Here is a 53156-nt window from a genome sequence, read left to right on the forward strand (position 1 = left end):
GGCTGATGAAGCACCGCTGGATGGAGGTCAAGCGCCGGACCAAGGAGGAACTGGAGCGAGCCGTTGAACACGTGTTCGAGCACTTTGGCAGTCAATTCAAAATGGAGTTCTGACTCGATTAACTTCTACTGGCTAACTTACGCTGCGACCGTCTCGCTCCAGGTCTGGCACGCATTGGGGATGCTCGCGCCGGGTTTCTGGGGCAATCGTTCGGCCAGCAGCACCGCCCTGCGGTTGAGCCGCGCATCCCCCAGCTCCAAGGTCTTGAATTCTTCCGCCGCCCAGCTCACACCCACGCTCCTGTCATGACAAACCCGTCATCCTACGAGATGTGTATAACGGGATGGTTTTACCTGCCACCCTACGCGCCGCAGAGCAACCCGGACGAGTACCTCAACCGCGACTTCAAGACGCAGTTGCCCACCGCTGACCGCTGCACAACGTCCAGCGGATTGTTGAAAAAGGCTGCTGCCTTCATGCAATTTTTGGTCAATAGCCCGGAACGAGTGAAGTCTTACTTCCAGCATGATTCAGTGATTTATGCCGCATGATCGGGTTGATGGTTGCCGCCTAAATAGTAAATTTATGAAAATCATCACGACTTGCGCGATACGCTACGTGCAAGGGCGGCGTCTACTTCGCTCATGAAGTGCGTATACCAGGGGCTGCTCACAGACACTCCCTCTACCCTGGTTTCTTGGACACCGATCAGGAAAAGCAATCTGTCTATCTCTAGGGGTGAGGTGCGCGCAGCAACTGCCCATTCGTGAACATCGGCGACCACCTGCAATTCCAGGCTGTCGGCCCTCAATAAATTTTGGTAACGACCTTGGAAGTTTTCGCGTGGATCGCTCAGGAACGTCATGAGCGCCTGGCTCTGCTTGAGTCCACGCAGGTCATGCGTGGTATATCTGCCCGTGATGTAGGCCATCAGTCTGGAGACATGAAGGTCTGGCTTTACGAACCACCCAGCCAAATGTTGGGCAGTTTCAGCAGGAGACAAACACACGGTCTGCAGACCGGGTACCTGGGAGTCCTTGACAAAGTTCGCCGCAGTCGCGATGCCCATCCAGGGCAGGCGGTCCAGATCGCGGAGGCAATCGAACACCTGCTGGCTCGGAGCCACGTTCGTTTGAGTCAGGAAAACCTGGTGCATGGTCGCGGCACACCCCTGATGATGTTCCTGTAGCCACTCCCAGAATTTCAAGACGCTGCGCAGTAAACCGATCATCAATGGGCGATGGGGCGGGCTGTTGTCGGCGATCTGGGCGATATCCAGAGCGAAATTGCCTCCAAGCACCAGGTCCTGCGACAGACTACGGCATTGCTTGGCAAGTTCGGGTAGATCCGGTACAGCCTGCAGCGTGTTACCGTCACCAAGTCGCTGGCGAATTACTCGGCCGATCATTTCGCCGAACGCTTCCGGGTTGGGCTTGACGCCACCGGCATTGGTCAGGCTGGCCGCGTAGACGTGGAACAGATCGGCTGTGTTCTGGTGGGGGGACTTCGCGCCAGCGTAGCCAGTGGACATAATCCATTTATTCAGTCTGGCTTGGTCGAAGGTGTCGATGACCTGTCGCACTCGGGCGATGGCAAGGTCACGCAGCACTTGCAGCATCGAATCGGCGCTTGAAGGTCGCCTCATGACGCTCGGTACTGCGATGGGTGTTTGAATATCCGGCTGCTGGTTTAGAGCATTTTCATTACTGTGCCCATCGCCATTGCCGCTGATCTCGTCTAGGAGGCGCGGATAGATTACCGAGAAACCTTCCGGTTCATCAAGGTCGATTTTGGTTAGGGTTGTGACCCTAGGTATTATTTCATCTAGAGCCTCGAATTTTAGGGCAATACGCTGAAGAAAATTGACGAGGGGATGTTTGCCGGACAGCGGGTGAAGACCATCGTTCTGATTCGGGAGGTCCACGGGGATCTTGTAGCGCAATTGATCAGAAGATCGCCACTCGGTCCAGCACTTATCAGGTAATCCTTGTTCCCGTACGTCTGCTTTGGCTGCCCAGACATACAACTGTTTTTCGATGATGCACAGTCCGAAACGGGGTTGACTGATGACCATGACCATTCGGCGATCCGGAATGTCTTCCGGAAAACGCTTCCGCCACTTGGCACGCGACTGTAGACGGCCGCGTCCGACGACGAGAAAGGGTAGAGCTGTGCCGTTCCACCCGGGCGAGGAGTGGTCACCAGCGGGTACGATTTCCGCGATGCGGGCGATCACGTGCCGAGCAATCCGGGTATCGACACCACTCTCCTTCAATTGCGCGCGCATCCGGGCTGAGCAGTAGTGCGTCAGGAACCATTCATCCGCCGCAGCTTCTTGTCCTTCGACTAGGCTATTAAAGTTGTCAAAGAAATGTTTGCGTTCAGCGTTTTCCCATGTCATCCTGGATTTCCTTTTCGGTTTTTCTCGTTTTACCGGCTGCAACAGGCCTTGGATTGAGCATCGGATCTGAATCCGCCCATGTTCAGGCTTGTTACCGATTCATGGTTTCGACCTCGAAGCCTACCACGCTGCGCTGCTCGCGGCTGAACTCGACCCCGATCAGGTGGATCGGCTCGCCGCGCGCGCGGTACTTGTCGGCGTAGCCCCGGTCCTTGATCTGTTGCAGGGCTTTGCCTTGTGGCACCAGTTCCACCACCTTGAACTCGAACAGGTAGATGTTCTGGTTGAATAGCACCGTCATGTCGATGCGGCCATGGTTCGTGACGTCTTCCAGCCGGATCTCCAGGCCCAGCGCGGCGAAGTGGCTGTAGAACACGCTCGCGTAGTAGCCCTCGTACTGGGCGATGGGGTTGCTGCGGTACCAGTCGTTCGGGATGCTGGCGAAGAAGGCGGTGAACAAGGCTCGCAGGCCGGCGAAGTCATTCGCCAGCAGCAGCCGATATAGGCGCCCGCTCTGGCGCGCCGTCTCGGTCGAGCGGGCGGTGAGCGCCTGCAGCAGCACACCGTTGAGGCTGGCCTCGACCTCCTGGTTCGGGTACTTGAGCGTGTACTCGGTGCGCGCGCCCATCTTGAACTGGCTGTCTATCGTCAGATAGCCGCTCTGGAACAGCAAGGCCTCGCTGCTGATCTCATCGACGTCGAAGGTCGACAGCAGGCTGTCCATCGTCACCCACTGCCCCAGCTCGGGTGTGAAGGTCTGGCGCTGCGTCAGCAGATCGACCAGGAAGGTCGGCGTGCCGGTCTCGAACCAGTAGGGCCTGAACTCGCGCATGTCGAACAGCAGCAGCAGGTCGAACGGGTTATAGACGCTGGTGCCGGTCCAGTTGTAGCCGTTGTACCAGCGCCGGATCTCGTCGCGGTCGAGTCCTGGCAGCTCTGGCGCGAACACGGTGTCGACATCCTCGTCGGTGTAGCCGCAGATGGCGGAGTAGCGCGCATCGACCGTGATGTCCTTGAGGTTGTTGAGCCCCGAGAACAGCGAGACCTTGCTGAATTTCGATACGCCCGTGAGCAGCGCGAACTTGATGTGCGCGTCCTCGTCCTTGAGCACCGAATATAGGTTGCGCAGAGCGTCACGCATCTGGCGCGCCACCTCGGGCACGGTGATGTTGTCGAGGATGGGTTTGTCGTATTCGTCGATCAGCACCACGACGCGCTGGCCGCTGGCAGCCTGCGCGCGACGGATTAGCTGCGAAAACAGATCCGCCATGTTCTGCTGCTGTGGCGGTTCGAGTCCCAGGCGCTCATGGCTTTCCTGCAACAGCAGCTGGATACGTTGTCCCAGCTCGGCACGGCTGCGCAACACACCCCGGCCAAAGCTGATCCGGATCACCGGGTAGGTTTGGGACCAGTCCCAGTGTCGTTCGGCGTGCAGCCCCTGGAATAGTTCACGCTGGCCTTCGAACAGCTCGGCCATGGTGTCGAGCAGCAGGCTCTTGCCGAAGCGCCTGGGTCGGCTCAGGAAGTAGTACTTGCCCTCGTCGATCAGGCGCAGGATATGCGGCGTCTTGTCGACGTAGTAGTGGCCTTCCTGCCGGATCTCGGCGAAGGTCTGGATGCCGATCGGCAGCTTCTTGCGTTTCATGTAGTCTCCACCTCGAAGCCGACGACGCTGCGAGCTTCCTTGCTGAATTCCACCCCGATCAGGTGGATCGGCTCGCCGCGCGCGCGGTACTTTTCGGCATAGCTCCGGTCCTTGATCTGTTGCAGGGCTTTGCCTTGTGGCACCAGTTCCACCACCTTGAACTCGAACAGGTAGATGTTCTGGTTGAACAGCACCGTCATGTCGATGCGGCCATGGTTCGTGACGTCTTCGAGCCGGATCTCCAGCCCCAGCGCGGCGAAGTGGCTGTAGAAGACGCTGGCGTAGTAGCCCTCGTACTGGGCAATCGGGTTGCTGCGGTACCAGTCGTTCGGGATGCTGGCGAACAGCGCCGTGAACAGGGCTTGCAGGCCGGTGAAGTCGTTGCGCTTGAGGCATTGCAGCAACTGCAGCCGCTGCGTCAAGCCCTGCGAGCCTGGCAAGCCTAGGCGTGGCAGCAGCGCCTTGTTCAGGCTGCTGCGGACTTCCCGGTTGGGGTAGCCCAGCGTATAGACCCATTCACCCGGCAGGACTTCCTCCGCGCCGTGCAAGGTCAGGTAGCCGGCCTGGAACAGCAAGGCGTCGGTCTCGATGTGATCGACATCGAAGCTCGACAGCAACTCCAGGTCCGTGACATGCCTGTCGAGAGCGGGCGTGAAGGTCTGGCGCTCGGTCAGCAGGTCGACCAGGAAGGTCGGCGTGCCGGTCTCGAACCAGTAGGGTTTGAACTGGCGCTCCTGAAACAACAGCAGCAGATCGAACGGGTTGTAGACACTGGTGCCGGTCCAGTTGTAGCCGTTGTACCAGCGCCGGATCTCGTCGCGGTCGAGACCTGGCAACTCGGGCGCGAATACCTGGTCCACATCCTCGTCGGTGTAGCCGCAGATGGCCGAGTAATCTGCCGACACCGTGATGTCGCGCAGGTTGTTGAGCCCCGAGAACAGCGAGACCTTGCTGAACTTGCTCACGCCCGTGAGCAGCGCGAACTTGATGTGCGCATCCTGTCCTTTGAGCACCGAATACAGGTTGCGCAGCCCCTCGCGCATCTGGCGCGCCACCTCGGGCTCGGTGATGTTGTCCAGGATCGGCTTGTCGTATTCGTCGATCAGCACCACGGCGCGCTGGCCGCTGCGTTCGTGCAGCTGCTGAATCAGTTCGGCGAACCAGCCCGAGATGCTGGTGTTGTGGCACAAGATGCCGTGGCGTTGTTGCTGCGCGCGCAGCAGCTCGCGCATCTTCTCGTCCAGTGCCTGCTGACTGTGCAGGACCCCATCCGAGAAGCTGATTCGGATCACCGGGTAGGTTTGGGACCAGTCCCAGTGCGTATCAGCATGCAGCTCTTGGAACAGTTCACGCCGGCCCTCGAACAGCTCGGCCATGGTGTCGAGCAGCAGGCTCTTGCCGAAGCGCCGCGGACGACTCAGGAAATAGTACTTGCCTTCGTCGATTAGGCGCAGGATATAGGGCGTCTTGTCGACGTAATAGTGGCCTTCCTGCCGGATCTCGGCGAAGGTCTGTATGCCGATCGGCAGCTTCTTGTGCTTCATGGGGTTTGCGTTTTGTGACTCTCTTGGCGCGAATGATGCACGCACGTCGGCAAGTGTGTCCCCGGGCAACATGAACACGCCCTAGCCTAGGCGCACCAGCCATCCTGTGCGGGCCAGTCGGGCAGAGCGATTCGCTGTGACTCCGTGCGCCTTGAACCAGCAAGTGCTCAAGGGGGCACCTCGGGGAATAGTCGCGAGCAGCTCCTTGAATGAAATATTTTCTGAAGTGTGCAAAATGCTTATACTATACCGAGAAAATCATTTCGTACAGTGCGCGACTGGGCCTGTCCGGCCTGTGGCGTTGTCCACGACCGCGACGTGAACGCGGCAGTGAATCTCGGGAACATGGCGGTGAGTTCCGCCGTCTCAGCTTGTGGAGATGAAGGCGCTGGCCGTCGGTGCAAGACAGCTCAAGCCGCACTCCCCCCGGCGTCACTACGGGCGGCCTGCACGACCGCTTGCGGATCGGTGGTCAGCAGGTCGACGGGGCGCGCGCTGTCTGGCAGCGTGCCGTTGTTCGAGGTGAACCACAGCGCCAGCTTCCAGGGCGTCTTGTGCCCACCGAAGGCTTCCAGCACTTCCTGCACTACCTTGATCGGTTTGCCTGCCTCGAACTGGAAGGCGGGATAGACGTCGCGCTCGCGGGCCACCTTGTCCGGGTGCGGCACGGCGAACACCTGGTGGCGCTTGCGCCAGTTGTCGGCCAGGGCCGCGCGGTTGCTCGCCTGCGATCCGTTGGCGTCGGCCAGTTGCTCGGCGGTGAAGTAGCCGAACTCGTTGAGGATGCGGACATGGCGGTGCGCGAGCCTCTGCGCCATCTCCAATTCGACGGCGCTGGGCGCGAGCATGCGTGCGGCCATGAAGTCGACCATTTCCTCCAGGCGGCGCTCACGCACCTTGGCGATCTTCTCGGCCAGCAGGTGATCCAGCAGCGTTAGCGAGGCCAGCAGCGTGGTGTATGCGGTCTCATCAATCACCTCGATCACAAAGGACCGCCCGGAACGCGACCGGCGTCCCCGCTCGTCGCGGTAGGGCTGTACGGTGAACACGTCGCCCTGCAGCATGAGAGATGCGGCTTTGACCATGGCATGAACTCCAATCAATATTCTGATGTAATCTTACATCATGAGGTCAAAAAGTTCATTGCTGCAGAGCCCAGTCGGCGCATGGATGCATGCTGCCTCCTGCAGGCAGCAGTTATCATTCTGGACGGCTGGGAGCCGCCAGCACCGTCAATGTTGAAGCTGTTCCGTTTCCACTTCAAACCCCACCACGCTACGCTGCTCGCGGCTGAACTCCACCCCGATCAGATGGATCGGCTCGCCGCGCGCGCGGTACTTGTCGGCGTAGCCCCGGTCCTTGATCTGCTGCAGCGCCCGCCCCTCGGGCACCAGCTCGACCACCTTGAACTCGAACAGGTAGATGTTCTGGTTGAACAGCACCGTCATGTCGATGCGGCCATGGTTCGTGACGTCTTCCAGCCGGATCTCCAGCCCCAGCGCGGCGAAGTGGCTGTAGAAGACGCTGGCGTAGTAGCCCTCGTACTGGGCGATCGGGTTGCTGCGGTACCAGTCGTTCGGGATGCTGGCGAAGAAGGCCGTGAACAAGGCTTGCAGACCTGCGAAGTCGTTGGCCAGCAGCAGGCGGTAGAGCTGCCCGCTTTGGCGTCCCGGCTGCGACAGATTTCCCGTCAGGCCTTGCAGCAGCGCGCCGTTCAGGCTGGACTCGACCTCCAGGTTCGGGTACTTGAGCGTGTACTCGGTGCGCGCGCCCATCTTGAACTGGCTGGCAATCGTCAGGTAGCCCGACTGGAACATCAGCGCCTCGGTCGAGATCTGCTCGACGTCGAATGACGATAACAGCGACTCCATCGCGACCAGCTGCCCGAGCTCAGGGGTGAAAGCTTGCCGCTGCGTCAGCAGATCGACCAGGAAGGTCGGCGTGCCGGTCTCGAACCAGTAGGGCTTGAACTGCCGCTCCTGAAACAGCAGCAGCAAATCGAAAGGGTTGTAGACGCTGGTGCCCGTCCAGTTGTAGCCGTTGTACCAGCGCCGGATCTCGTCGCGGTCGAGACCTGGTAGCTCGGGTGCGAACACCTGATCCACGTCCTCGTCGGTGTAGCCGCAGATGGCCGAATAAGCCGCCGAAACCGTGATGTCGCGCAGGTTGTTGAGCCCCGAGAACAGCGATACCTTGCTGAACTTGCTCACGCCGGTCAGCATCGCGAACTTGATATGCGCGTCCTCGTCCTTGATGACCGAGTAGAGGTTACGCAAGCCGTCGCGCATCTCGCGCGCTATTGCCGGCTCGGTGATGTTGTCCAGGATCGGCTTGTCGTATTCATCGACCAGGACCACCACGCGCTGGCCCGCGCCCGCATGAGCGCCGCGGATGAGCTGTGCGAACAAGCCCGAGATGTCCTGTGCCCCGGGCATCTCCAGTCCCAATCGCACATAGTTGTCTTGCAGCAGCAGCCTGATGCGTTGTTCCAGCTCGGCGCGACTGTGCTGTACTCCCTTGCCGAAGCTGATGCGAATGACCGGATAAATCCTGGACCAGTCCCAGTGTTGCTCGGCATGGAGTCCCGTGAACAAGACACGGTTGCCCTCGAACAGTTCGGCGATGGTGTCGAGCAGCAGGCTCTTGCCGAAGCGCCTGGGTCGGCTCAGGAAGTAGTGCGAGCCCTCGTCGACCAGGCGCAGGATCAGCGGCGTCTTGTCGACGTAGTAGCAGTTGTCTTCGCGGATCTTGGCGAAGGTCTGGATGCCGATCGGCAGTCTTTTGCGGGCACTCATATCGTGAGTCTGTCACAGCCTGCCGGTCGCTATGATGCGCGCATCACGGCTCCTGTGCCGCCTCGCTCAAGCCCCGCATGATCGGGTACATCACATAGGACATGACCGAGCGCTTGCCGACCACGATCTCGGCGCTCAGCGTCATGCCGGGGATCAGCGGGGCGTTGCGCGGCAGGTTGCGCAGTTCGTTCTGCTCCAGCTTGGCGCGTCCCAGGTAGTAGGGCGCGCCGGCCTGGCCGGCTTGCTGGGTGAAGGCGTCGCGGCCGAGCTTTTCCAGCTTGCCCTTGATCAGGCCGTGCTTCTGGAACGGGAAGGCGTCGATCTTCAGGCGCACCGGGTCGTCGAGCTTGACGTAGCCGACGTCCTGGGCCTCGATCTGCACCTCGGCCTCCAGCGTCTCGCCCAGCGGCACCAGCGTGACCAGTGGCTCGGCCTCGCGGATGATGGAGCCGGTCGAGCGCGCGGCGATTTCGAGCACCACGGCGTCGCTCGGTGCCACCAGCTCGATCAGGCGGCTGCGGCGTTCGGCCTTCTTGACCTGTTCGGCCACGCTGTCGCGCTCGCGCCGCACGGCCACCAGCTCCTCGGTCGACTTCTGGCGCCACTCGCGGCTGAAGCTGGCTTTCTCGGCTTCGGCCTCGGCCAGCTGGCGCTTGAGCTCGATGCTGCGGTTGCGCGCGTTGATGAGCTCGCGCTCGACTTCCTGGCGCCGCTCGCGGCTTTCCAGCAGCTTCATGTTGGACTGGAACTGCTGCTGCGTCAGCTTCTCGTTCATGCTCTCGATTTCGAGCAGCGACTTGACGCGGCCTTCCAGGCTCTGGATGTCATGCGTGTTCGTGGCCATGGCGGCCTTGTTGCGCTCGATGCTCTCGTTGAGGCGCAGCAGCCGGGCCTGGTAGCTGGCCAGCCGTTCGCCTTGCAATTGCGCTTGCAGTTGCTCGTCCCGGTTCCGGCCCTGTGATGCGGCGGCCTTGCCGGCCAGTTCCTGCTCGACGCGCTGTACCTCGGCGTCCAGGCTCTTGAGCCGGTCCTGGACCTGGGTCAGGTCGGCGGTGATGAAGGTCGGGTCGAGCACGGCCAGCACCTGGCCCTTCTTGACGATCTGGCCGGGCTGGACGTTGAGCGCGCTGATCTGCGCGGTCTCCAGCGGCTGCAGCACGATGTTGGGCTGGGCCGTGACCAGCTTGCCGCGCGCGGTGACGACCTGATCGACCTCGAACCAGCTGGCCCAGGCGATGGTGGTGGCGATCAGCCCGACCAGCAGGTAAAGCGTGGCCGACAGGCCGCCGGGCAGGGGTTTCTTCTCCAGCGCGTCGGCGTCGGGCAGGAAGTCGGTGCGCCAGCGGCCGGTCTTGCCGCGCGTGCGGGCGACTGCGGGTTTCAAAGGTGGCTGGTTTGCTGGTTCCATAGGTCGGTATAGGGCTCGCAGCGGCCCAGCAGGGCGCCGTGGGGGCCGGCATCATCCAGATGACCGCGCTCGAAGACGAAGATCTGGTCGGCATGGACCAGGGTGGACAGGCGGTGGCTGACGATGATGACCGTGCGGTCGGCCGCGATGCGACCGAGGTTGCGGATGAAGATGGCCTCGCTCTCGGGGTCGAGCGCGCTCGACGCTTCGTCGAGGATCAGGATGCGTGGCGAGGGCAGCAGGGCGCGCGCGATCGCCAGCCGCTGGCGCTGGCCGCCCGACAGGTTGCCGGCGTTTTCTTCCAGCAGGGTGTCGTAGCCCTGGGGCAGGCGCTCGATGAACTCGTCGGCACCGGCGGCCTGGGCGGCGGCCACGATCTGCTCGAAGCTGGCGTCGGGACGCGCCATCGCGATGTTCTCGCGCACGCTGCCGCGGAACATGAAGTTGTCCTGCAGCACCACGCCGATGCTGCGGCGCAGGTGGGCCAGGTCGATTTCGCGGATGTCGACGCCGTCGAAGCGCACCACGCCTTCCTGCACCGGGTACAGGCCCTGGATCAGGCGGGTGAAGGTGGTCTTGCCCGAGCCGCTGCGCCCGACCACGCCGACCACGGTGCCGGGCGCGATGTTGAGGTTGATGCGGTCGAGGGCGGTCGTGCTGGCGCCGGGGTAGCGGAAGGTGACGCCGTCGAGCGCGATCTGGCCCTTGAAGGCCGGGCGCAGGCCGCCCGAGGACTTGCGCTCGGGCGGGTGGTTCATGACCTCGCCGAGCATCTTGACCGACAGCGCGGTCTCCTGGTACTGGTGCACCAGGCCGACGATCTGCACCAGCGGGCCGACCACGCGATTCGACATCATCTGGAACGCGATCAGAGCGCCGACGGTCAGCTCCAGGCTGAAGACGTCGAGCGCGCCGATCGCGATCACGCTGACCATCATCAGCTTTTCCAGCAACTGGGTCACGGTGCTGGCGGCGATCGACATGCGGCCGACGCCGAAATGCATCTGGATGCTGGTGGCCGAGTACTGGTCCCAGAGCTTGCGCTGCTTGGGCTCGATCGCCAGCGACTTGACGGTGCGCATGCCGTGGATGGTCTCGACCAGCATCGACTGGCGCGTGCCCTCGGCGTTGTAGAGCGCCTGCAGTCTTGTGTTGAAGGGCTTGATCAGCAGCACCACGATCAGCGCCATCAGGCCTGAGAAGCCGAACACCACGGCCGCGAGCTTGCCGCTGTACGACACCAGCAGCGGGATGAACAGGATCAGGCCGATGGCGTCGAGCGCGGTGAAGAACAGCTGCCCGGTCAGGAAGCCGCGGATCGACTGCACCTGCTGCATGTGGCGCACGATGACGCCGGCGGTGTGGCTCTCGAAATACTCGATCGGCAGCGACAGCAGCTTGCCGAAGGTGCGCCGCGCCAGCCGGATGTCGATCACGTTGGTCGCGTGCAGCAGCAGGGTCTGGCGCATGAAGCCGAAGCCGGCCTCGAACAGCAGCAGGCCGACGATGGCCACCGTCAGCACGGTCAGGGTCGAGTAGCTCTCGTGCACCAGCACCTTGTCGATGATCAGCTGCGAGAAGATCGGCATCCCCATGCCGAGCAGCTGCAGCATGATGGCGGTGATGGCGATGTCGCGGAAGGCCTTGCGCTGGCGCAGGATCTCGGGGATGAACCAGCGCAGCCCGAACGGCTGGTTCTCGTCGAGCAGCTTGTGCTGGCGCTTGAGCAGCACCAGCTGGCCGGACCAGCTGGCCAGGAAGTCGGCCCGCTCGACCAGACCGATCTGGCCGCTGCCGGCCAGCGGGTCGAGCATGGCCAGTCTCGGGCCGTTGTCGCCCGCCTGCACGCCCGCGATGATGACCGAGCTGCCGTCGTGCCGGCGCGCCAGCAGCGGAAAGACGTCCTTGAGCTCGACCAGCTCAGCCCAGCTGGAGTCGACCCGCTGCGCCTTGAAGCCCAGCTCGGCGGCCATGCGCAGCAGCAGCTTGTCGTCGGGTTCGCTGGCGTCGAGCGCGTATTCATGCACCAGCCGCTCGGGCAGTGCCTGGACGCCGTGGTGCTGGGCGATCGCGGTCAGGCATTGGAGGGTGGAGTGGCGGTACTCAGGGGTCATGCCGAAATCTGGACTCGGGTTCTGGGTCGATTGCCGGGGGCAGGGCGAGGCACCAACCTGAAAGGATTTGGTCAGGCTGGAGTGGGCTCGAATAAAATTGCACGTTCCCAAGAAGCGCTGCAGCGTCCGATTATCTCTGTTCCCGCAAGGGGGCAATCGCGACGTCAGGCTTGGGTCTTCCTGTCCTTAACGGCGCTTGCCGGATTTTCATTAGCCTTCCAGGTGAGTGCAGTGCCCCATCTCAATTCTTCCGTGAACGAATCCAAGCTGGCCGCCGCCGCGGCTGTTCCTCTTGTCCCGCCCATGCTGCTGTCCGGTCTTGAGCCGCTCGTGATCGGCGAGGACAGCCTGTTCGTCAATATCGGCGAGCGCACCAACGTCACCGGGTCGAAGGCGTTCGCGCGCATGATCCTCAACGGCCAGTACGAGGAGGCGCTGGTCGTCGCGCGCCAGCAGGTCGAGAACGGCGCCCAGATCGTCGACGTCAACATGGACGAGGCCATGCTCGACAGCCAGGCCGCGATGGTGCGCTTCCTCAACCTGATGGCGAGCGAGCCCGACATCGCCCGCGTGCCGGTGATGATCGACAGCTCCAAGTGGAGCGTGATCGAGGCTGGCCTGCGCTGCGTGCAGGGCAAGGGCGTGGTCAACTCGATCAGCATGAAGGAGGGCGTGGCGGAGTTCAAGCGCCAGGCCGGGCTGATCCAGCGCTACGGCGCCGCCACCGTCGTGATGGCCTTCGATGAAAAAGGCCAGGCCGACACCTACCAGCGCAAGGTCGAGATCTGCGAGCGCGCCTATCGCATCCTGGTCGACGAGGTCGGTTTCCCGCCCGAGGACATCATCTTCGACCCCAACATCTTCGCGATCGCCACCGGCATCGAGGAGCATGACAACTACGCGGTCGATTTCATCAACGCCACCCGCTGGATCAAGCAGAACCTGCCGGGCGCCAAGGTCTCGGGTGGCGTGTCCAACGTCTCGTTCAGTTTCCGTGGCAACGAGCCGGTGCGCGAGGCCATCCACACCGTGTTCCTGTATCACGCGATCCAGGCCGGCATGGACATGGGCATCGTCAACGCCGGCATGGTCGGCGTCTACGACGAGCTCGACGCCGAGCTGCGCGAGCGGGTCGAGGACGTGGTGCTGAACCGGCGCCCGGACTCGACCGAGCGCCTGCTCGAGATCGCCGAGAGCGTCAAGGGCGCGGCCAAGGACGACAGCGCCAAGTACGCCTGGCGCGCGCTGCCGGTGCGCGAGCGCCTCAAGCACGCGCTGGTGCATGGCCAGAACGAGTTCATCACCGAGGACACCGAGGAGGTGTGGCGGGCGCTCAAGGCCGACGGTGGCCGTCCGCTGCATGTGATCGAAGGCCCGCTGATGGACGGCATGAACGTGGTCGGCGACCTGTTCGGCCAGGGCAAGATGTTCCTGCCCCAGGTGGTCAAGTCGGCCCGCGTCATGAAGCAGGCCGTGGCCCACCTCGTGCCCTATATCGAGGAAGAAAAGCTGCGCCTGCAGGCCGCTGGCGGCGACGTCAAGTCCAAGGGCAAGATCGTGATCGCGACCGTCAAGGGCGATGTGCACGACATCGGCAAGAACATCGTGACCGTCGTCCTGCAGTGCAACAACTTCGACGTCGTCAACATGGGCGTGATGGTGCCCTGCCACGAGATCCTGGCCAAGGCCAAGGAGGTCAATGCCGACATCGTCGGCCTGTCGGGCCTGATCACGCCCAGCCTGGAGGAGATGCAATATGTCGCCGCCGAGATGGAGAAGGACCCCTGGTTCCGCGAGCGCGGCATCCCGCTGCTGATCGGCGGCGCCACCTGTTCGCGCGTGCACACCGCGGTCAAGATCGCGCCGAACTACAGCGGTCCGGTGGTCTACGTGCCCGACGCCTCGCGCAGCGTGGCGGTGGCGCAGGGCCTGCTGGGCGAGCAGAAGGCCGGCTACCTGGCCGAGCTCGCCGCCGACTACGAGCAGGTGCGCCGTCAGCACGCGAACAAGAAGCAGACCCCGCTGTGGCCCTTGGCCAAGGCGCGCGCCAACGCGACGCCTATCCGCTGGGACGACTACGCGCCGGTGGCGCCCAAGTTCACCGGCCGGCGCCTGTTCAAGAACTTCGACCTGGCGGAGCTGGCCCAGTACATCGACTGGGCGCCGTTCTTCCAGACCTGGGATCTGGCCGGGCCTTATCCCGCCATCCTGGACGACGAGATCGTGGGCGAGCAAGCGCGCAAGGTCTTCGCCGACGCCCAGGCCATGCTGAAGAAGATCGTCGAGGGCCGCTGGCTGAGCGCCAACGCGGTGCTGGGCCTGTACCCGGCCAACGCGGTCGGCGACGACATCGAGCTCTATGCCGACGAGGGTCGCAGCCAGGTCGCGCTGACCTGGCACGGCATGCGCCAGCAGACCGAGAAGCAGGAAATCGACGGTGTCATGCGCCCGAGCCGCTGCCTGTCCGACTTCGTCGCGCCCAAGGGCAGCGGCGTGGCCGATTACGTGGGGCTGTTCGCGGTCACGGCCGGCATCGGGGCCGACAAGCGGGCCGAGGCCTTCGAGGCGGCGCAGGACGACTACAGTTCGATCATGCTCAAGGCGCTGGCCGACCGCCTGGCCGAGGCCTTCGCCGAATGCCTGCACCAGCGCGTGCGCACCGACCTCTGGGGTTACGCGCCGCACGAGGCCCTGAGCCGCGAGCAGCTGATCGCCGAGCAGTACCAGGGCATCCGCCCGGCGCCTGGCTACCCGGCCTGCCCGGACCACTCGGTCAAGCGCGCGATGTTCGAGCTGCTGCATTGCGAGGACATCGGCATGGGCCTGACCGACAGCCTGGCGATGACGCCGGCGGCCAGCGTCAGCGGCTTCTACCTGGCGCACCCCGACAGCTGCTACTTCAACGTCGGCAAGATCGGCCGCGACCAGCTGGCCGACATGGCGGCGCGCCGTGGCCTGCCGGAAGCCGAGCTCGAGCGGCTGCTGGCGTCGAACCTCTGATTCAGCTGCCGCCGACCAGCCCGCGCCGGTACTGCATCGCCTCGGCCAGATGCGGCACTTCGATCGAATCCGCCTGGGCCAGGTCGGCGATGGTGCGCGCCACCCGCAGCGCGCGGTGGGTGGCGCGGCCCGACCAGCCGAGCCGGGTCGCGGCCTTTTCCAGCCATTGCAGCGCCTGGCTGTCGAGCCTGGCGTGGCGTTCCAGTGCGTCGCCGGCCAGCCACTGGTTGGCCTGGCCCTGGCGGGACTCGGCGCGCTGGCGCGCTGCCAGCACGCGCTGTCGCACCTGCGCGCTCGCTTCGCCCGGGGCCGCGCCCAGCAGGTCCTGCGCCGGCAAGGCCGGTACCTCGACTTGCAGGTCGATGCGGTCGAGCAGCGGTCCGCTGAGCTTGCCCTGGTAGCGCGCGACCTGGTCCGGCGTGCAGCGGCAGGCCTTGATGCTTGAGCCCAGGTAGCCGCAGGGGCAGGGGTTCATGGCCGCCACCAGCTGGAAGCGGGCCGGGAACTCGGTTTGGCGCGCCGCGCGCGAGATGCGGATCGACCCTGATTCGAGCGGTTCGCGCAGGGCTTCCAGCGCGTTGCGGGGGAATTCGGGCAGCTCATCGAGGAACAAGATTCCATGGTGTGCGAGCGAAATTTCGCCCGGGCGTGGCGGTGAGCCACCACCCACCAGCGCGACCGCGCTGGCGCTGTGGTGCGGCGCACAGGTCGGCCGCCGACCCCATTGCTCGAAGCTGAAGCGGCCCGCGAGCGAGGCGACTGCAGCGGATTCCAGCGCCTCCTCGTCGTCCAGGGGCGGCAGCAGACCGGCCAGCCGCTGCGCCAGCATGGACTTGCCCGAGCCCGGCGAGCCAACCAGCAGCAGGCTGTGGCCGCCAGCGGCCGCGATCTCGAGCGCGCGCCTGGCGGCAGCCTGTCCCTTGACATCGGCCAGGTCGGGACCGGCATCCAGGGCCTGCGGGGTCCGGGCCTCGACCCGGTGCCAGCCGTCGTCGTCTGCCGCCGCCTCGGCCAGCGCGCTGCCGACGGGGGCGAACTGGCGCGCCACATCGAGCAGATGGCGCGCGCGCCAGACCTGTGCGCCCCTGGCCAGCGCGGCCTCCTCGGCGCTGTCGGGCGGCAGCACCAGCCGGGTGGCGGCGCCCGCACCTGCCTGGCGCAGCGCCAGCCCCATGGCCAGCGCACCGCGTATCGGACGCAGCTCGCCGCCGAGCGAGAGCTCGCCCGCGAACTCGTGCCCGGCCAGCCGGCTGGCATCGAGCTGTCCGCTGGCGGCCAGGATCCCGAGCGCGATCGGCAGGTCGAAGCGGCCCGAGTCCTTGGGCAGGTCGGCCGGCGCCAGGTTGACCGTGATGCGCTTGTTGCTCGGGAATTCGAGGCCGGCGTTCTGGATCGCCGAGCGCACCCGCTCGCGCGCCTCCTTGACCTCGGTGTCGGCCAGGCCGACCAGCGTGAAGCTGGGCAGTCCGTTGGCCAGATGGACCTCGACCTGCACCGGCCGGGCCTGCAGCCCCAGCAGGGTGCGACTCTGCACCAAAGCAAGACTCATGGTTGGCTTCCTCCCTGTCCGAACGGGCGCGCCTGGAATGCGGCCCCTGATTGGTGCACCAAAATGGTGAACATGGATCGAGACTGGCTTCATATTAGCCGGGCGCGAACGGTTATGGGGGGCTCCAGGCGGCAAGTGTTGGGGTGGACAGCTGGCACGCTCCATGCTTGTAAATGGCATCGCATCAACGCAATCCCAGAGAGGTCGCTCATGAAAATGGTTTCCGCCATCATCAAACCCTTCAAGCTCGACGAGGTGCGCGAGGCGCTGTCCCAGATCGGCGTGCAGGGCATCACCGTCACCGAGGTCAAGGGCTTCGGTCGCCAGAAGGGCCATACCGAGCTCTACCGTGGCGCCGAGTACGTGGTCGATTTCCTGCCCAAGGTCAAGGTCGAGGCCGCCGTGGACGATTCCCTGGTCGACCGGGTGATCGAGGCGATCGAGAGCGCCGCCCGCACCGGCAAGATCGGGGACGGCAAGATCTTCGTCTTTCCGGTCGAGCAGGTCGTGCGCATCCGTACCGGCGAGACTGGCGCCGAGGCGCTCTGATTCATTTCCCCCCAGGAGAGAACGACATGAACAAGAAGCTATTGAGCCTTGGACTCGCGCTGGCCACCACGGCCACGCTGGCGCAGGACGGCGGTGCGGCCGCGACAGCGGTGGCCCAGGTGGCCGACGTGGCGGCAGCCACGGCAGCGGCTGTCCCGGTGCCCAACAAGGGTGACACCGCCTGGATGATGGTCTCCACCCTGCTGGTGATCCTGATGACCGTGCCGGGGCTGGCGCTGTTCTACGGCGGCCTGGTGCGCGGCAAGAACATGCTCAGCGTCCTGATGCAGGTCATGGTGGTGTTCTCGCTCGCGGTCGTGCTGTGGTTCACCTATGGCTACAGCCTGGCCTTCACCGAGGGCAACAGCTTCATCGGCGGCCTCGACCGCCTGTTCATGAAGGGCATCTGGGACAACGCCACCGGCACCTTCGCCAACGCCGCTACCTTCAGCAAGGGCGTGGTGATTCCCGAGATCGTGTTCGCCGCCTTCCAGGCCACCTTCGCCGGCATCACCTGCGCGCTGATCGTCGGCGCCTTCGCCGAGCGCATGAAGTTCTCGGCCGTGCTGCTGTTCACCGCGATCTGGTTCACCTTCAGCTACCTGCCGGTCGCGCACATGGTCTGGTTCTGGATGGGTCCCGACGCCTACAGCTCGGCCGCCGTGGTCGACGAGATGACCGGCAAGGCCGGCCTGATCTGGCAGTGGGGCGCGCTCGACTTCGCGGGCGGCACCGTGGTGCACATCAACGCCGCCGTCGCGGGCCTGGTCGGCGCCTACATGGTGGGCAAGCGCATCGGCTATGGCCGTGAATCGATGGCGCCGCACAGCCTGACCCTGACCATGGTCGGCGCCTCGCTGCTGTGGGTGGGCTGGTTCGGCTTCAACGCCGGCTCGGCGCTGGAAGCCAATGGCTTCGCCGGCCTGGCCTTCATCAACACCTTCGCCGCCACCGCCGCCGCCGTGCTGGCCTGGTGCCTGGGCGAAGCGCTGATGCGTGGCAAGGCCTCGATGCTGGGCGCTGCATCGGGCGCCGTCGCCGGCCTGGTCGCGATCACCCCGGCCGCCGGCAACGTCGGCATCGGTGGCGCGCTGGTGATGGGTCTGCTGTCGGGCTTCGCCGGCCTGTGGGGCGTGCATGGCCTCAAGAAGCTGCTCGGCGCGGACGACTCGCTCGATGTCTTCGGCGTGCACGGTGTCTGCGGCATCCTGGGGGCGCTGCTGACCGGCGTCTTCAACAGCCCGGCCCTCGGCGGCCCTGGCTTCGTCGCCGACTGGTCGACCGCCACCATGGTCACCGCCGCCGATTACTCGATCGCCGCCCAGGTCTGGGTCCAGGCCAAGGCCGTGCTGCTGACCATCGTCTGGTCGGGCGTGGTCTCGGTGGTCGCCTACAAGGTCGTCGATCTGCTGGTCGGCCTGCGCGTCAGCGAGGAAGCCGAGCGCGAGGGTCTGGACATCAGCAGCCACGGCGAGAGCGCCTACAACCGCTGATCAGCGCCGGTTCACAGGGCATGACAACGGTGCCACAATGGTTTCAAACTCAACAGAGAAGGAGATGACCATGCTGTACCGTTTCAAGTCCAAGGCCGGCGGCGATGTGGTGATGCTGCAGCCCAACGGCAAGCAACTGCTCGAAATCCTGGGCAAGGACCCGGCGGGACCCGGCATCATCCTGCCCGAGCAGATGCCCGGCGCGCTCCAGACGCTGCGCGACGCCGTGTTCGAGGAGGAGGCCGAGCTCCAGCGCGAGATCCAGGAGGCGCTCGCGCGTGACGATGACACGCCCGACCCGGATCGCATCACCTTGCGCGTGCGCGTGACGCCCTTCATCGAACTGCTGCAGTACAGCATGCGCGAGAACACCCCGGTGACCTGGGGCGTCTGAGGATCAGTCGGCGTACTGGCCGGCCGCGTCGATCACGGTCTTGAGCTTGGCGATCTGGTCGGCCACGAAGGCCTTGTGCTCGGCCGGCTCGATCCGCTTGTCGGTCGCGACGATGGCGCCCAGCGCTTCCTGGCGCTTGATGAACTCGGGGTCCTTGAGCGCGACCTTGAGCGCATCGTTGATCTTCCTGGTGACGGCGGCCGGCGTGCCCTTGGGCGCGTAGAGGCCGTGCCAGATCGTCAGGTTGAAGTTCTTCAGCCCCATCTCGGACAGCGTCGGATAGTCTTTCAGCAGCTTGTGGCCGCTCAGCGGCTTGGCCGTGGTGACCGCGAAGGCCTTGACCCGACCGGACTCGATCTGGCTGGTGGTGTTGGTGGTCTGGTCGCACATCACGTCGACCTGGCCGCTCATCAGCGCGGTCATGGCTGGCGCCGTGCCGCCGAAGGGCACCGTGGTCATCGGGGTGTTGAGCTTCATCGCACTTTGCCACATCAGGCCGCACAGGTGCGAGGCCGAACCCAGGCCGGCATGCGCCAGGTTGAGCTTGCCGGCGTTGGCGCGGATGTAGTTCTCGAAGTCGCGGTAGGTGTTGGCCGGCAGCTGCGGCTTGCCGATCAGCGTCATCGGCACGTCGTTGACGATGCCCAGGTACTCGAAGTCCTCCAGCGGCTTGTAGGCCAGCTTGCGGTACAGCGCCGGGGTCGAGGCCATGCCGATATGCGTCAGCAGCAGGGTGTGGCCGTCGGGCGCGGCGCGCGCGACCTTGGCCGTGCCGATGGTGCTGCCGGCGCCAGCGGCGTTCTCGATCACGATGGTCGCGCCCAGCGGCTTGCGCAGCGCCTCGGCCAGATCGCGCGCGACGCGGTCGGTCGGACCGCCGGCCGCGAAGGGCACCACGATGCTCACGTTCTTGCTCGGGAAGTTCTGTGCCTGGGCGCTCAGGGTGGCGCTCAGTGCCAGGATGGCGAGGGCAATGGCTTTCATCTTGTCTCCTGTTGGGGGATCCGGGACGGGGGTCCCCGATCCTGCCGGATTCGAAGCCTGCTACCTGACGCCGAACTGACTGGGCTGGACGGCTGCGGGCGGTGCGGCAGCGGGCGACGGTGCGAGAATCTGGTCATTTCCGCACCAAGGCCCCGGCCCGTTCCGCCATGTCCAAGACCCTGTCCCTGCCCAAGCGTCCGCAGTCCGCCGCCGACCAACCGAAGTGGGAGGCGACCCGCAGCTCGCGTCCCGCGCCCAGCGGGCAGTCGACCGCGCGCCAGGCCCAGCCGCCGCGCAGCCCTCGGCCCCAGGGGCAGATGCCTGCTGCGGCGCGCCCGCCCAGGCCGGCGGCACGGCCCGACAGCCGCGATGCCAGCGAGCCGGTGCGCCTGAACAAGCGCCTGTCCGACCTCGGCCTGTGCTCGCGCCGCGAGGGCGACGAGTGGATCGAGCGTGGCTGGGTGCTGGTCAATGGTCGGGTCGCGCAGATGGGGCAGCAGGTCACCGCGCTTGACCAGATCGAGGTCGCGCCGCAGGCCACGGCCCAGCAGGGCGCCCGCGTCACCATCCTGCTGCACAAGCCGATCGGCTATGTCAGCGGCCTGCCCGAGGACGGCCACCAGAGCGCCGCCGTGCTGGTGCAGCCGCGCACGCGCTGGAAGGAGGATCGCGTGCCACGCCGCTTCGAGGCCGGCCACACGCGCGGGCTGGCGCCGGCCGGCCGGCTCGACATCGACTCGACCGGGCTGCTGATCCTGACCCAGGACGGCCGCGTGGCCAAGGCGCTGATCGGCGAGGATTCCGAGGTCGAGAAGGAATACCTGGTGCGCGTGCACTGGGCGCCCAACGGTCCCAAGGGCGTCGGCGTGGTGATGCAGGACCCACAGGCGGTGTTTCCGCCCGAGCGGCTGGCGCTGCTGCGCCACGGCCTGAGCCTGGACGGCCAGCCGCTGCGCCCGGCCCAGGTCGAGTGGCAGAACCCGGACCAGCTGCGCTTCGTGCTGAAGGAAGGCAAGAAGCGCCAGATCCGCCGCATGTGCGAGCAGGTCGGGCTGCATGTGGTGGGCCTCAAGCGGATCCGCATCGGCCGCGTCGTGCTGGGCAACCTGCCGCTGGGCGAATGGCGCTTCCTGGGCGAGAATGAAAGGTTCTGAGAATAAAAATTCATATAAATGAGTGAAAATGAACGGATCTGAAAAGGGGAATCGTTCATGAGGAAGAGAACAGCGATCGCGCTGACCGTCGTCGCGGCGCTCGCGGCTTGCGGTGGCGGCGAGGGAGGGGCGGTCCAGCAAACTGCCGATGGCTATCTGGTCGAGAGCGGCCTGGCGCAGAAGGGGCCTTTGGCCCGCGGGTCGGTGGTCACGCTCAACGAGCTCGACGCCACCGCGCTGGCGCCCAACGGCAAGAGCTACAGCTACGAGACGAAGGATGATCGCGGCACCTTTTTTCCGTCCAGCAAGTTCACCAGTCCCTATCTGGAGACGACCGCCCAGGGCTATTACTTCAACGAGGTCACCGGCAACAGCGACCAGTGGGTGGCGCTGCGCGGCCTGAGCGATCTCTCGGCCGGCGCGGATCGGGCCGTCAACGTCAACCTGCTGAGCGATGCCACGACGGAGCGCATCCGCACCCTGGTCACGGGCAAGCCAGCCCTGGCGTTCAAGGTGGCGCGTGCCAAGGCCCAGCGCGAGCTGCTCGATGCCCTGGGCATTGCCAACGGCGCCGATCTGCTGTCCGGTACGGCAAGCGCGCCGGCCAACTTCATGGAGCTCGATCTGAGCCAGTCGCGTCCGGCCGATCAGGCCCTGGCGGCGATTTCAGGCCTGGTTGCCCATGTCGGCAATCAGCGCAACAACGCGGGCGGCGTCACGGCCTTCCTGAGCGAGATGGGGGCCGATCTCGGCGATGACGGTCTGCTCAACAACTCGATCAAGCTGGGGCGCAGCGTGACGGAACAGCTGCAGCAGGCGGCGCTGGCCGTCGACCTGGGCTTGGTCGCAAGCAATCTGAACAAGGCGTATGGCAAGACGCTGTACCGCAAGGCCGATTTGACGCCATGGGTCGACAGCTCGGGCGGTCGCGACCAGGTGATCGACAAATACAAGTACGCTGCCGAGGGTGTTGCGGCTGGCAAGGAGAGCCTGTCGCCGGCCTGGGTGGCTGGCACCGATGACGTCGGTCAGTGCTTCTCGGTCAGTGGCGGCAGCTTGTACAAGAACGGCGTCAAGCAGAATGCGCCGGTGTTGGCGGCCAAGGGCAACCAGTTCACCTTGGGCGTCACGCCGCCCGCGCTGGGCAAACGTACCGAGTACCTCCAGCGCAGTGCCGCCGTGGCCGCCAAATGCACCGGGCAGACCACGGCCATGCGGCTGCTGCAGTACACGGTATCAGTCTCCAGCCAGGCTGCGATTGCGATGCCGGCCGATTACCTGGGCGCCAACCTGCCCGACATCACTGACTATTCCTACACGCCGGTCTATGCCGACCTGGTCAAGCAGGGGCGCGCCTTCGGCCCGACCGATCACCCCTGGGGCGGAGCGGCCGACATCGCGCCGGTCGGCAGCGACCTCTGGCCGACCGGCGACTTCGGCATTTTCCTGATGACGCTTCCCGGCATGGAGGGCCGATACAAGGCGTCGTTCACCGGCAAGGCCGACGTCAGCCTGAGCGCGTCGTACAACACCAAGATCGAGAACCTGCGCTACGACGTGGCGCTCAACCGAACCACGTTCGACGTGGTGCGCGCCTCGAACGCCGACAACCCCGCTGGCGCGCACATGGTGCTGATCTTCAAGAACACCGGCGCCGGCGTCAAGAATCTGAAGGTGGTGCGGCCGGGCTACGACCCCCTCAACCCGCCGCTGTTCACGCAGGAGTTCATCGACCATGTCGCGCGCTTCAAGGTGCTGCGCTTCATGGACTGGGTGCGCACCAACAACAATCCGAGCACGACCTGGGCCACGCGCACGCCGCCCAATCTGCCACATCGCACGACGACCGGCGTGCCCTGGGAGCATGTGATCGCGCTGGCCAACCAGGCGCAGAAGGACATCTGGATCAACATCCCGGTCGCCGCCGACGACAACTATGTGCTGCAGCTCGCCCGGCTGCTGAAATCGACGCTCAACGCCAACAGCAAGATCTATGTCGAATACAGCAACGAAGTCTGGAATTCGCAGTTCCAGCAGTTCGCGACCAACCGCAACCTCGCGACCAAGGAGCTCTATGACAACCCGCAATCGCCGCTGGCCCATGACGGCAAGACCCATGTCGATGTGATCGGCTACCGCTACATCGCCAAGCGCGGCAAGGAAATCAGCGACATCTTCCGCGGCGTCTACGGCGACGCGGCCATGATGACGAAGGTGCGCCCGGTGTTCGCCAGCCAGGTGGTGCAGACCTATGTCGCGCAGCTCGGCCTGGATTTCATCGATGCGGTCTACGGCCCGCCGTCACGTTATTTCTACGCCTTCGCCGGCGCGCCGTACTTCAACCTGGGCAGCCTGCAGCTGGTCGATGGCCTGAGCGTCGACGCCGTGCTGCAAGCCATGAGCGATTCGGTGACCGCGATGCCCAAGCAGGCCTATTTCGAGAAGAACGTCGCCTTCGCCAGCTGGTACGGCCTGCCGTTCTTCGCCTACGAGGCCGGAGCCGACACCTTCGGCCCGGGCAGCATCGCGGCCAAGAAGGCCGCCAGCCTCGACCCGCGCCTGCTCGACATCTGCAAGCGCTACCTGAGCAGCTGGTACGCCGGCGGCGGCCAGATGCTGATGTGGTACACCGCCGGTGCCAGCAACTGGGACACCCAGTACGGCACCTGGGGGCTGACGACCGATCTGGCGCTCACCGACGTGCCCAAGATCCAGTGCATGGACCAGACCCGCAACGGCCTGCTGCCCGCCATCAAGGCCCGCAACCAGGTGCCCGGCAGCTTCGATGCACTGGCCTATCTGGAAAACTTCGAGCCCTATAGCGAGAAATCCAAGGACCAGGTCAAGTACCTTCACCCTGGAAGTCATGTTGACTACCTGATCCACGCGCCGCAGGCCGGCAACTACTCGCTGGTGATCACCGCATCCGCCGCCCGCAGCGGCAACCAGATCGACGTGCTGCTCAACAACCAGACCGTGACGGCCGCCTTCGAATTGAGTGGCAACAGCCTGAGCACGCCGCGCGACAACGCGGCGATCCCGATCGCGGTGCCCAGGGGCTTCAGCACCTTGCGCATCAAGACCAAGGCCGAGAACGGGGGCTTCTGGCTGTCTAAGTTCACGCTGCGCTGATGGCAAGCCAGTCGTCGCCCAGGGTCGCGGGGGGTGCGGCGGGCGACGATTTGTGCTCGCACCATGAGGAGTCCGCCGCACTCCCCGCGACCCCTCCAGGCCACATCAACGTCCCGGCCCTTGAAATCACCGTCGCCGTCGCCAACTAGCCAGTCGTGTGCTGACCGGCCGGGTGGTGTCCTACACCATCGGGCCGGTCGCTGCCTCCCCCGAATTCCACGTCGAGTTTTACTGCCTAGACCATGAGCAAACATACCCACGCTTTCCAGGCCGAAGTGGCCCAGCTGCTGCACCTCGTCACCCACTCGCTGTACTCGAACCAGGAAATCTTCCTGCGCGAGCTGATCTCCAACGCGTCCGACGCCTGCGACAAGCTGCGCTTCGAGGCGCTCGACGACGCCACGCTGTACGAGGACGCCCCGAACCTCGAAGTGCGCGTTGCCTTCGATGCGGAGGCCAAGACGCTGACCATCACCGACAACGGCATCGGCATGAGCGAGTCCGAGGCCATCGCGCACCTCGGCACCATCGCCAAGAGCGGCACCAAGGACTTCATGGGCCGCCTGTCGGGCGACCAGAAGAAGGACGCGCAGCTGATCGGCCAGTTCGGCGTCGGTTTCTATTCGGGCTTCATCGTCGCCGACAAGATCACGGTCGAGTCGCGCCGCGCCGGCCTCAAGGCCGAGGACGGCGTGCGCTGGATCAGCGGCGGCAGCGGCGACTTCGAGACCGAGACCATCACGCGCGCCGCGCGCGGCACCAGCGTGATCCTGCACCTGCGCGACGATGCGACCGAGTACCTGAACCGCTGGAAGCTCAAGGGCATCATCGCGAAGTACTCCGACCACATCAGCCTGCCGATCCTGATGCGCAAGGAGGAGTGGGATGCCGAGAAGGGCGAGTCCGTGCTGCGGGACGAGTGGGAGGCCGTCAACTCGGCCAGCGCGCTCTGGACCCGCGCCAAGAAGGACATCGGCGACGAGCAGTACGCCGAGTTCTACAAGAACATCAGCTACGACCAGGAGGCGCCGCTGGCCTGGAGCCACAACCGCGTCGAGGGCGGCACCGAGTACACCCAGCTGCTCTACGTGCCGGCCAAGGCGCCGATGGACCTGTGGAACCGCGACAAGAAGGCCGGCGTCAAGCTCTACGTCAAGCGCGTCTTCATCATGGACGAGGCCGAGGCGCTGATGCCGACCTACCTGCGCTGGGTCAAGGGCGTGATCGACTCGGCCGACCTGCCGCTCAACGTCAGCCGCGAGCTGCTGCAGGAGAGCCGCGACGTCAAGGCGATCCGCGAGGGCAACACGCGCCGCGTGCTGGCCATGCTGGAAGACCTGGCCAGGAAGGATCGCAAGCCCGAAGGCGCGGAATGGGACGCCCTGTCCGACGAGGACAAGCAGCAGGCGGAAAAGGATGCCGGCCGCTACGCCAGGTTCTACGCCGAGTTCGGCGCCGTGCTCAAGGAAGGCCTGGGCGAGGACTTCGCCAACCAGGACAAGCTCGCCAAGCTGCTGCGCTTCGCCTCGACCCAGAGCGATGCCGTCGGCGTCACCTTCGCCGACTACAAGGCGCGCATGAAGGAAGGCCAGGAGGCGATCTACTACATCACCGCCGACACCCTGGCCGCCGCCAAGAACAGCCCGCAGCTCGAGGTCTTCAAGAAGAAGGGCATCGAGGTGCTGCTGATGAGCGACCGCGTCGACGAGTGGGCGCTGTCCTTCCTGAATCAGTTCGACGGCACGCCGCTGCAGTCGGTCGCCAAGGGCGGCGTCGATCTGGGCAAGCTCCAGGACGAGGAGGAGAAGAAGGCCGCCGAACAGGCCGCCGAGACCTTCAAGCCGATGCTGGACCAGCTCAAGGAAGCGCTCAAGGACAAGGCGCAGGACGTGCGCGTCACCACCCGCCTGGTCGATTCGCCGGCCTGTCTGGTGGCCGAGGACCACGGCATGAGCACCCAGCTCGCGCGCATGCTCAAGCAGGCCGGCCAGCCGGTGCCCGACATGAAGCCGATCCTGGAAGTCAACGCCGACCATGCCCTGGTCAAGAAGCTCGAAGGCTCGGCCCATTTCCATGACCTGGCGCATATCCTGTTCGACCAGGCGCTGCTGGCCGAGGGCGGCCTGCCGGAAGATCCGGCCGCCTACGTCAAGCGCGTCAACGCCTTGCTGGTGTAAACCGGGGCGCTTGCCAGTCAAGAAGGGCTCCAGGTGGAGCCCTTTTTCATTTGCGTTTGGCCTGGCGCTGGCAGGCGCGTTAGCATCAGGCCATGATCTCGCACCGATTTTCCGCCGTCCTGTTGTCATCGATCCTGGCGGGCTGCGGCTCGGTGGGGGCTGGCATTTCGGTGCCCATCGTGCCCGGCGTTTCGCTGGGGGTCGGCGTCGGCAGCGGCGGGGTTCAGCTCGGGGTCGGGGCTCATGCCGGTCCGGTCGGGGCGGGCGTGGGCGTCAACTCCAGTGGCCGTGTCACCGGCAACGTGGGTGTCGGCACCAGCGTGCCGCTGGGCGAGAGCGGCGCGCGCGCCGGGGTTGGAGTCGGCACCGGCACGGTGCTCTACGATCCCGTCCGCCCGTCCAACCCGCCAGCGCAGCGCTGATGGCCATGGACGCCAGCCTGTCGCTTTGGGCGCGCTACTGGTCGCTGCCGATCCTTGAGATCAACCTGCTGCTGTTCGCCAACCTGTCTGGCGCGCTGCTGCTGGGGCTGCTGGTCGGCTACGAGCGCAGCTATCACAGCCGGGCCGCCGGCATGCGCACCTACGGCATCGTCTGCATGGCGTCCTGCGCGCTGACCGTGTTCGCCGGCTATCCCGGCTTCTGGTGGGGCCAGGCCGATACCGCGCATCTGTCCGTGGACCCGACCCGGGTGGTGCAGGGCATCGTGACCGGGATCGGTTTTCTCGGGGCCGGCGTCATCATGCGCGACGGCCTGAACATCAGCGGCTTGACCACGGCGGCATCGATCTGGGCCACCTCGGCCATCGGCGTGCTGGTCGGCGTCGGCTTCTATCCGGCCGCCATCCTGCTGGCGCTGCTGTCGGCGTCGCTGATGATGTGGGGCGTCAAGATCGAGGCACGCCTGCCGGCGCTGCCGGCCGCGGGCATCACGCTGAGTTTCCTGCCGGGGCACGAGCCCGATGACCAGGCGATCAAGGCGGCGATGCGCGACTGGGGTTATGCCTTGGCCGAGGGCTCGCTGCACATCGCCTGCCAGCACCAGCAGGTGAACTGGCAGTTCGTGCTGGTCGCGCTGCGCAGCCGGCCGCGCGCGATCTCGCTGTTCGACCTCGCGCGTCTGCTGCGCGGCTTGCCTGGTGTCGACGGCCTGCAGCTGACGCACGCCCGCAACTGAGCCTGGTCAGGCGACCAGCGCCGGCTGCCGCATCGCCTCGACCTGCTGCCAGAGGATGGCGGCCTGCTCCTGCCAGTAGGCGGCGCTGCCGAACCAGGGGAAGTTGATCGGGAAGATCGGATCGCTCCAGCGTCGCGCCAGCCAGGCGCTGTAGTGCAGCAGGCGCAGCGTGCGCAGCGGCTCGATCAGCGCGAGCTCGCGCCGGTCGAACTCGCGCATCGTCTCGTAGCCGTCGAGCACGGCGCCGAGCTGGCGCTGCTGTTGCCGCCGGTCGCCGTTCAGCAGCATCCAGAGGTCCTGCACCGCCGGGCCGCTGCGGCTGTCGTCGAGGTCGACGAAATGCGGGCCCTGGTCCGGCGTCCAGAGGATGTTGCCGGGGTGGCAATCGCCGTGCAGGCGCAGCGTGGCGATCCGGCCTTGCGGCGCACAGGCAGTCATCGCCTCGGTCGCCAGCACCAGCGCGGCCTGTGCCGCCTCGCGCCAGCGGCTGGCCGCCTCGGGCGGCAGGTCGCCCTGCTCGATCAGCCAGGCCAGCGGCTCCTGGCCGAAGGTCGTGGCGTCCAGCGCTGGCCGCAGTTCGAACGGTCTGGCCGCGCCCACCAGGTGCAGCCGCGCCAGCAGGCGGCCGATCCACTCCAGCACCTCGGGGTCGTCGAGCTCGGGCCGGCGACCGCCGCGCGCCGGGCTCACGCTGAACAGGAAGCCGCCGTGCTGATGCAAGGTCCGGCCCTGCAGCCGCAGTGGCGCGACCATCGGCACCTCGGCTTTGGCCAGTTCCTCGGCGAAGGCGTGCTCCTCCTCGATCTGCGCCTCGCTCCAGCGCCCGGGCCGGTAGAACTTGAGCACCGCCGCGCCGCCGTCCTCCAGTCGCGCCAGGTAGACCCGGTTCTCGTAGGAGCTCAGGCCCTGCAGCCGGCCGTCGCCGCGCAGGCCGATGCCGTCGAGCGCGTCGAGCACGACGTCGGGCGTGAGGGCGTCATAGGGATGCAGGTCGGGGTCGTGATCGGATCTGAGCATGGCGCGATTGTCGCAGCGCTCCATTGCCCGCGTGGCTCGCCTATCATCGGCCCATGTCAGCCTCCCAAGCCCCCAAGAAAAATCGTCCCGCCCAGCGCTCCGCTGAAGGCCAGCGCGGCGCGCGCGCGCCCGAGAAATCGATCCAGGAGCAGCTGCCCGAGCTGCGCCCCGGCCAGTCGATCGAGCTGCTCCAGGAGCTGCATATCCTCACGCGCGAGGGCAAGCTGAACCAGGACACGCGGCGCAAGCTCAAGCAGGTCAACCACCTGCTGCAGTTCATCGAGCCGCTGCTGCGGGAGGCGCTGGCCGCGCGCGGCGACGTCAGCCTGGTCGACCATGGCGCCGGCAAGTCCTACCTCGGCTTCATGCTCTACGACCTGTTCTTCCGCCCGCGCGAGGTCGGCTGGGTCTACGGCGTCGAGACCCGCGCCGAGCTGGTCGAGCGCTCCCGTGCCTTGGCCGAGCGCCTGGGCTTCGATCGCATGCGCTTCGTCGCCACCACGGTGCAGGAGGCCATGACCTCGGACCAGATCCCGGCCGAGGTCGATGTCGTCACCGCGCTGCACGCCTGCGACACCGCCACCGACGACGCGATCGCCTTCGGCCTGGCGCGCAACGCGCGCTGCATGGTGCTGGTGCCCTGCTGCCAGGCCGAGGTCGCCAGCGTGTTGCGCAAGCACAAGGCGCTGACCCTGTCGCGCACCCCGCTGGGCGAGCTCTGGCGCCACCCGCTGCACACGCGCGAGTTCGGCAGCCAGATCACCAACGTGCTGCGCTGCCTCGAACTGGAGGCCCATGGCTACCAGGTCACCGTGACCGAGCTGGTCGGCTGGGAGCACTCGATGAAGAACGAGCTGATCCTGGCGCGCAAGGTCGGCAATGGCAAGGCCAGCGCGCGCGCGCGCCTGCAGCAGGTGCTCGACGAGCTCGGCCTGCAGGAGCTGCAGCAGCGCTTCGGCGCCTGAGCGCCCGCCGGTCCGCCAAGCCGGGCGGCGGCGTGCTAAGCTCTTTTCATAATCAAAAGGAGACTTGCATGCCCGCATTGCTGCCCGACGTCGATCCCGACGGTCTGCTCGAATTCTCGGTCGTCTACACCGACCGCTCGCTCAATCACATGTCGCGCCGCTTCCAGGGCGTGATGCAGGACATCTCGGCCACCCTGAAGCAGGTCTACCGCGCCCGCTCGGTCGCGCTGGTCCCGGGTGGCGGCACCTACGGCATGGAGGCCGTCGCGCGCCAGTTCGCGACCGGCAAGAAGGCGCTGGTGATCCGCAACGGCTGGTTCAGCTACCGCTGGAGCCAGATCTTCGATGCCGGCTCGATTCCGGCCGAATCCGTAGTGCTCAAGGCGCGCCGGCTGTCGGATCAGCCGCAGGCGCCCTGGGTGCCCTGTCCGGTCGACGAGGTGGTCGCCGCGATCCGCGAGTTCCGCCCCGACGTGGTGTTCGCGCCCCATGTCGAGACCTCGGCCGGCATGATCCTGCCCGACGACTACCTGCAGGCGGTGGCCGCTGCGGTGCACGAGGTCGGCGGCCTGTTCGTGCTCGACTGCATCGCCTCCGGCACGCTCTGGGTCGACATGCAGGCCTGCGGCATCGACGTGCTGATCAGCGCGCCGCAAAAGGGCTGGAGCGGCTCGCCCGCCTGCGCCATGGTGATGCTGAGCGAGCGCGCCCGCGCCGCCATCGATGGCACCAGCAGCACCAGCTTCGCGGCCGACTTGAAGAAATGGCTGCAGATCATGGAGACCTATGAAAACGGTGGCCATGCCTACCACGCCACCATGCCGACCGACGCGCTGGTGCGGCTGCGCGACGTGATGCGGGAGACCCGTGCCTACGGCTTCGACCAGGTGCGCCAGGAGCAGATCGAGCTCGGCCGCCAGGTGCGTGCCTTGCTGGAGCGTCGTGGCATCCGCAGCGTGGCGGCGACCGGCTTCCAGGCCCCGGGCGTGGTGGTGAGCTACACCGACGATCCCGGCATCCAGAACGGCAGCAAGTTCCTCGCGCTGGGCCTGCAGACCGCATCCGGCGTGCCGCTGCAGTGCGACGAGCCGGCCGGCTTCTCGACCTTCCGCATCGGCCTGTTCGGGCTCGACAAGCTGCACCAGCCCGAGCGCTGCGTCGCGCAGCTGGCCGAGGCGCTGGATCGCATCGGCATCACCGAGCCCGTCGCCGAGCCGGCCTGAGCGGCAGCGCCGATCAGCCGGGTCCGGGCATTGACAGCGCGATTTGCGCTGTCCAGAATGCCTGAGCACCGGGGCATCCGACCCCGGCAGGGAGTCGCGATGAATGCACCGCCGGGCAGCAGAAGCTGCCTCTACGACGAGGCCGAGCTCGACGCCTTGCTCGACGCCATGGCACAGCAGGCAGCCAAGCTGCTGCACGCTCGCAGCCGGGTCGCGGTGATCGGCATCCTGCGCCGTGGCGCGCCGCTGGCCGACCGCCTGACCGAGCGCCTGGTGCGCCTGCACGGGCTGGCGCTGCCGCTGCGGCTGGACCTGCAGGTCAAGCGCTACGCCGACGACCTGACCCTGCTGCATCCCGACACAAGCCTGAACGAGCAGCCCCAGCACGCCGCGCTGGACCTGGCCGGCTGGACGCTGCTGGTGGTCGACGATGTGCTCTACACCGGGCATTCCCTGCTCAAGGTGCTGGACTACCTGGCGCGCAAGCAGCCGGCCGAGATCCGCGTCGCCGTGCTGGCCGACCGCTGTGCCGCCACCCTGCCGATCGCGGCCGATGTGATTGGCGCCAAGCTGCAGATCGCGCCGGCCGGCATCGTCGAATGCCATCTGCCGCCCTACGAGCCCGATTTCCGCATCGAATTGCTGCAGCCGCAGCGCGCCGGCTGAATGCCGCCATAGCAGGGGACGCCATGTTCAAGGACCGACTCGATGCCGCGCACCAGCTCGCCCAGGCGCTGGCGCCTTACCGTGAACGCAACCCGCTGGTGCTCGCGATTCCGCGCGGCGCCGTGCCGATGGCCAAGGCCATCGCGCAGGAGCTCGGCGGCGAGTTCGATGTCGTGCTGGTGCGCAAGCTGCGCTCGCCCTACGCGCCCGAGGTCGCGGTCGGTTCGGTCGATGAGAGTGGCTGGAGCTACATCGCGCCCCATGCGGCTTCGCTCGGCGCCGACCAGGACTACCTTGCCTCCGAGAAGCACGAGCAGCTGCTCACCATCCAGTCGCGCCGCGCGCAGTACACCCCGATCCGCCCGCCGATCGACCCGGCGGGCCGGATCGTGATCGTGGTCGATGACGGCCTGGCGACCGGCGCGACCATGATCGCCGCCCTGCATGGCCTGCGGCATCGGCAGCCGGATCGGCTGATCTGCGCGGTGCCGGTGGCGGCACCCGATTCGCTTGAGCGCGTGCGGCCGCTGGCCGACGAGGTCGTCTGCCTGTCGGCGCCCGAGGATTTCCAGGCCGTGGGCCAGTTCTACCGGCATTTCGACCAGGTCGAGGACGACGAGGTGATCGCGCTGCTCAGGGGCTGACTGGACTGGCTCAGGGCTTGCCGGTTGGCTTCGCGGGTTTCTTGGCGGCGGCCGCTTGCGCTGCGCGGCGTTTCGGCGCCAGGCGGGCCAGCCGCGCCGCGACCAGCGCATTGACCGACCCCGCCGCCATGCGGCCCTGCGCGTCGGGCTTGCCGGCCGGCTGGCCGGTCAGCAGTTCGAGCGCCTGGTCGACGTCGCTGACGGCCCAGATCCGGAAGCGGCCCGCGCGCGCGGCATCGACCACCTCGGCGCGCAGCATCAGGTGGCAGACATTGGCCTGCGGGATCAGCACGCCCTGTTCGCCGTTGAGGCCGCGCGCCGCGCAGAGATCGAAGAAGCCCTCGATCTTCTCGTTGACGCCGCCGATGGGCTGCACGACGCCGAACTGGTTGACCGATCCGGTCATGGCCAGGGATTGCCGGATCGGCACCCCCGACAGCGCCGACAGCAGCGCGCAGAGTTCGGCCAGCGAGGCGCTGTCGCCCTCGACGCCGCCATAGGACTGCTCGAACACCAGGCTGGCCTTGAGCGAGAGCGGCTCGCGCGCGCCAAAGCGCGCCGCCAGGAAGGACGACAGGATCAGCACCCCCTTGGAGTGGATCGGGCCGCCGAGCTTGACCTCGCGCTCGATGTCGATCACCTGGCCTTCGCCGGCGCGCGCGGTCGCGGTGATGCGCATCGGGTGGCCGAAGCTGCTGTCATCGAGCCGCACCACCGCCAGCCCGTTGACCTGCCCGACCTGGCTGCCGCCGCTGTCGATCAGCAGCTGGCCGCGCAGCATGGCCTCCTGGTAGCGCAGCCGCAGCCGTTCGTTGCGGCGTTGTCGCGCCTGCAGCGCCGCCTCGACATGGCCGCGCTCGATCCAGCCCGAAGCGGCCTTGCCGGCGAAATGCTCGGCCTCGCGCATCAGGTCGGCCAGCGGCCGGGTTCGCGCCGTCAGTCGCTCGGCGTCATCGGCCAGCCGGGACGAATGCTCGATCAGGCGCGCGACCGCCGCCGCCGACAGCGGCCGCAGCTGTTCGCGCCGCGCCAGCGTGGCGATCAGGCGCGCGTAGGCCTGGGTGTTGTCCGGGCTGCGCGGGATCTCGCTTTCGAGGTCGGCGTTGATCTTGAACAGCGCGCCGAATTCGGGGTCGTACTGGCACAGCAGGTAGTAGACCAGGCGCTCGCCGATCAGCACGATCTTGAGGTCGAGCGGCATCGGCTCGGGTTCGAGCTGCACCGTGCTGCTCAGGCCGATCAGGTCGTAGAGCGACTCGATCCGGACCCGGCCCGCCTTCAGGCAGCGCTTGAGTCCCTCCCAGGCGTAGGGCTGGCTCAGCACCTTGAGCGCGTCGAGCACCAGGAAGCCACCATTGGCGCGCTGCAGCGCGCCGCCGCGGATCAGCGTGAAGTTGCTCAGCAGCGTGCCCATGTGCGCCACATGCTCGACGCGACCGACCAGGTTCTGCAGCGTCGGGTGGTCCTCGTAGATCACAGGTCTGGCACAGTCTGCCGCGTGTTCGACCAGCAGGTTGACCAGGTAGCGCTGCACCGCGAGCGTGCTCGAATAGGTGGTGGTTTCGGTATCGCCCTCGGCATGGGTCGATTCGCGCAGTGATTCGCCGCTGGCGACGATGTCGGCCAGCACCGCGTCGAGAAAGGCACGGACCTCGGGCAGGTCGGCGTATTTCGGGCGCAGGTCGTCGATCAGGTGGGTCACGGTCACCTGCAGCGCCTCGCTGCCGGTCTGCTTGAGCCGGGCCTGCAGCTCGCGCCGCCAGCGCGGGAACTCGCCCATCAGCTTGTGCATGCGCTCGTGCAGCGCCTTGATGTGCTCGGAGAACTCGGCCTGGCGCTCGGGCGGCAGCTGCTCGAACTCCTCCTGCGTCAGCGTGGCCTCGTGGTCCTCCTTGAGCGGCACGAAGGCGAAACCGTGCGGCGTCTTGAGCAGCGCCACGCCCTGCTGCACCGACTCGTCGCCGAGCGCCTGCACCGCCGCCAGCTCGCGCTGTTTTTCCTCCTCCTGCATGGCCTCGATGCGGCCACGGTATTCCTCGCTCTGGAACACCGCGCTGATCGCCGGGGTGAGTTCCTCGACGAAATGCTGCATGTCGTCGCGCAATGGCGCGCCGCGGCCGCAGGGCAGTTTCAGCAGGTCGGGCTTGCTCGAATCGGCGAAGTTGTTGACGTAGCACCAGTCCGACGGAGGCAGTCCGCCACGACGTTCGGCTTCCAGCAGCTGGCTGACGATGGCGTGGCGACCGCTGCCCGGTTCGCCCAGCACATAGAGGTTGTAGCCGTCATGCCGGATGTCGAGCCCGAGCTGGATCGCCTCGACGGCGCGCCCGTGGATCAGCGCCGTGTCGAGGTCGGGCAGTTCATCGCTGCTGGCGATGCTCAGCGAGGCGGGATCGCACCGGGCATGAAGCGTGTCCGGCAACAGGGGTTCGGGTAGGGTCATGGCTTGCTTCCCTTGAGGTTCATGCCAGCAGCCGCTCGGCCGCAGTCAGCCGATAGCCCAGCGCCTGTGCCACGGCCGGGTGGGTGACCTGGCCGGCGCAGCAGTTGAGCCCGTTTCCGAGGTGGGGGTCGGCGCGCAGCGCCTCGCGCCAGCCGAGAGCTGCGAGCGCCAGCACATGGGGCAGCGTCGCGTTGTTGAGCGCCAGCGTCGAGGTGCGCGCCACCGCGCCCGGCATGTTGGTGACGGCGTAGTGCAGCACGCCATCGACCAGATAGCTCGGGTCGCTGTGCGTGGTCGGGCGCGAGGTTTCGAAGCAGCCGCCCTGGTCGATCGCGACGTCGACCAGCACGCTGCCGGGCTTCATGCGCGCGACCAGTGCGCGGCTCACCAGCCTGGGCGCGGCCGCTCCGGGCACCAGCACGCTGCCGATCACCGCGTCGGCCGCCAGCAGCTCTTCCTCGATGGCGGCCTGGGTCGAGTGCCGGGTCGTGATCCGGTTGCCCCACAGCGAGTCGAGCTGGCGCAGGCGCTCCAGGCTGCGGTCCAGCACCGTCACCCGCGCGCCCATGCCGACGGCGATCTGCAGCGCGTTGCCGCCGACCACGCCAGCGCCCAGGATCACGAGTCGGGCCGCCGGCACGCCAGGCACGCCCGCGAGCAGCACGCCCTGGCCGCCTCGCGACTTTTCAAGCAGGTGGGCCGCGACCTGGACCGACATGCGCCCGGCGACCTCGCTCATGGGCGCGAGCAGCGGCAGCCCGCCGCCCGGGCCGGTCACGGTCTCGTAGGCGATGCAGACGGCGCCCGAGGCGAGCAGGGCCTCGGTCTGGGCTCGGTCGGGCGCGAGATGCAGGTAGGTGAACAGGATCTGGTCCGGTCGCAGCAGGGCGCATTCCTGCGCTTGCGGCTCCTTGACCTTGACCACCAGTTCGGCGCGCGCGAACAGTTCAGCCGCCGAGTCGACCAGCTGCGCGCCGGCCGCGCGGTACTGGGCGTCGGCCATGCCGGCGCCCGTGCCGGCATCCTCCTGTACCAGCACCTGATGGCCGGCGGCCACCAGCTCGCGCACGCTCGCGGGCGTCAGGCCCACGCGGTGCTCCTGGTTCTTGATTTCCTTGGGCGTTCCCACAATCATCTCGGCCTCCCGGACTTTCGACTCCGCCCCCAGTCTGGCGGCTCGGGGGGCGGCTCGTCAAGGCCGCTCGCGGGCGGATCGCTAAAATCGCCCGATTTCGCATCCAGGGGAGAAGCCCGTGTCCGACCGTCTCGCGGTATTGCCGCAGTACCTGCTCCCGAAACGGGCGCTGACCCAACTGGCCGGCGCGCTGGCATGCCGGCCGCTCGGCGGCTTCACCCAGTTCAGCATCCGCCGCTTCGTCGCGCGCTATGGCGTCGACATGAGCGAGGCGGCCGAGCCCGAGATCGCGCGCTACGCGACCTTCAACGACTTCTTCACCCGCGCGCTGAAAGAGGGCGCCCGTCCGCTGGCCGTTGCCGACTTCATCTGCCCGGTTGACGGCGCGATCAGCCAGTGCGGCCGCATCGAGGGCGACCAGATCTTCCAGGCCAAGGGGCACCGCTACTCGACCCAGGCGCTGGTGGGCGGCGATGCCGAGCTGGCGGCCAAATTCGAGGGCGGCGAGTTCGCCACGCTCTACCTGAGCCCGCGCGACTACCACCGCATCCACATGCCCTGCTACGGTCGGCTGCAGCGCATGATCCATGTGCCGGGCGAGCTGTTCTCGGTCAATCCGACCACCGCGCGCGGGGTGCCGGGCCTGTTCGCGCGCAACGAGCGCGTGGTCTGCGTCTTCGAGGGCCGCTTCGGTCCCTTCGTGCTGGTGCTGGTGGGCGCGACCATCGTCGGCAGCATGGCCACGGTCTGGCATGGTCAGGTCAATCCGCCACGGTCTGGCCAGGTGCGCGAGTGGCGCTACGGTGACCTGCCGATCGCGCTGCAGGCCGGCGAGGAAATGGGCCGCTTCCTGCTCGGTTCCACCGTCGTGATGCTGTTCCCGAAGGATCAGTTGCGCTTCAATCCGGCCTGGGCGCCGGCGCGGTCGGTGCGCATGGGCGAGGCCATGGGTGGCAAGGTGTTGCCTGGCGCGTCAGCCGGCCTGCCGCTTTGATGAATTGATTGCGGGGCGCCTGCTGGCGCTCCTCGCCACGGAGACAATATGTGGGATTCAGCTTCAGCCCTGCTGCCCAACGGGATCAGCATGGCGCACGCCGCCCAGGCCCTGGCCGCCGCGCTCGGCTGCGGCCTGCTGACGGGCATCGAGCGCGAGCGCAACAAGGGCAGCGGCTCGCCACGCGCGCTGGCCGGGCTGCGCAGTTTCTCGCTGGCCTGCGTCATGGGCGCGGTCTCGATGCTGACCGGCGAGTCCGCGCTGCTGGCCGTCGGTGTCGTCTTCCTGGCCGCGCTGGGCGTGGTGGCGCGTGCGCGCAATCGCTCGGAAGATCCGGGTGTCACGTCCGAGATCGCGCTGGTCCTGACCTACCTGATCGGCGTGCTCTGCGTGCTGAGCCTGCCGCTGGCGGCGGCGGTCGCCGTCGGCCAGACCGGCATCCTGTTGGCGCGCGAGCGCCTGCACGCCTTCGCCAACAACTGGCTGCGCCCGGCCGAGGTGCGCGACGGCATCCTGCTCGCGGCGCTGGCGCTGATCGCGCTGCCCCTGATGCCCGACCGGCCGTTCTGGGGCGAGCTGCTCAATCCGCACCTGACCACCCAGCTGCTGACCTTGCTGCTGACGATCCAGGCGCTGGCACACCTGAGCCGGCGCCTGCTCGATGCGCGCCAGGCGGTGGCCCTGTCGGCGATTGCGTCGGGCTTCGTCTCGAGCACGGCGACCGTTGCCAGCATGGGCCTGGCGGTGCGCGAGGGCCGCTCGAACGCGCGCCTGATGGCTGGCGCCGGACTGCTGTCCTGCGTGGCGACCCTGCTCCAGATCCTGCTGGTGGCACTGGCGGTGCAGCCGGCCTGGTTGCGCGTGCTGGTCTTGCCGACGCTGGCGGGATCGGTCGTCGCGCTGCTCTGGGGCTGGTGGCTGGTCAACGGCGCGCCTGCCGATGGTCCTGGCCCCTTGCCTGCCGCCGACAGCGCTGCCATTGCCGAGGGTCCCGGCCCGGTTGCAGCACCGGATGCCGACCGCATGTTCAGCCTGCGCGGCGCGGCGCTGGTGGCGGCCCTGCTGACCGGCGTCCAGGCCCTGGTCCATGGCCTGGGCCTTTGGCTGGGACAGGCCGGCGAACTGGCCGGTGTCCTGCTGGCTTCGCTGGTCGATCAGCATGCTGCGCTGGCCGCTGTCTTCACGCCGGCCCCGCCCGACAGCGCCGGCAAGGCGCTGGGCGCCGCGATGCTGGCGATCGTCGTGCACGCCTTCAGCAAGTCCGCCACGGCCGGTTTCACCGGCGGCTGGCGCTACTTCGCCTGGCTGGCGCCAGGCGTGCTCGGCCACACCGCGGTCTGCGTGGCGCTGCTGGCCTGGTACCTCTGAGCCTGGCTTGGCGTCAGTCGGCCTTGCGCGTCGCCACCGGCTCGCGCATGGTGACGAATTCCTCGGCCGCGGTCGGGTGGATGCCAAGCGTGGCGTCGAACACCGCCTTGGTTGCGCCGGCTTTCATCGCGACCGCGAAGCCCTGCACGATCTCGCCCGCTTCCGCGCCGACCATGTGCAGGCCCACGACCCGGTCGCTGGCGGCATCGACCACCAGCTTCATGAGCGTGCGTTCCTCGCTGCCGCTGAGCGTGTGTCGCAGCGCCCGGAACTCCGAGCGGAACACCCGCACTTCGCCGTGGCGCGCGCGTGCCTCGGCCTCGGTCAATCCGACCGTGCCGATGTTGGGGTGGCTGAAGACGGCGGTCGGGATCAGCTCGTAGCTCATCGTGCGGGCGGCCTTGCCGGCGGCCGGCCCGTAGAGGTGGTCGACCAGCTGCATCGCTTCGCCCAGCGCGGCCGGCGTCAGCTGCACGCGCGAGGTCACGTCACCGAGCGCGTAGATCGAAGGCACGTTGGTCCGGTAGTGGGCATCGACCAGGATGCGGCCGTCGGCCCCCTGCGCCACCCCCACCGCATCGAGTCCCATTCCGTCGACCTTGGGCACCCGGCCGGTGGCGTAGAGCGCGGCATCGACCAGCAGCCGGTTGCCGTCCTCCAGCGTCACATGCAGGCCGTCCGCCTCGCGCGTGATCGCCAGCACGCCGGCCTGCAGCCTCAGGTCCACGCCGGCCTTTTTCATCTCGGCCGCCGTGAAGTGGCGGATCTCGTCGTCGAAGCCGCGCAGGATCTGCTCGCCACGGTAGAGCTGGGTCACCTGGGCGCCCAGGCCGTTGAAGATCGAGGCGAATTCGCAGGCGATGTAGCCGCCGCCGACCACCAGCAGCCGCTGCGGGAAGGGTTCGAGGTCGAACACCTGGTCCGAGCTGATGACATGCTCGCTGCCCGCGAAATGCGGCAGGAAGGGCTGGCCGCCGGTCGCGATCAGCAGCCGCTCGGCGCTGTAGCGCTGGTGTCCCGCGCTGCCGTCGGCGTTGAGGCTGGCGAGCTGGATGGTGTGCGGATCGACCAGCCCGGCATAGCCTTCGAGCAGGGTGACGCCGGAGCCGCGCAGCAGGTTGGCGTAGACCCCATTCAGGCGCCGGATCTCCTGGGCGCGGCGCGACTTGAGCGTGTTCCAGTTCAGGCTGGGCGCCTCGCCCTCCCAGCCGTAGCCGCGCGACTCCTGAAAGGCCTCGGCGTAATGGGCGGCGTAGCTGTACAGCTTCTTCGGGATGCAGCCCAGGTTGACACAGGTGCCGCCCAGGCCGTCGAGCCCCTGCGCCTCGGCCAGCGCCACGCGCACGCCGCGCTGCGCCGCCATGCGGGCGGCGCGCACGCCGCCGCTGCCTCCGCCTATCACCAGCAAATCAAAATCGTATCGTTTCATCGCGGTTCTCCTGCCATGCCAGCCGGTATTGTCGGTTCTTGTGTTGACTGGCGCTGGCTAGCCGGTTTTCATTTGCACTATGATGTCCTGCATGAAAAGACGCATTACTGCTGTTTTGCTGATCGCGGTGGCTTGGGCCTTGCCGGGGCTGTCGGCGGCGCAGGACGCGGCGCAAGCTGCGGCCACAAAGGGCGTGGAGGCCTCGGAGGCTGAATCCGACGGGCCGGTGCGTCACTACCTGATAGGTGCCGCGCTGGCTTCCTCGCAGGGCCATATCGGTTCCGAGGGGCGCGAGCTGGGCCTGCAGCCGGTCTGGGGCTTCTGGGCCGGTCGCTACCGACTGTCGAGCGGGCGAGCCAGCTCGCTCTGGCAGGTCGGGCGCGAGACCGTCGTCGATGCGGGTCTCAGCACGACGCTGGTCAGCCACTCCGACTGGTCGCTCGGCGCCTCGCTGAGCCGGGACGCTGGGCGCAAGTCCGGCGACGAGCCGCTGCTGGCGGGCGTGCCCGACCTGCGTTCCACGCTGCGCGGCAAGGTCTCGGTCGGCTACGCCTTCGCGCCGCGCTGGTCGCTCGGGCTGGGTTCCAGCCACGACCTGCTGGGGCGCGACGGCGGCGGGCGCTATTCGGCCAGCCTGGGCTATCGCCAGCCCCTGTCCGAGCGTGCCTACTGGGATGCCTCGCTCTCGGCCTCCTGGGGCAACCGCGACTACATGCGGGGCCATTACGGCATCCCCGCTGCGGCAGCCCCCAGGCCTGCCTACAGCCTCGATGGTGGCATCGAAGGCATGGGCCTGGGCTGGAGCTTCACGACCGCGATCAACCACAACTGGGTGGCCTATGCCGGCTGGAACCTGTCGCGGCTGATGGGTGATGCCGGGCGCAGTCCGGTGGTCGGCACGCGCCAGGTCTGGGGTGCCAGCGCCGGCGTCGCCTACCGCTACTGAGCGCCCCGCTCCGATGACGGGTTCGGCAGGCTCAGGGCCTGCTCCCCGGTCAATGGCTTCGTGAAGGCTCCAGCTCCAGCAGCAAGGCCTTGGCGGGCACGGTATCGCCATGCTTGACGTGGAGGTGGGTCACCGTGCCGTCGCGTTCGGCGCAGACCAGGCTTTCCATCTTCATGGCCTCGATGCTGGCGAGCACGTCACCCTTGAGCACCTGCTGCCCGGGTTTGACGGCGATGCGCGCGACCGTGCCCGGCATCGGACAGGCCACATGGCGCGGGTTGCCGTCCTCGGCCTGGCGCAGGGTCTTGGTGGTCGTTGCCGCGCCGGCCCGGGGCACTCGCACCAGTCGTGGCTGGCCGTTGAGCTCGAAGAACAGCCGGCACTGGCCCTCGTCGTCCGCCGGCGTGCGGCCCTGGATCTGCAGATGCAGGGTCTTGCCCTGGTCGATGGTGACCGCGACTTCTTCGTGTTCCTGCAGACCGTAGAAGTAGGCGGGCGTCGGAATCACGCTGACGTCGCCGTACCGGGCCTGGAACTTGGCGTAGTCGCGGTAGACCTTGGGATACATCAGGTAGGAGGCCAGTTGCTGGTCGTCGAGCGCGTGACCGACCTGCTGGATCGCCCGCTCGCGCTCGGCCTCCAGATCGACGGGCGGCAGATGTTCGCCCGGGCGACCCTGCAAGGGCGCCTGTCCCTTGAGCACCTTCTGTTGCAGTTCGAGCGGAAAACCGTCGGCCGGGAAGCCGAGCTCGCCCCGGAACAGCTGCACCACCGACTCGGGGAAGGCGATCTCGCGCTCGGGATTCAGCACGTCCTCGGGGCTCAGGTCGTTGGCGACCATGAACAGCGCCATGTCACCGACGACCTTGGACGTTGGCGTGACCTTGACGATGTCGCCGAAGAGCTGGTTGACCTCGGCATAGGCGGCCGCGATATCGGGCCAGCGGTGCTCCAGGCCCATCGAGCGGGCCTGTTCGCGCAGGTTGGTGTACTGGCCGCCGGGCATCTCGTGGCGGTACACATCGGAGGTGCCGCAGCGGATCTCGCTCTCGAAGGGCGCGTACTGACGCCGCACGCCTTCCCAGTAGTGCGACAGGCCGCGCAGCGCCGCCTGGCTCACGCCCGGCTCGCGCTCGTGCCCTTCCAGTGCCGCGACGATGCTGCCCAGGTTGGGCTGCGAGGTCAGTCCGCTCATCGAGTCGAGCGCGCCGTCCACGATGTCGCAGCCAGCCTCGATCGCCGCGAGCACGCTCGCTCCCGCCAGCCCGCTGGTGTCGTGGGTGTGGAAATGAATCGGCAGGCCGGTTTCCTGCTTGAGCGCCCGGATCAGCGCGCTGGCCGCGCGCGGTCGGCATACGCCGGCCATGTCCTTGATCGCCAGCACCTGCGCCCCGGCCTGCTCCAGTTCCCGGGCCATCTTGACGTAGTACGCCAGGTTGTACTTGGATCGGCTTTGGTCGAACAGATCGCCGGTGTAGCAGATCGCGGCCTCGCACAGCGCGCCGGTTTCGCGCACCGCATCGATCGCCACGCGCATGTTGTCCACCGAGTTGAGCGAGTCGAAGACGCGGAACAGATCGATGCCGCCCTGCGCCGCCTGCTGCACGAAGAAGCGCACCACGTTGTCGGGGTAGTTGGTGTAGCCGACCGCGTTCGAGGCGCGCAGCAGCATCTGCAGCAGCATGTTGGGGACTGCCGCGCGCAGCCGTGCCAGGCGCTGCCAGGGGTCCTCGTTGAGGAAGCGCATCGCGACATCGAAGGTCGCGCCGCCCCAGCATTCGAGCGAGAACAGCTCCGGGGCCAGGCGCGCATAGTGCGGCGCGATTCCGACCATGTCGTGGGTGCGCATCCGGGTGGCGAGCAGCGACTGGTGCGCGTCGCGCATGCTGGTGTCGGTCAGCAGCACCTCAGGCCGGGTCTTGATCCACTCGACGAAGCGGTCGGGGCCAAGTCGCTTGAGCAGATCGCGGCTGCCTGGCGCGGGCGCCTGGCCCAGATCGCAGGCGGGCTTGACCGGCGTGGGCAAGGGCAGCGCGGGGAGCTGGCGGCCCTTCATTTCGGGGTGGCCGTTGACGCTGACCTCGCCCAGGTAGCGCAGCAGCTTGGTCGCGCGGTCGCGCCGCTGGCTGAACTTCAGGAGTTCGGGGGTCTGGTCGATGAAGCGCGTGGTGCATTCCCCGTTCCGGAACAGGGGGTGCGCGATCACGTTCTCGAGGAAGGCCAGGTTGGTGGCCACGCCGCGGATGCGGAACTCGCGCAGCGAGCGGTCCATGCGCGCGATGGCATCCTGGGACGTCGCGCCCCAGGCGGTGACCTTGACCAGCAGGCTGTCGTAGTACGGCGTGATGACGGCGCCGGAGTAGGCCGTGCCGCTGTCCAGGCGCACGCCAAAGCCGCCGGTCGAGCGGTAGGTCGAGAGACGGCCGTAGTCGGGCGCGAAGCCTTTCTCGGGGTCTTCGGTCGTCACGCGGCACTGCAGGGCGTGGCCATTGAGCCGCAGCTGATCCTGTGCCGGAACGATCGCGCCGGGCACGCCGATCTCGGCGCCCTGGGTGATGGCGATCTGGGCCTTGACCAGGTCGATGCCCGTGACCTGCTCGGTCACGGTGTGCTCGACCTGGATGCGGGGGTTGACTTCGATGAAGTAGAACGCGCCGGTGTCGGCGTCCATCAGAAACTCGACCGTGCCGGCATGGGTGTAGCCCACCGCGCGACCCAGCTGCAACGCCGATTCGCACAAGGCCTGGCGTGTCGTCTCCGACAGGTAGGGCGCCGGTGCCCGTTCGACCACTTTCTGATTGCGTCGTTGCACCGTGCAGTCGCGCTCGAACAGGTGCAGCAGATGGCCATGCCGGTCGCCCAGGATCTGCACCTCGACGTGGCGCGCGCGCTGGACCAGCTTTTCGAGGTAGATCTCGTCGTTGCCGAAGGCCGACAGCGCCTCGCTGCGGGCGACAGGCATCTGCGTCAGCAGATCTTGTTCGCTCTCGATGATGCGCATGCCGCGTCCGCCGCCACCCCAGCTGGCCTTGAGCATCACGGGGTAGCCGATTGTGGCCGCCGCGGCCAGGGCCTCCTGCGGTTCGTGCGACAGCGGGGGCGTGGCCGGCATCACCGGCACGCCGACCGATTGCGCCAGGTTGCGCGCCGCTACCTTGTTGCCCAGCGTGCGCATGACATCGCCCCCGGGGCCGATGAAGGCGATGCCGGCGGCGGCGCAGGCATCGGCGAAGTCGGGGTTTTCGGACAGGAAGCCGTAGCCGGGGTGGATCGCATCGACCCCGGCCTCCCTGGCCACGCGCAGGATTTCGTCGATGTCGAGATAGGCCGCGATCGGCTTCTGGCCCGCGCCGACCAGATAGGCTTCGTCGGCCTTGAAGCGGTGCAGCGCGAAACGGTCCTCGTTCGAGTACACCGCGACGGTGCGCAGTTCCATCTCGGTGGCCGCGCGCAGCACGCGGATCGCTATCTCGCCCCGGTTGGCAACCAGCAGGGATTTGATTTTTTTCATGGCATCAGGATGACAGGTTGAGGCTGCAGGAAGGACGACCGGCCGTGGGGCCGGCATGTCGATCCTGCGTGGAGAGTCAGTGGATCACGAGCGCGCTGAACGGCCAGACATAGGCTTGCAGCGTGACGAAGATGCCGACCAGGCAGGCCAGGGCGATCGAGTGGAAGAACACATAGCGCAGGATGTCGCCTTCGTGGTTGAACCAGCGCGTGGCCGTGGACGCGACGACGATGGACTGGGCGTCGATCATCTTGCCCATCACGCCGCCCGAGCTGTTGGCCGCGCCCATCAGGTTGCCCGACAGACCGAGCTGCTCGGCCGCCACCTTCTGCATGCCGCCAAACAGCACGTTCGATGCCGTATCGGAGCCGGTCATGGCCACGCCCATCCAGCCCATCAGGGTACCGAAGAAGGGGTAGAGCATGCCGGTGCCGGCGAAGGCCAGGCCCAGGGTGGTGTCGGTGCCCGAGTAGCGCGTCAGCGTGCCCAGGGCCAGCATCAGCACGATGGTCAGCAGCGAGTAACGCACCAGCCAGAAGGTGCGGAAGAAGGTGGCGATGATCTCGACCGGGCGGTATTTCATGACCAGCGCGCCGATCACGGCCGCCAGCAGGATGCCGGTGCCGGTCGCCGACAGCAGGTTCAGCACATAGACCGCCGATTCGGGATGCGGCGTCGGCACCACCGGCGGCATCTTCATGATCAGGTTGTGCAGCCCCTCGATCGGGAACTTGGGCGCGTACAGGCCGTTGAGGTAGTTCTTGACATCGGGCAGGCCCCAGACGAAGACGAACAGCGTCAGGATCGCCCAGGGCGTCCAGGCCTGGATCAGCTCGGCGCGCGTGTAGTGCTTGACCGGCACGGCAGGCTTGGCCTCGCCGCCATCGGCCTCATGCCCCTTGAGCGAGGGCGAGGTCCAGATCTTCTTGGGCTGCCAGACGCGCAGGAACAGCACCAGCGAGGCCATCGAGACGATCGCGGCGATGATATCGACCAGCTCCGGGCCGATGAAGTTCGACACCAGGTACTGCGGGATCGCGAAGCTCAGGCCGGTGACCAGGATCGCGGGCCAGATTTCCATCATCGCCTTGCGACCGGCGAAGGCCCAGATCAGCCAGAACGGCACCAGCAGCGAGAACAGCGGCAATTGGCGGCCGATCATCGCGGTCACTTCCATCAGGTCGTAGCCATGGACCTTGGCCAGCGTGATCACCGGGGTGCCGAGCGCGCCAAAGGCGACCGGCGCGGTGTTGGCGATCAGCGACAGGCCGGAGGCGGCCAGCGGCGAGAAGCCCAGGCCGATCAGGATGCCCGCCGTCACGGCCACCGGGGTGCCAAAGCCGGCCGCGCCCTCGAAGAAGGCGCCGAAGCAGAAGGCGATCAGCAGCAGTTGCAGACGGCGGTCGGCGGTGATGCCCGAGAGCGAATCCTGCAGGATCTTGAAGCTGCCGTTCTGCTCGGCCAGTTGTTGCAGGAAGATGATGTTGAGCACGATCCAGCCGATCGGCAGCAAGCCGACGAAGCCGCCGTACAAAGCGGCCGTCCCGGCCATGCTGGCCGGCATGCCGTAGGCTAGCACCGCCACGCCCATCGCCGCGATCAGGCCGAGGCCGGCCGCGATATGCGCCTTGATGTGCAGAAATCCCAGCGCCACCAGCATCACCGCGACCGGAATGGCCGCCAGCAGGGTCGAGATGAGCATGTTCCCGAATGGGTCGTATATTTGTTGCCAAACCATGGTGGTCTCCTTCAGACGAAAAAACGAATCCCTCGGGCACGGCGTGCCCGATCAAAATACGGATTGAGAAAAGAAAGCGGGGCGGTGTCAGCAGTGCATCGGCGACGCCTCGCGGGTGCACTCTTCGAGCAGATAGGCCACCGAGCGGTAGGCGCGTCCGGTTTCCGCCGTCAGGCCGATCTCGCAGCTGCGGTTGGTCGATACGCCCTGACAGCAGTTGCCGGGCAGGGCCGCGTGTACCCGTCGCAGCGCGTGGACGTTGAGCTCGGGCACGACGAAGCCCCGGTCGCCGCCAAAGCCGCAACAGCTCACGCCCGCCGGCTCGATCACTTCGTCCACGCAGGCGCGCAGCAGCTCGCGCAGCTTGGCGTCCGACTGGGTGCGGCGCACGCTGCAGTTGACATGCAGCGCCAGCGGTCCGGGCTGGCGCACCACGCGCAGGCGCGGCAGCAGGGCGTCCAGCGCGAACTCGTGGAAGTCGTACACCGCCAGCCGGCCGGCCAGCAGTTGCTGCATCCTGACCGTGCAGCTGCTGGCATCCATCAGCACCGGGTGGTAGCCGCCCTGGCCGTCATCGGCCGCTTCCAGCAGGGCATCGGTCAGGGCTTGCGCCATGGCGTCCGCCTCCGAGGCCAAGCCTTTGCTCGCCAGCATCTGGCCGCAGCACAGCTGGTCGCAGGCCCGGGGCAGACGCGGGGCGTAGCCGGCGCGCGTCAGCAGTTCCATCACGACTTCGGGCAAGGTCGCTTCGTCGGCGCTGTTGGCGCCGAAGATGCGGCTGCTGCAGGTCGGGAAGTACACCACCGGGTCACCCGTGCCCGAGCGGAGCAGTGGGCGCTTGCCGGGTTGGGGCATGGAGCGCCGCCAGGCGCCCCCCGAGAGGCGTCGCACCAGTCCTTCGCCGACGACGCTGCTGGCCAGATGGCCCAGGCCCAGGCCCGCGCGCGACAAGGTCGTGACGGCGCCGAAATGGTCGGCCGCCCATTGCCCCGCCCGCTTCGATACCGGGCCCAGGCGGCGTCCGCGCAGCAGGCGTGTCAGATCGCCGGTATCGATGCCCACCGGGCAGGCGGTCGAGCACAGGCCGCAGCCGGCGCAGGTGTCGAGCCCGGCATACGCGAACTCGGTCTGGATCGCATCGACCGCTTCGCCAGCCGTGGTCCGCCGCGACAGTTCGCGCCAGCTGACGATGCGCTGGCGCGGCGACAGCGTGAGCTGGTGCGATGGGCACAGGGGCTCGCAAAAACCGCATTCGATGCACTGGTCCACCAGGGCATCGGCCGCCGGCATCGGCTTGAGGTCACGCAGGTGCGTCTGCGGGTCGTCGTTCAGGATCACGCCCGGATTCAGCAGCCCGTGCGGGTCGAACAGTTGCTTGATCCTGCGCATCAGGTCGGTCGCTTGCCGGCCCCATTCCTTCTCGACGAACGGGGCCATGTTGCGCCCGGTGCCGTGCTCGGCCTTGAGCGAGCCGTCGTAGCGATCGACCACCAGCGCGCAGACCTCGTCCATGAAGCGGGCGTAGCGCTCGACCTCGCTCGGGTCGGTGAAGTCCTGGGTGAAGACGAAGTGCAGGTTGCCTTCGAGCGCGTGGCCGAAGATGATGCCCTCGGTATAGCCGTGCCGGAGCATCAGGGCCTGCAGATCGAGCGTCGCGCTGGCGAGCGATTCGACCGGGAAGGCCACGTCCTCGATGATCACGGTGGTGCCCGCGCGGCGCATCGCCCCGACCGACGGGAAGGTGCCCTTGCGCACTTTCCAGTACATGTCGCAGGTGGCCGGATCGGTCGAGAAGCCAGGCGCCTGCACGGTTTCGATGCCCGCGAGTGCCTGCAGGACAGCATCCATCTTGAGCTGCAGCGCGGCGGCGGTCTGCGCGCGCACCTCGATCAGCAAGGCGGCGGCCTCGTGGTCCAGCGTGCGGATGATTTCCGGCAGACCCGCCTTGTTCTCGACCGAGCGCAGCGCCGCGCGATCGAGCAATTCGACCGCCGAGACCGGCCTGGGCTTGAGCTGGATCACCGCCTCGCAGGCCCTGGCGATGTCGGGAAAGAACACCAGTGCGCTGGCCTTGAACGGCTCCTCGGCCACGGTCTGGAGCGTGACGCTGGACAGGATGCCCAGCGTGCCTTCGGATCCGATCATCAGGTGCGACAGGATGTCGATCGGGTCGTCGAAGTCGATCAGCGCATTCAGGCTGTAGCCGGTGGTGTTCTTGATCCGGTACTTGCGGCGTATCCGTTCGGCCAGAGCGCCGTCGGCGCGGGTCTCGGCGCCCATCCGGGCCAGTTCGGCCAGCAGCGCGCAGTGGCGGGCCCGGAACGCCGCGACGCTCTGCGGGGCTTGCGTGTCGAGCAGGGTGCCGTCCGCCAGCGTCACGCGCAGGCCCTGCAGGGTCTGGTAGCTGTTCTGCGCCGTGCCGCAGCACATGCCCGACGCATTGTTGGCGACGATGCCGCCGATCTTGCAGGCGTTGATCGAGGCCGGATCAGGGCCGATCTTGCGACCCAGCGGTGCGAGCTTGAGGTTGACCTCGCCGCCGATCATGCCCGGACCCAGGCGCACGCTGGCGCCATCCGGGGCGATCTCGCAGCTCGCGAGACCTTCGCCGACCAGCATCAGCACGCCGTCGGTGATGGCTTGTCCCGACAGGCTGGTGCCCGCCGCCCGCACCGTCACCGGGCGGCCGAAGCGGCGCGCGCTGTCGAGCACGCCGCGGATCTCGGTCTCGTTCTCGACGATGGCCACGACCTCGGGAATCAGGCGGTAAAAGCTGGCATCGGTGCCATAGGCCAAGCGACGCAGATCGTCGCTCACGACCTGGCGCTCGGGCAGCACGGCGCGCAGCGCCACAATCAGATCACTCATGGGAGTTCCGTTCCTTCAACAGATCGCGCAGGCGCTTCGGTGCTGGCACCAGCGGCACGCGGCTGCGCGTCCAGGCGCCCTGGTCGGTTGGCGAGAGCGCGCGGCCCCGGCTCATGAACCAGGACGCCAGCTTGTAGAGCCCCAGGCGTCCGTAGACCTGCGCCCAGACGCTCCAGGTCGCCGACACCTTGAGGCTGCGCGCCGCGCCGCTGCCGCGCAGCGTCGCATCTCCGCTGTCGGGTCGGGCCTGGGCCTCGTTGCGCAGCCGCACCAGCAGGTCGGTGATCGGGATCTTGACCGGGCAGACCTCGGTGCAGGCACCGCACAGCGTCGAGGCGAATGCCAGCGGGTAGGTGCTTTCGAGCCCCTGCAGGTGCGGCGAGATGATGGCGCCGATCGGCCCCGGATAGGTGGTGCCGTAGGCATGGCCGCCCACCCGCGCGTAGACCGGACAATGGTTCATGCAGGCGCCACAGCGTATGCACTGCAGCGTGGCGCGCAACTGCTCGTCGGCGTAGGCCTGGGTGCGACCGTTGTCGAGCAGGATCAGATGCACTTCCTGCGGGCCGTCCTTCTCGCCCGGGCGGCGCGGCCCGCTGATCATGTTGACGTAGGTCGTCACCGATTGCCCGGTCGCCGAGCGGGTCAGCAGGCTCAGGATCGGCGGGACATGCTCAAGCTTCTCGACCACCTTCTCGATCCCGGTGATCGCGACATGGATCCGGGGCACCGTGGTGCACATGCGACCGTTGCCCTCGTTCTCGACCAGGCACAGCGTTCCGGTTTCGGCCACCGCCACGTTGACGCCCGACAAGCCGATGTCGGCCTGCGCGAACTTGCTGCGCAGCACGCGCCGGCCGATGTCGATCAGCGCATCGACATCCTCGGTGTACGACACCCCGGGGACTTCGCGCGCGAACAGCTCGGCGATCTCCTGCTTGGTCTTGTGGATCGCCGGCATGATGATGTGCGAAGGGGCTTCGCCCGCGAGCTGCACGATGTACTCGCCCATGTCGGATTCGAGCGCCTCCAGTCCGGCTTCCTCCATCGCATGGTTGAAATGGACTTCCTCGCTGACCATCGACTTGCCCTTGATGATCCGTCGCGCCTGCGCGCGCTGCGCGATGCCCAGCGCGATGGCATTCGCCTCGGCCGGCGTTTGCGCCCAGTGCACCTGAACGCCGTTGGCGCTCAGGCGGGCTTCGAGCTGCTCCAGCAGGCGCGGCAGATGGGCCAGGCTGTGACGGCGGATCTGCTCGCCCAGTTCGCGCAGGCCCTGCAATTCGTCCTCGTCCGCGAACTGGGCGCGGCGCTTGGACTGCAGGTAGTCCATCGCGCCCCGGAAATTCCGGCGCTGCGCGGGATCGTCGAGCACGCCGCGCGCGCGCGCCTTGAAGCCTTCGGTCGGTTCGATCGGGATCACGCGGCTCATGGTTCGACTCCTTCGGCGGTGCGCAGCAGCACCACCAGTTCGCGTGGCCCGTGCGCACCGTAGGCCAGCGTCTGCTGGATGTCGGCGGTCTTCGACGGACCGCTGATCAGCAGCGCGTTGCTGGGCAGGCCGTCACTCCAGCTTTCGGCGCGGATGGCGGCATGGAAGTCGGCGTGGATCGTGTTCACGTCGAGCAACACGATATGCACCGCGGGCACCAGCGACATCAGGCGCGGTTCGCTCGCGCTGGGCCACAGGACCAGGCTGCCGGTTTCGGCGATCGCGCTGCGGGCCAGTGTCAGCGAGGCATCGACGCGGTCGAAGAGCCTGTCCTTCCACGCTTCGATCGCCTGCTCGTAGCGCACGATTTCCAGGCTGGCGGGCGCGTCGGCGGCCAGCGCCTCGCCATGCGGCGTGCCATCGCCGATCAGCAGCTGGCGCAGGCCCTTGGCGGCGATCAGGTCCAGCAGCACGCGGGTCCAGTTGCCGGTCGTGACGGCATGGACCTCGGTGCGCCAGGCCAGCAGGCCCTGGCGCAAGCGCTCGGTGCGCTGCGCGCTGTCCTCGTCGCGGCGATGCTGCTCGTACCAGCCGCTCACGTCAGGCACCGTGGCCGGACTGCCGCTGGGCGCGGTGCGCAGCCGGCCCAGGATCTGATCGCGCGCGCTCATGACTGGGCTCCGCTGGTGCGCTGCCAGAGGAAGCTCGCGATATGTTCGCCCGTCAGCGACGGCGACGAGACGCCGGCCTGCTCGTCCTGGCGGGCCGCGCGCCCGGTGATATTGAGCAGGCAGCCGCAATCGGCGCTGACGACGCAGCCCGCGCCGGTGGCACGGATCGCCGCCACCTTGTCGCTGACGATGGCCTCGGAAATCTCGGGGTGGAGCAGGGCAAAGGTGCCGCCAAAGCCGCAACACTCCTCGATCCGGGCCTGCTCCTTGACCGTCACCCGGGACAGATCCGCGAGCAAGGCCGCGCTGGTCTGGTGCGAGCCCATCTGGCGCCGCGCATGGCACGAGGTATGCAGGGACACCGTGCAGGCCGGACCCAGATCCTCGTGTGCGAAATCGACCACATGCACCAGGAATTCGGTCAATTCGTAGACGCGCTCGGACAGCTCCAGTGCCTTGGCGTGCAGCACCGGATCATCGGCGAACAGCTGCGGGTAGTGGAGCCGGATCATGCCGGCACAGGAGCCCGACGGCACGACCACCGGCCACGGCTGCGTGAACAGCTCAAGCTGGCGCCGCGCGACCGCGCGCGCCTCGTCGGGGTAGCCGCTGCTGTAGGCGGGCTGGCCGCAGCAGGTCTGTTCCTCGGGGTAGTGCACGCGGATGCCTTCGCGCTCCAGCAGGCGAATCGTGTCCAGGCCAGCCTGGGGCGTGAACTGATCGATCAGGCAAGTGGCAAAGAGGTAAACATCAGCGGGTCGGGTTGGATACTGCCGTGAGAAAGAGGAAAGCAACTGCATCGGCTTGCTCCTGAAGTCAGGGATCGGGTGGTCTGGTAAATTGGTAAGACCAATTTGCACCGGATTAAAAGCCGTTCCGTCGTCGCTGTCCATCGGGTAAACCCTGATTCCGGGCAAAACTTTCCATGAAAGTACACTCATCAAGATTGGTCTTAGCAGATAGTTCCCTTCATGCTTCCTATGAATCCGTCCCGTCCCACGGTCACTCGCATCGCTGACATCGTTGCCAAGCAGTTGGAGCAGCGCATCCTGGAGGGATCGCTCAAGCCCGGCGACCGCTTGCCGGCGGAGCGCGCGCTCGCGCTGGAACTCAATGTGTCACGCCCTTCGCTGCGCGAAGCGATCCACAAGCTGGTCTCCAAGGGACTGCTGGTGACCAAGCATGGCGGCGGCACGGTGGTGACCGACAGGCTCGAAGCCAGCTTTGCCGAACCCTGGCAGGATCTGCTCAAGGAGCATCCGCTGCTGCACAGCGACATGCTGGAATTCCGCCACATCCTGGAAGGCCAGGCCGCCCTGCTGGCGACCGAGCGCGCCACCGATGCCGACATGAAGCGGATGCAGGCCATCTTCGAGGCGCTCGAAGTCGCCTACGAACGGGAAGACCTGCAGGCCTGCGTCGCCCATGACGTCGCCTTTCACCAGGCGATTGCCGAGGCCACGCACAACGTCCTGATCGGTCATGTCACGGCCAGCCTGATGCGGGTGATGCATGACCATGTATCGAGCAACCTCGTGCGCCTGCACCGGTCATCGACGCAATGGAACAGGATCCGGGAGCAGCACCGCAACATCTGGGAGGCCATCCAGCAGCGCCGTCCCCAGGACTCCCTGCTGGCGGCGCGCGAGCATATCGACCTGGTCAGTCACAGCATGCAAGAGACGATCCGGGTGCAGGATCGCGAAGATGCGGCGCTTCGTCGCCTCGGTGATGCCGCCTGACGGCCGGCAACGCGCCACGACCCGTTGGCCGTGGCTGGCGTGCGCCGGTTACCGGTCCAGCAGCCGAGCCAGGTAGTGCCCGGTGTGGCTGGCCGGGTTCGCCGCCACCGCCTCGGGGGTGCCTGTCGCGACCACCTGGCCACCGCCCGAGCCGCCTTCGGGTCCCATGTCGATGATCCAGTCGGCGGTCTTGATCACGTCGAGGTTGTGCTCGATCACGACGATGGTATTGCCGGCGTCGCGCAGCTGGTGCAGCACCTTGAGCAGCAGCTCGATGTCGCCGAAATGCAAGCCGGTGGTCGGCTCGTCGAGGATGTAGAGCGTGCGCCCGGTGTCGCGCTTGGACAGCTCCTGCGCCAGCTTGACCCGTTGCGCCTCGCCGCCCGAGAGCGTGGTCGCGCTCTGGCCGAGCCGGATATAGCTCAGGCCCACGTCGAGCAGGGTCTGCAGCTTGCGCTGCAGCGTCGGCACGGCCTGGAAGAAGCCGTGGGCCTGCTCGACCGTCAGCTCCAGGATCTGGGCGATGTTGAGCCCCTTGTACAGGACTTCCAGCGTCTCGCGGTTGTAGCGCAGGCCCTTGCAGATGTCGCAGGGCACGTAGACATCGGGCAGGAAATGCATCTCGACCTTGACCACGCCGTCGCCCTGGCAGGCCTCGCAGCGCCCGCCACCGGCCGACGATGACACGTTGAACGAGAACCGCCCCGGCCCGTAGCCGCGCTCGCGCGCCGCCGGCACCTCGGCCATCAGCTCGCGGATGCCGGTGAACAGTCCGGTGTAGGTCGCCGGGTTGCTGCGCGGCGTGCGCCCGATCGGGCTCTGGTCGACGTTGATGACCTTGTCGAAAT

The 53156-nt window shown here is 66.9% G+C and carries 38 protein-coding genes and 2 pseudogenes; 19 read left to right on the top strand and 21 right to left on the bottom strand.

What is annotated here, in order from left to right; translation table 11 throughout:
• Window positions 1-140: 140 nt before the first annotated feature.
• Window positions 141-290: pseudogene (locus tag PHR85_RS10405) on the bottom strand (transposase); the annotation flags it as partial.
• A 15-nt stretch (window positions 291-305) separates the two neighbouring features.
• On the opposite strand from PHR85_RS10405, the gene PHR85_RS10410 reads away from it, so the two are divergent.
• A complete protein-coding gene (locus PHR85_RS10410; RefSeq protein ID WP_300053959.1) occupies window positions 306-551 on the top strand; it encodes a hypothetical protein in 246 nt (81 codons plus the stop codon).
• A gap of 44 nt (window positions 552-595) precedes the next feature.
• Here PHR85_RS10410 and PHR85_RS10415 read toward each other — a convergent pair whose 3' ends face one another.
• From PHR85_RS10415 to PHR85_RS10425, 3 genes are all read right to left on the bottom strand, one after another.
• Window positions 596-2401 (bottom strand): hypothetical protein, encoded by a 1806-nt coding sequence (locus PHR85_RS10415; RefSeq protein WP_300053961.1) that lies wholly within the window; start codon window positions 2399-2401, stop codon window positions 596-598.
• 91 nt (window positions 2402-2492) lie between these two features.
• Complete coding sequence (locus tag PHR85_RS10420; protein ID WP_300053964.1) at window positions 2493-4046, bottom strand: ATP-binding protein; 1554 nt, start codon at window positions 4044-4046, stop codon at window positions 2493-2495.
• Window positions 4043-5590 (bottom strand): ATP-binding protein, encoded by a 1548-nt coding sequence (locus PHR85_RS10425; RefSeq protein ID WP_300053967.1) that lies wholly within the window; start codon window positions 5588-5590, stop codon window positions 4043-4045. The genes PHR85_RS10420 and PHR85_RS10425 overlap by 4 nt, the downstream gene beginning before the upstream one ends.
• 270 nt (window positions 5591-5860) lie before the next feature.
• Here PHR85_RS10425 and PHR85_RS10430 point away from each other — a divergent pair.
• Window positions 5861-5920: pseudogene (locus PHR85_RS10430) on the top strand (zinc ribbon domain-containing protein); the annotation flags it as partial.
• A gap of 80 nt (window positions 5921-6000) precedes the next feature.
• Here the strand turns inward: PHR85_RS10430 and PHR85_RS10435 are convergent.
• The 4 genes from PHR85_RS10435 to PHR85_RS10450 all read right to left on the bottom strand — a co-directional run bounded on the left by PHR85_RS10435 (window position 6001) and on the right by PHR85_RS10450 (window position 11907).
• A complete protein-coding gene (locus PHR85_RS10435) occupies window positions 6001-6675 on the bottom strand; it encodes a hypothetical protein (protein ID WP_300053969.1) in 675 nt (224 codons plus the stop codon).
• A gap of 147 nt (window positions 6676-6822) precedes the next feature.
• Window positions 6823-8385, bottom strand: a complete 1563-nt coding sequence (locus tag PHR85_RS10440) for an ATP-binding protein (RefSeq protein WP_300053972.1) — start codon at window positions 8383-8385, stop codon at window positions 6823-6825.
• 43 nt (window positions 8386-8428) lie between these two features.
• Window positions 8429-9769: an HlyD family type I secretion periplasmic adaptor subunit gene (locus PHR85_RS10445; RefSeq protein ID WP_300053975.1), complete on the bottom strand. Its 1341-nt coding sequence runs from the start codon at window positions 9767-9769 to the stop codon at window positions 8429-8431.
• Window positions 9766-11907: a peptidase domain-containing ABC transporter gene (locus tag PHR85_RS10450; RefSeq protein WP_300053978.1), complete on the bottom strand. Its 2142-nt coding sequence runs from the start codon at window positions 11905-11907 to the stop codon at window positions 9766-9768. Before PHR85_RS10450 ends, PHR85_RS10445 begins: the two co-directional genes overlap by 4 nt.
• Before the next feature lie 252 nt (window positions 11908-12159).
• Here PHR85_RS10450 and metH point away from each other — a divergent pair, with 252 nt between their 5' ends.
• The gene (metH, locus tag PHR85_RS10455) at window positions 12160-14907 is read left to right on the top strand and encodes a methionine synthase (RefSeq protein ID WP_300053981.1); all 2748 of its coding nucleotides are present in this window, start codon (window positions 12160-12162) and stop codon (window positions 14905-14907) included.
• A 1-nt stretch (window position 14908) separates the two neighbouring features.
• On the opposite strand, the gene PHR85_RS10460 is transcribed toward metH, so the two are convergent.
• Window positions 14909-16456, bottom strand: a complete 1548-nt coding sequence (locus PHR85_RS10460; RefSeq protein WP_300053984.1) for a YifB family Mg chelatase-like AAA ATPase — start codon at window positions 16454-16456, stop codon at window positions 14909-14911.
• Between the two features lie 210 nt (window positions 16457-16666).
• Between PHR85_RS10460 and PHR85_RS10465 the strand changes: the two genes are divergently transcribed.
• The 3 genes from PHR85_RS10465 to PHR85_RS10475 all read left to right on the top strand — a co-directional run bounded on the left by PHR85_RS10465 (window position 16667) and on the right by PHR85_RS10475 (window position 18892).
• Window positions 16667-17005: a P-II family nitrogen regulator gene (locus PHR85_RS10465; protein ID WP_300053987.1), complete on the top strand. Its 339-nt coding sequence runs from the start codon at window positions 16667-16669 to the stop codon at window positions 17003-17005.
• A 26-nt stretch (window positions 17006-17031) separates the two neighbouring features.
• Entirely contained in the window at window positions 17032-18498 is a 1467-nt protein-coding gene (locus PHR85_RS10470; RefSeq protein WP_300053989.1) for an ammonium transporter, read from the top strand.
• A 70-nt stretch (window positions 18499-18568) separates the two neighbouring features.
• A complete protein-coding gene (locus tag PHR85_RS10475) occupies window positions 18569-18892 on the top strand; it encodes a DUF1840 domain-containing protein (protein WP_300053992.1) in 324 nt (107 codons plus the stop codon).
• 3 nt (window positions 18893-18895) lie between these two features.
• Here PHR85_RS10475 and PHR85_RS10480 read toward each other — a convergent pair whose 3' ends face one another.
• A complete protein-coding gene (locus PHR85_RS10480) occupies window positions 18896-19876 on the bottom strand; it encodes a tripartite tricarboxylate transporter substrate-binding protein (RefSeq protein WP_300053995.1) in 981 nt (326 codons plus the stop codon).
• A gap of 167 nt (window positions 19877-20043) precedes the next feature.
• Here PHR85_RS10480 and PHR85_RS10485 point away from each other — a divergent pair, with 167 nt between their 5' ends.
• The 5 genes from PHR85_RS10485 to PHR85_RS10505 all read left to right on the top strand — a co-directional run bounded on the left by PHR85_RS10485 (window position 20044) and on the right by PHR85_RS10505 (window position 27516).
• Window positions 20044-21030, top strand: coding sequence for a pseudouridine synthase (locus PHR85_RS10485; protein WP_300053997.1), 987 nt, complete (start codon window positions 20044-20046; stop codon window positions 21028-21030).
• A 57-nt stretch (window positions 21031-21087) separates the two neighbouring features.
• Window positions 21088-24162: a hypothetical protein gene (locus PHR85_RS10490; protein ID WP_300053999.1), complete on the top strand. Its 3075-nt coding sequence runs from the start codon at window positions 21088-21090 to the stop codon at window positions 24160-24162.
• A 242-nt stretch (window positions 24163-24404) separates the two neighbouring features.
• The gene (gene htpG, locus PHR85_RS10495) at window positions 24405-26339 is read left to right on the top strand and encodes a molecular chaperone HtpG (protein ID WP_300054001.1); all 1935 of its coding nucleotides are present in this window, start codon (window positions 24405-24407) and stop codon (window positions 26337-26339) included.
• Between the two features lie 92 nt (window positions 26340-26431).
• The gene (locus tag PHR85_RS10500; protein WP_300054004.1) at window positions 26432-26761 is read left to right on the top strand and encodes a hypothetical protein; all 330 of its coding nucleotides are present in this window, start codon (window positions 26432-26434) and stop codon (window positions 26759-26761) included.
• Window positions 26761-27516 (top strand): MgtC/SapB family protein, encoded by a 756-nt coding sequence (locus PHR85_RS10505; protein WP_367278734.1) that lies wholly within the window; start codon window positions 26761-26763, stop codon window positions 27514-27516. Before PHR85_RS10500 ends, PHR85_RS10505 begins: the two co-directional genes overlap by 1 nt.
• Before the next feature lie 6 nt (window positions 27517-27522).
• On the opposite strand, the gene PHR85_RS10510 is transcribed toward PHR85_RS10505, so the two are convergent.
• Window positions 27523-28533 (bottom strand): serine/threonine protein kinase, encoded by a 1011-nt coding sequence (locus tag PHR85_RS10510; RefSeq protein WP_300054008.1) that lies wholly within the window; start codon window positions 28531-28533, stop codon window positions 27523-27525.
• 53 nt (window positions 28534-28586) lie between these two features.
• Here PHR85_RS10510 and PHR85_RS10515 point away from each other — a divergent pair, with 53 nt between their 5' ends.
• The 4 genes from PHR85_RS10515 to PHR85_RS10530 all read left to right on the top strand — a co-directional run bounded on the left by PHR85_RS10515 (window position 28587) and on the right by PHR85_RS10530 (window position 32031).
• Window positions 28587-29498: an SAM-dependent methyltransferase gene (locus tag PHR85_RS10515; protein ID WP_300054011.1), complete on the top strand. Its 912-nt coding sequence runs from the start codon at window positions 28587-28589 to the stop codon at window positions 29496-29498.
• 68 nt (window positions 29499-29566) lie between these two features.
• The gene (locus tag PHR85_RS10520; RefSeq protein ID WP_300054014.1) at window positions 29567-30721 is read left to right on the top strand and encodes an aminotransferase class V-fold PLP-dependent enzyme; all 1155 of its coding nucleotides are present in this window, start codon (window positions 29567-29569) and stop codon (window positions 30719-30721) included.
• A gap of 99 nt (window positions 30722-30820) precedes the next feature.
• Complete coding sequence (locus PHR85_RS10525) at window positions 30821-31387, top strand: bifunctional pyr operon transcriptional regulator/uracil phosphoribosyltransferase (RefSeq protein ID WP_300054017.1); 567 nt, start codon at window positions 30821-30823, stop codon at window positions 31385-31387.
• Between the two features lie 23 nt (window positions 31388-31410).
• On the top strand, window positions 31411-32031 hold the full coding sequence (locus tag PHR85_RS10530; RefSeq protein ID WP_300054019.1) for a phosphoribosyltransferase: 621 nt from the start codon (window positions 31411-31413) through the stop codon (window positions 32029-32031).
• Between the two features lie 10 nt (window positions 32032-32041).
• On the opposite strand, the gene PHR85_RS10535 is transcribed toward PHR85_RS10530, so the two are convergent.
• The gene (locus PHR85_RS10535; RefSeq protein WP_300054022.1) at window positions 32042-34474 is read right to left on the bottom strand and encodes a Lon protease family protein; all 2433 of its coding nucleotides are present in this window, start codon (window positions 34472-34474) and stop codon (window positions 32042-32044) included.
• A gap of 19 nt (window positions 34475-34493) precedes the next feature.
• A complete protein-coding gene (gene ald / locus PHR85_RS10540) occupies window positions 34494-35609 on the bottom strand; it encodes an alanine dehydrogenase (RefSeq protein WP_300054025.1) in 1116 nt (371 codons plus the stop codon).
• 118 nt (window positions 35610-35727) lie between these two features.
• Here ald and asd point away from each other — a divergent pair, with 118 nt between their 5' ends.
• Together asd and PHR85_RS10550 are read left to right on the top strand one after the other, a co-directional pair.
• Window positions 35728-36603 carry an archaetidylserine decarboxylase gene (gene asd, locus PHR85_RS10545; protein ID WP_300054027.1) on the top strand — a complete coding sequence of 292 codons (876 nt, stop codon included), beginning with the start codon at window positions 35728-35730 and terminating at the stop codon, window positions 36601-36603.
• A 48-nt stretch (window positions 36604-36651) separates the two neighbouring features.
• The gene (locus PHR85_RS10550; RefSeq protein WP_300054029.1) at window positions 36652-37971 is read left to right on the top strand and encodes a DUF4010 domain-containing protein; all 1320 of its coding nucleotides are present in this window, start codon (window positions 36652-36654) and stop codon (window positions 37969-37971) included.
• Between the two features lie 13 nt (window positions 37972-37984).
• Here the strand turns inward: PHR85_RS10550 and gorA are convergent, their stop codons facing one another.
• Window positions 37985-39400, bottom strand: a complete 1416-nt coding sequence (gene gorA / locus PHR85_RS10555) for a glutathione-disulfide reductase (protein ID WP_300054032.1) — start codon at window positions 39398-39400, stop codon at window positions 37985-37987.
• 91 nt (window positions 39401-39491) lie between these two features.
• Between gorA and PHR85_RS10560 the strand changes: the two genes are divergently transcribed.
• Entirely contained in the window at window positions 39492-40346 is an 855-nt protein-coding gene (locus tag PHR85_RS10560; RefSeq protein ID WP_300054035.1) for a MipA/OmpV family protein, read from the top strand.
• A 49-nt stretch (window positions 40347-40395) separates the two neighbouring features.
• Here the strand turns inward: PHR85_RS10560 and PHR85_RS10565 are convergent, their stop codons facing one another.
• The 6 genes from PHR85_RS10565 to PHR85_RS10590 all read right to left on the bottom strand — a co-directional run bounded on the left by PHR85_RS10565 (window position 40396) and on the right by PHR85_RS10590 (window position 51366).
• The gene (locus tag PHR85_RS10565) at window positions 40396-43857 is read right to left on the bottom strand and encodes a pyruvate carboxylase (protein WP_300054038.1); all 3462 of its coding nucleotides are present in this window, start codon (window positions 43855-43857) and stop codon (window positions 40396-40398) included.
• A gap of 76 nt (window positions 43858-43933) precedes the next feature.
• Window positions 43934-45595: an L-lactate permease gene (locus PHR85_RS10570; protein WP_300054041.1), complete on the bottom strand. Its 1662-nt coding sequence runs from the start codon at window positions 45593-45595 to the stop codon at window positions 43934-43936.
• A gap of 87 nt (window positions 45596-45682) precedes the next feature.
• The gene (locus PHR85_RS10575) at window positions 45683-48463 is read right to left on the bottom strand and encodes an FAD-binding and (Fe-S)-binding domain-containing protein (RefSeq protein WP_300054044.1); all 2781 of its coding nucleotides are present in this window, start codon (window positions 48461-48463) and stop codon (window positions 45683-45685) included.
• Window positions 48456-49895, bottom strand: a complete 1440-nt coding sequence (locus PHR85_RS10580; protein ID WP_300054046.1) for a LutB/LldF family L-lactate oxidation iron-sulfur protein — start codon at window positions 49893-49895, stop codon at window positions 48456-48458. The genes PHR85_RS10575 and PHR85_RS10580 overlap by 8 nt, the downstream gene beginning before the upstream one ends.
• Complete coding sequence (locus tag PHR85_RS10585) at window positions 49892-50566, bottom strand: lactate utilization protein (RefSeq protein WP_300054048.1); 675 nt, start codon at window positions 50564-50566, stop codon at window positions 49892-49894. The genes PHR85_RS10580 and PHR85_RS10585 overlap by 4 nt, the downstream gene beginning before the upstream one ends.
• Entirely contained in the window at window positions 50563-51366 is an 804-nt protein-coding gene (locus tag PHR85_RS10590) for a (Fe-S)-binding protein (protein ID WP_300054050.1), read from the bottom strand. Before PHR85_RS10590 ends, PHR85_RS10585 begins: the two co-directional genes overlap by 4 nt.
• A 180-nt stretch (window positions 51367-51546) precedes the next feature.
• On the opposite strand from PHR85_RS10590, the gene PHR85_RS10595 reads away from it, so the two are divergent.
• The gene (locus PHR85_RS10595) at window positions 51547-52308 is read left to right on the top strand and encodes an FCD domain-containing protein (RefSeq protein ID WP_300054053.1); all 762 of its coding nucleotides are present in this window, start codon (window positions 51547-51549) and stop codon (window positions 52306-52308) included.
• A 48-nt stretch (window positions 52309-52356) separates the two neighbouring features.
• On the opposite strand, the gene PHR85_RS10600 is transcribed toward PHR85_RS10595, so the two are convergent.
• On the bottom strand, window positions 52357-53156 hold an 800-nt coding region (locus tag PHR85_RS10600), incomplete at its 5' end, for an ATP-binding cassette domain-containing protein (protein ID WP_300054055.1).

The sequence above is a fragment of the Malikia sp. genome (genome assembly GCF_028687635.1).
GTDB lineage: Bacteria > Pseudomonadota > Gammaproteobacteria > Burkholderiales > Burkholderiaceae_C > Malikia.

Bases quoted from the DNA above. Each gene is read 5' to 3' on its own strand.
- PHR85_RS10460 (WP_300053984.1), bottom strand. From the start codon at position 16,456: ATGAGTCTTGCTTTGGTGCAGAGTCGCACCCTGCTGGGGCTGCAGGCC.
- PHR85_RS10415 (WP_300053961.1), bottom strand. From the start codon at position 2,401: ATGACATGGGAAAACGCTGAACGCAAACATTTCTTTGACAACTTTAAT.
- PHR85_RS10560 (WP_300054035.1), top strand. From the start codon at position 39,492: ATGAAAAGACGCATTACTGCTGTTTTGCTGATCGCGGTGGCTTGGGCC.
- PHR85_RS10450 (WP_300053978.1), bottom strand. From the start codon at position 11,907: ATGACCCCTGAGTACCGCCACTCCACCCTCCAATGCCTGACCGCGATC.
- PHR85_RS10410 (WP_300053959.1), top strand. From the start codon at position 306: ATGACAAACCCGTCATCCTACGAGATGTGTATAACGGGATGGTTTTAC.
- PHR85_RS10530 (WP_300054019.1), top strand. From the start codon at position 31,411: ATGTTCAAGGACCGACTCGATGCCGCGCACCAGCTCGCCCAGGCGCTG.
- PHR85_RS10425 (WP_300053967.1), bottom strand. From the start codon at position 5,590: ATGAAGCACAAGAAGCTGCCGATCGGCATACAGACCTTCGCCGAGATC.
- PHR85_RS10510 (WP_300054008.1), bottom strand. From the start codon at position 28,533: ATGCTCAGATCCGATCACGACCCCGACCTGCATCCCTATGACGCCCTC.
- PHR85_RS10485 (WP_300053997.1), top strand. From the start codon at position 20,044: ATGTCCAAGACCCTGTCCCTGCCCAAGCGTCCGCAGTCCGCCGCCGAC.
- PHR85_RS10565 (WP_300054038.1), bottom strand. From the start codon at position 43,857: ATGAAAAAAATCAAATCCCTGCTGGTTGCCAACCGGGGCGAGATAGCG.
- PHR85_RS10505 (WP_367278734.1), top strand. From the start codon at position 26,761: ATGGCCATGGACGCCAGCCTGTCGCTTTGGGCGCGCTACTGGTCGCTG.
- PHR85_RS10535 (WP_300054022.1), bottom strand. From the start codon at position 34,474: ATGACCCTACCCGAACCCCTGTTGCCGGACACGCTTCATGCCCGGTGC.
- PHR85_RS10585 (WP_300054048.1), bottom strand. From the start codon at position 50,566: ATGAGCGCGCGCGATCAGATCCTGGGCCGGCTGCGCACCGCGCCCAGC.
- PHR85_RS10590 (WP_300054050.1), bottom strand. From the start codon at position 51,366: ATGCAGTTGCTTTCCTCTTTCTCACGGCAGTATCCAACCCGACCCGCT.
- PHR85_RS10490 (WP_300053999.1), top strand. From the start codon at position 21,088: ATGAGGAAGAGAACAGCGATCGCGCTGACCGTCGTCGCGGCGCTCGCG.
- PHR85_RS10470 (WP_300053989.1), top strand. From the start codon at position 17,032: ATGAACAAGAAGCTATTGAGCCTTGGACTCGCGCTGGCCACCACGGCC.
- PHR85_RS10465 (WP_300053987.1), top strand. From the start codon at position 16,667: ATGAAAATGGTTTCCGCCATCATCAAACCCTTCAAGCTCGACGAGGTG.
- PHR85_RS10420 (WP_300053964.1), bottom strand. From the start codon at position 4,046: ATGAAACGCAAGAAGCTGCCGATCGGCATCCAGACCTTCGCCGAGATC.
- PHR85_RS10480 (WP_300053995.1), bottom strand. From the start codon at position 19,876: ATGAAAGCCATTGCCCTCGCCATCCTGGCACTGAGCGCCACCCTGAGC.
- PHR85_RS10500 (WP_300054004.1), top strand. From the start codon at position 26,432: ATGATCTCGCACCGATTTTCCGCCGTCCTGTTGTCATCGATCCTGGCG.
- PHR85_RS10575 (WP_300054044.1), bottom strand. From the start codon at position 48,463: ATGAGTGATCTGATTGTGGCGCTGCGCGCCGTGCTGCCCGAGCGCCAG.
- PHR85_RS10475 (WP_300053992.1), top strand. From the start codon at position 18,569: ATGCTGTACCGTTTCAAGTCCAAGGCCGGCGGCGATGTGGTGATGCTG.
- PHR85_RS10435 (WP_300053969.1), bottom strand. From the start codon at position 6,675: ATGGTCAAAGCCGCATCTCTCATGCTGCAGGGCGACGTGTTCACCGTA.
- PHR85_RS10525 (WP_300054017.1), top strand. From the start codon at position 30,821: ATGAATGCACCGCCGGGCAGCAGAAGCTGCCTCTACGACGAGGCCGAG.
- htpG (WP_300054001.1), top strand. From the start codon at position 24,405: ATGAGCAAACATACCCACGCTTTCCAGGCCGAAGTGGCCCAGCTGCTG.
- PHR85_RS10520 (WP_300054014.1), top strand. From the start codon at position 29,567: ATGCCCGCATTGCTGCCCGACGTCGATCCCGACGGTCTGCTCGAATTC.
- PHR85_RS10515 (WP_300054011.1), top strand. From the start codon at position 28,587: ATGTCAGCCTCCCAAGCCCCCAAGAAAAATCGTCCCGCCCAGCGCTCC.
- ald (WP_300054025.1), bottom strand. From the start codon at position 35,609: ATGATTGTGGGAACGCCCAAGGAAATCAAGAACCAGGAGCACCGCGTG.
- PHR85_RS10595 (WP_300054053.1), top strand. From the start codon at position 51,547: ATGAATCCGTCCCGTCCCACGGTCACTCGCATCGCTGACATCGTTGCC.
- PHR85_RS10570 (WP_300054041.1), bottom strand. From the start codon at position 45,595: ATGGTTTGGCAACAAATATACGACCCATTCGGGAACATGCTCATCTCG.
- PHR85_RS10580 (WP_300054046.1), bottom strand. From the start codon at position 49,895: ATGAGCCGCGTGATCCCGATCGAACCGACCGAAGGCTTCAAGGCGCGC.
- gorA (WP_300054032.1), bottom strand. From the start codon at position 39,400: ATGAAACGATACGATTTTGATTTGCTGGTGATAGGCGGAGGCAGCGGC.
- PHR85_RS10440 (WP_300053972.1), bottom strand. From the start codon at position 8,385: ATGAGTGCCCGCAAAAGACTGCCGATCGGCATCCAGACCTTCGCCAAG.
- PHR85_RS10550 (WP_300054029.1), top strand. From the start codon at position 36,652: ATGTGGGATTCAGCTTCAGCCCTGCTGCCCAACGGGATCAGCATGGCG.